We start from the raw sequence: 57671 nt of genomic DNA, 5'->3' as shown, positions 1-57671 counted from the left end.
CTTCAAATGCGTCGGCCACCTTGGCCATCTCGGCGGGGTCGTTCAGCACCGCGTCGGGCAGCTTGGCATGTCCGACGGCAAAGACGGACGCGTCGACCTGCGCAATGGTGAAGGTCAACGGCAACGTGTAGCCGGCCACGTTCACGTCGCGGGTGTCCGACTGCGGCCGGGCGGGGTAGGTGACCTTGACCGCCGAGTCGGCAGCCGGCATCTCGCGCCAGTCGTACTTGGGCGAGCAGGCCGTCAGCGCCACGAAAGACAAGGCCAGCGACAACGAGACGAGCAAGCGGGGCAGGATGCGCATGGTCGGCAGTTTTCCGTAAGTGAATGAGGGCCGGTGGTGGCTATAGGGTCGGGTGAGGGCGGAATGGTCGTACTTAGCCGAAAAACAGCGAAATAAGCCGACGATGGCTACAACCGGTTACATGACCCACGGCTGAAGGCGCGCCCAAGGTGGGCGACAATCCGCGTTTCGCAACCCCCGACACGGACACTTCAATTGTCGCTGATTTCCATGACCACCGCCTCGGACGGCACCCAGCTGGCCGGCCACCGATGGGCGATGCCCGACGGCGCCGAGCCGGAGGGCCGTCCGGCGTACCTGCTGCACGGCCTGGGCGAGCATGCCGGACGGTATGACGCGCTGGCCCAGTGGCTGGGCGAGCGCGGCTGGCAGCTGGCGGCGCACGACCATCGCGGGCACGGCAAATCGAGCGGCAAGCGCGGCGCGCTGCGGGATGTCGACGACCTGGTCCTCGACGCCGAGCATCGCCTGTCCGAATATGTCCAGGAAAGTGGCGTGCCGCCGCTTCTGATCGGCGTGAGCCTGGGCGGGCTGGTGGCTGCGCGCGTGGCGCTGCGCGGCAATGTCGAGCTGGCCGGGATGGTGCTGGTGTCGCCTGCGTTTGCGTTCAAGCCGACGGCGGTCCAGCGGCTGATGCTCGGCACCATCGGCAACCTGGCGCCCGACCTGCGGGTCGGCAATGGCATCGACGCCGCCAAGCTGTCGCACGAGCAGGCCGTGGTCGATGCGTATCGCAACGATCCGCTGGTGCATGACCGGGTCACGGGTCGGCTGGTCCGGTTCGTGATGACCGCTGGCGACGCCGCCATTACGCAGGCGTCCGCCCTGCCGTGCCGCACGCTGATGCTGGTGGCGGGCGAAGATTCGGTCGTCGACCCGGCCGGCAGCCGCCGGTTTGCCGACGCGGCCGCGCCAGGCAAGCTCGCATTGCGCTGGTATCACCAGGCGTTTCACGAGGTGTTGAACGAGTCGCCCGAGCTGGCCGCGCCCGTGTATGCCGACCTGGATGAGTGGCTGGCGACCCTGGATCCGCCGACCCCGGTTGAAGCCCTGGCCGGCATTGGGCTATCCTGACCCCTATGCACACGACGTTGCGCGCCTTGCTGGCGCGTCTCCTAGCTCTGATTCTTCCCGCACTGACGCGCCGCGCCGGCCTGCCCGTGCGCCGCGCCGCGCGCGGCTGTCTGCTCATTCCGGTCTTCGACCGGTAAGCCCGGCGATCTTCCTTTCCCCTCCTGCTCATTTCTTGACGGATCGCCGGGCACATCTCTGAGCCACCGCTATCCCTAGGAACCGGCATGTCGCCTACCGCTACTCAAGTGGCTGCGCCCACTTTCATTACTGTCACCGAGCTCGACTACGTCCGGCTCAATTCGTTGATCGCGTCGCTGGGCGACGCATCCCCCGCCATCGAACGCCTGGAAGAAGCACTGGACCAGGCCGACCAGGTCCCGTCGGACACCATTCCCGGTGACGTCATCACCATGCACACCCAGGTGCGCGTGCAGGACATGGATGGCGGCGACGTCCGCACCCTGACCCTGTGCTATCCGAAGGAAGCCGACCCGACCAAGGGCAATGTGTCGGTGCTGTCGCCGATCGGCGCAAGCCTGCTCGGCAGCCGCGCGCCGGGCCGGGTCAGCTGGCTGGCGCCCGATGGCGCCGAACATGCACTGGACGTGGTCGAGATCGTGTTCCAGCCCGAAGCGCACGGGGATTACACCGCGTGATGACGCCTGCTGCCCGCTGCGGCAGCGGCGCAACAGGTCCGACATTCTTCGGCGGCCCGCCTGGGGCTGCGTGCTAGAGTACGCGCCGAGTCGGTGCTTGGTTGCACCCAAGGTAAACGGGAAACAGGGAAGACCAGTCGCTGGCCTTAACCTGTGCTGCCCCCGCAACGGTAAGCATTCGTCCGTGACCGGTCACGCCGGTCCAGGACACACCGCACCAATCCCACTGTGATGGCCCCTACCGCACCCCGGTGGCGCAGGTCATGGGAAGGGGGTGTGGTCATGAATGCCAGCCCGGATACCGGCCGGCTCTGCGGTTCACCAGACCGTATCCTGGGGAGGCGCTGTCCCCTTGCCGCGCTTCCCTGATTGCATGACGTGCGGGGTCGCACGTCCATCCCAGGCAACAGGCTTTCATGTCCTCCTTTACCCTTCGGCACCTTAGCGGTGTCGCCGGCGCCGTGCTCGTTTCCGCACCGGCCCTGGCCCAAGTGTCCCCTTCCGCGCAAACCCGCGCCACCCAGCTCGATCCGATCACCGTGACGGCCGCCCGCGCGCCGCAGCCGCTGTCTGCGGCGCTGGGCGACGTCACCGTCATCGACGCCGACACCATTGCACGCGCCGGCCAGAGCAGCCTGGCCGACCTGCTGCAACGCGAGCACGGCATCGACGTCGCGACCAACGGTGGCCCACAGACCGTCACCAGCGTCTTCATCCGCGGCGCGAACAGCGCGCAGACCGTATTCCTGATCGACGGCGCGCGCGTCGGCTCGTCCACGGCAGGCGGCGCCGGCATCAATGCCATTCCGCTGTCGCAGATCGACCGCATCGAAATCCTGCGCGGCCCGGCCAGCAGCCTGTACGGCGCCGACGCGATCGGCGGCGTCATCAACATCATCACGCGCCGTGGCAGCCCGGGCACTGCACTGGCCCTGACCGGATCGGTCGGCTATGGCAGCTGGAACACGCAGAAGGCCGACATCGGCCTGAGCGGCAGCCAGGGCATGTGGAACTATGCCTTGTCGCTGGGCCATGCGCGCAGCGACGGCTACAGCGCGGCCAAGCCGGGCGAGCCGGGCGGCCTCTATAACTCCGATCGTGACGGCTACAAGCTGGACACGGCATCCGGCCGGCTGGGCATGATGTGGGCCGAGGGCCAGGAACTGCAAGCGTCCTTCTTCCAGTCGCGCCTGAACGGGCAATACGACGGCGGCGCGGGGTTCGACCAGCGCGCGATCCAGAAGATCGAATCGCTGGGCCTGGCCAGCAACAACCGCATCAACAGCCTGTGGACCAGCCGCCTGCGCGCCGTGAAAACGGTGGACGACAACGTGAGCCTGTCCGAGCCCTTCCCCGCTTTCGGCGTGACCGGACGTGCGCAGTTCCGCACGCGCCAGACGCAGTTTTCGTGGCAGAACGACCTGGCGATCGCGCCGGGGCAGGTGCTGTCCCTGGCGGCCGAACGGCGCGAAGAAGACGTCGACAGCGACACGCGTTTCAACGCCACGAGCCGCAACACCAATTCGGCACTGGCCATCTACCGCGCCGACCTGGGCCGCAATCATGTGCAGGCCAACCTGCGCTACGACCGCGTGTCGAGCTACGGCAATCGCACCACGGGCGGCCTGTCGTATGGCTTCGACCTGACGCCGGCCTGGCAGCTGACGGCCGCCGCGAACACCGGTTTTCGCCTGCCGACCTTCAACGACCTGTACTACCCCGGCTTCAGCAATCCCAACCTGCAGCCTGAAAAGTCGAAGAACTATGAAGCCGGCGTGCGCTATCGCCAGGGCGGCACCACCGGCAGCCTGATCGCGTATCACAACAAGGTCGACAACCTGATCCAGTACCAGGGCCGGACCACGGTCGTGAACAAGGACGCGACGCTGAAGGGCATCACGTTGACGGCCGCGCAGCAGTTCGGCGCGACGTCGGTCCGCGGCAGCGTCGACATCGTCGACCCGAAAGACAACAACACCGGCGAACAACTGACCCGCCGCGCGCGGCAGGTGTTGAAGCTGGCGGGCGATCATCAGCTGGGTGCCTGGCGCGTGGGCGCGGAATGGGTGCTGAGCGGCAAGCGCAGCGACACGTCGTACAACGCCAGCATCGGCCAGTTCGGTGCGAACGAAACGACCCGGCTTGGCGGCTACAGCCTGCTGAACCTGACCGCTTCGTATGACATCACGCGTCAGGCACAGGTGCAGGTCCGCTGGAACAACGTCATGGACAAGGACTACGAACTGGCGCGCGGCTATGCCACGCCAGGTTCGAACGTGTTCGTGAACCTGGTCTACCGGCCGTGACCCTGGGCTGAGCCATGTCGTTGCCCAGGACGTTGGTCGCGATGATGGTTGCAGCGTTGGGCGGCGAGATGGCCCACGCTGCGGACGCGTCTCGGCAGGCGGCGACATCGCCGGCTGCGCTTGCCATCATCGTGCGCGACGACACGGGCCGCGATGTGCGCCTGGCCGCTCCTGCCCGCCGCATCGTCACGCTGTCGCCGCACGCCACCGAATTGATGGTGGCCGCCGGTGCGGGCGACCGGCTGGTGGGCGTCGACCAGAACAGCGATTACCCGCCCGAAATGAAGCGGTTGGCCCAGGTGGGCAATCCGTTGAACCTGGACATCGAACGCGTGCTGGCGCTCAAGCCCGATCTGATCGTGGCCTGGGACTATGCCGCGTCGGGGTCGACTGCCGGCAAGCTGCCGATGGCCTTGCTCGACAGCCTGGGCATTGCCGTGTTCTACAGTCGGCCGGCAGTGCTGGCCGACATACCGATCACGCTGGACCGTTTTGGCCGCCTGGCCGGAACGGACGCGGTGGCGACACCGCGCGCCGCGCAACTGCGGCAGCAACTGCAGTCCCTGACGGCCACCTACGCCGGGCAAACACCCGTGCGCACCTTCTACCAGTTGAGCGGGCAACCGATTTACACGCTGAACAATCGCGGCATCATCGGCGATGCCTTGCGGCTGTGCGGCGCCGACAACGTGTTCGGTACGCTGCCCGCCGCCGCGCCCATGGTCAGCGTGGAAGGCGTGTTGCTCGCCAACCCGCAGGTGATCGTGGTGGGTGCCTCCAAGGGCGCGGGGGCTGCCGGCGCCGCAGGCGCTGATGGCAACGCGGCGCTGGCGCAATGGAAGGCCTTTGCGCCCGGGCTGACCGCCGCGGCGCGCGGGCATCTGTTCGTGGCCGACGCCGACCGCATGCATCGGCCGGGGCCACGCATGATCGAAGAGACGCGCACGCTGTGCGAGCATATCGATCAGGCGCGCAGCCCGAAATAGCTGCGGATCTGTTCCACCCGCGCCGTCATGGCGTGCGCATCCTTGACCGCTGACGCCTCATACCAATCCACGATGTCCTGTCGGTTCAGCCGCCGGTATTTGGCGATCTCGTGCTCCAGCATGCCAAAGGCGCGCGCGTAGTCCGGGCCGATGACATGGAATACCTTCATCCCGCCCAGGTCGAGCACGCCCTTGAATCCCCGCTGCGACAAGGCGCCGCAGATCGTCGCGCCGATCGGGTAGTAAGCGGAGATGGGCAGGCGTGTCAGCATGGGCAGAATGCCGCGGTGATACACCGACAACCACCCATCCACCGGGCCTTCGTACAGGCGCTCCGACGCATCGTAGACGCGGTACTGGGACAGCGGTGGACGCGCGCCGGTCGTGTACTCGTCCTGCCAGACATCGGCCACGACCTGCCGCACCTGTGGAAAGCGCTTGAACACATGCGCAGCCCGCTCGGCCAGTCCCCGGGAGATACACACGACGTCATCGTCGATCTGCGCGATCAGCGGGTAACGCGACGCGCGGAACAGATCGATATAGGCTGTCATGCCGATGTTGTGCGGCGTGCGGCCCACCACGGTCAGCGGCACGCCTTGCGCGATCGCCTCGGCAATGTCGGCATCCAGGCCGGCATCACTGACGTTGAGCCACAGCAGGATCTCGTAGGGCGCCGTGGTCTTGCTCACCAGTTCCTGCAACAGCAGGCGGGCATAGGTCGGCCGGTAGCAGGCCACGCAATAAGAGATCATGAGGCCCACAGCTCCGGATATTGCGCCAGGCGAAAGAGAAAGCTGGGCCGATCGACGTGCTTCCATCGCACCCCGCGCCGCATCAGCATGTCCACCAGGTGCCAGTCCCACGCCATCATGTCGAAGGGCAGGTCATTGTTCAGATGCACGTCGAACAGCTCGCGGCGGAACAAGGGCTGGCCCAGGTCGATGCGGCCCGGACGCGGCACCGGATGGTTCAAGACCAGGCGGCCGTCATAGCGGCATGAGCAATACACGAAGCCCAGGGCGGGATCGCGTTGCAACGCGTGGATCAGCGGATCGAAGTGATCGGGCGTGTAGCCGTTGTCGTCCGACAGGAAGGCCAGGTAGTCGCCGCGCGCGCGCTGCAGTCCGGCCGCGGCAGGGGCGATGCCCCAGTCGTTGTGCCGCTGCGCCAGGTTGTAGAAGCCCACGCGCGGATCGTTGATTTCGTCAACGATCTGGTGGATGGCGGCAACCACATGGGCGGGCGGATGATCGGCCACGATCAGGTGTTCGAAATCGTCAAAGTCCAGGTTCTGCACCGACGCGATGCAGCGGCGCAGGCAATCGACCCGGTCGTACACCGTCGTGACGATGGACAGCCGCGGCCGCCGCGCTCGTATCGGCAGCAGGGCCCGCGCGCTGCGGCGCACGGGCGAGGGATCGGTCCGCTTCAGCTGGATGCCGCGCAGATGGACGGCGCCACCCATCGCACCCAGAAAGGCATAGCCGCCATGCAGTGCGGTATCGCGCACGCGGTGGAGCAACAGGCCGTCGCGATACACCGTCAGCACGCCGTTCGCGGCGGTGAGCCGCCAGGCCACCCAGCCGTGCCCGGGCGGGCCGACCTGCGTGAAGACGTGATCGTGCCGCGCCAGGTAGGCGCGGCGGGCGCTGATCAGCAGGTGGTAGGAATCGGTGGATTGGTCGATGCGATGCTGCTGATGAACCTTGGCGAGCAGACAGGCGCCCGGTGTCAGCCGGGCTTCGAATGCCAGGTCGACATCGTCGAAACGCAGGCGGCTGACCAGCCCGCGCTCCAGGGCCGGCCCACGCTGCGGTCCGGGATCGATGACGAACACGCCGTCGCCAGTGGCCTGCACGACCGGGCCCGTGCCGTCCCAGTCGGCATCAACGGTCATCACGCCCCGCTGACGGATGGGCGGTGCGATGCGATCGGATGCGAAGCTGTGGGGTGCGGGGTTGTAGCGTGTGTCCGTGCGGAGCGCGAGGTCATGGGGCGCATCCATGCCGGCGTCTGGCCGTGATGGCGCATCCGGCGCGGCATGCGCGGCTGGCCAGCCGACGGCAATGGCGAGCGCCGTCGCCAATCTGTCCTGGTAACGCGACTGGCGGATGCGCGCGGCGCAGGCCTGTTGCACCCGCAAGCGTGCGGCATCGTCCGCGAGCAGACGACCGATCACGGCAATGGCCTGCGCTTCGCTGTCGAACGTCGGCAGTTCAGGCAGCAAGGCATGCAGCCCCGGCCGGGGCTCGCTCACCACCGCCGCGCCGCAGGCCAGCGCTTCGAAGATGCGGGGGTTGGCGGCCAAGCCGGGCAACGCGTCGCGGTTGTAGTGGTGCCTGTCACGGAATACGTTGATCACGATTCGCGTGTCGCGGTACAGGGCCGCCGCGTCGGCCGGCGACACGTTGGCCGCCAGGCAACGCGCAGCCACGCGGGGGTCGCGCCAAGGACCGCCCACTACATAGTCGAGCAGCCCATGGTCCGCCAGCGCGCCCAGCATGCGTTCGCGCGCCGGGTTGCCGCCGCCGATGAAGCCCACGCCGTACGACCGGGCGCGCACGCCGGCCCCGCCCTGCCCGGATCCCGGATGATGCAGCACCGGCGCGTACGCGACTTCCAGCCCATGCGCATTGCGATGCCGCGACACGGTGGCCGGATCGTTCACGAACACCACGTCGAAGTGGCCGGACCAGCGGGCGGTGTCATCCACTTCATACGGTTCGTCGACCAGCCACACGGCCGACCGCAGCCCGTCGAATCGTTTGCCCCACCGTTTGACGAAACGGCGGCCGTGCACGACGAAGAGCAGGTCGGGTTGGAAAGCGGCGATCTGCGTATCGAGATCCGGCGCGTCCCAGTCGGCATGCGCAGCGGGAATGCCGAGGCTATCGGCGGCTTCCCGCAGACCGGTGTCGAAGACCGTGCCGCAAGACAGGAAACGGTAATGCACGAAGAACACGCGCGGCGCGGCGCGGGATGGATCGGTATGCATCCATGTCATCAGGTCCGCCCTGGGCACCGACCGCAAGCGGCTGACCGGACTCAGGTTGACCAGTTCGACCCCGTCAGCCTGGCAGGCCGCAGCCAGCGCCCCGTATTCCGCATCGATGCGCGACAGCTGCCCGGCCTGCGCATGCGGACCGGTCTGCCCGAAAAAATGCCGGTCACCAAAGTCCACGCCCAACAGCCCGATGCGGCGCGCGCCCAGATGGCGCGCAAGCTGGATGGCGACATAGGGCGACGTGCTGGAATACGCCAGCGTGTCGTCGTCGGACCGCGCCGTGCCGCCGCGCCGCCCCAGCCGGAATGTCACGACGTTCGGATGGTCGAATTCGGCGGGGTCCAGTTGGGTCACCAAGGTTCCGGCGCGCGACGCCTCGATGTAGGCATACCGGTCGGGGTCGAATCGCCGCCGTTGATTGAGCACCACCAGGTAGTCGGGGGTGAACCAGCGGCCCACGTCATTCACGCCGATGGTGAGGATGCCTTCCCCGTTCGTCAGCCGCGTCAGCGACTCGCCACAGCCGCACACCAGGATCGTTGCACCCGCATGATGGTTGCGAAGATCCACGAAGCTGCGTGCCACTGCCTGCTGCGCCGTGTCCATGCCTCAGTTCCTGATGGCCACGAGGTTCGCGGCCTGGTCGAAGCGCGGCGCACCGAACAGCAGCGCCGCCGCCTCGGGCCCGGGCATCATCGCCAGGTTGCCGGTGGCCGTAGCGCGTTCGGCGATGAAGACACCGTAAGGTGGCGGCCGGTCGCCGGGCATTTCGGCCAGCAGCGTGGAGTGGTGAACCGCCAGCATGCGGCCGGCAATGAACAGGTTGGACGCTTCGGAAAACGTGTTGCCGCTGATCGTCGCGGTCGCGAACAGGCCGCTGGTGGTCTGCGTTTCCATCAGCTGCTTGCTCATGGCCTCGGCCACCGCAAGCAGGGCCAGGCGGTTGGCGGTCAGCTTCAGGTGGCCGGCGCCCACGACCAGTTTGGTATTGCGGCTGCCTTCGTGCAGGCGGCGCAGCAAGGTGGCAGACGGCACGCCGCCGGGGTCGCCATAGAAGCCCAGGATGCCCGACACGGTGTTGTCCGAGACATGACAATCACCTTGAATGTTTTCCAGCAAGGCGGCCACGCCGGGCATCGGGCAGTCGATCGTGCTGGCCGACAGGTGCAGCGTGCGGGCATCGCCCACATGCAGGCAGGGCGCGCCCCGCTCGGCCCGGCGCGACATCGTCAGTCCACGGATCTGCACGTCGCCCATCTTGTGCAGGGCAAGTCCGCGTTCGTCGTCAAACGTGATGTCCAGGTCGCGCAGTTCGAGTGCGGCAAAGCCGGCCAGGAGCATGCCCCCGCGCACGCGGATTTGCGCCGTCGGGCCGCAGCCATGCAGGCTGAGGCGGCTGCGCCCGCTGCCCGCGGCTTCCAGGCCCTCGATCACGTGTTCGCCGGGCAGGAAACACAGGCAGGCATTACCGGTGTCATCCAGCGCGCGGGCGATCACCTCGGCATCGAGCCGGTCGGCGTCACCGCCCTTGCCTATCGTCAGGCAGACACCGCGGCGCGTCACTTCGCGCGCCGGCACGTCCACGACGGCGGTCGCGCAAAAGGTGATGGACTGGCCGGGCCGCTCGAGCCCGTCGCCATCGAGCAGCGACACCCTCAACCGTTGGAACCGCGCCCTGCCGTCTCCCAGCCGCCAGCGGCAGCGGGCCTCGCCTTGCGTGTCGACCACGGTGTCATAAGACCGCATCAGGCCCAGCACCCCCAGCGCGGCCGCCCGCCCCACGCGTCCGTCGCCCGTCTCCACCTCGAAGCGCACCCGCGCGCCGGGTGCGGGCACGCCGCCCTGCACGACGCGTACCGTCAGCGGCTGCGGCAGCACGGCCGCGGGCGCAGCCTCCTGGCCGTCACCCGACCCGTACAGCAACTGCGTGCGCAACGTCAGCGGCGGGAAGATCTCGCGGCAGTCGGCCAGCACCCGCAGGGCGCCGTCGTGTTCGACCTCGACAATCCCCAGCCGGCACCAGGCATCACGGATGCTGTCGGGCGCACGCGCGACAGCATCTCCGGTGTCGGGGTCTCGTGGCCATTCGACGTCACCCGTGATCGTGCGCGCCGGGATCTGCCAGGCGTCGCCCGGCCGCCATTCGCCGGGGCCAAAGCGGATCTCGACCCCCTCTTCCAGTTCGATCCAGCGCCCGGGTTCGATCGGCAGCACATGCGCGGCCCCGGCCGGACGCTGTTCCCACCGGCGCAGCAGCGGGTGGGCGGACAGGTCCTGCCCCAGGCTGGCAGCCGGTATGCCCGCGAGGATCAATTCGTTTTCGTCGTCGCCATCGGCCAGGTACTCGAACATCTGTCCGGCGCGCAGCCACCGTTCGCTGGTGTCGTCGACCAGTTCGACCCGGTCGTGCGCGGACAGGTCCAGCCCTTCGTCACGGCCCCGGGCGGCGACCCGCACCGTGGTCTGCTGCAGGCTGGCGTCCACCGTGACCCCGACGACGGCGTAGGCGACCGACCCGTTTTCACGCGACCACTTGAAGGTCGGCGTGGCGCCGCCGGTATGGACTTCGACGCGATACAGCTGGTTTTCAAGCCGTTGATAGCCGGCCGTGGCCGCGATGTCGCACAGGTTGCGGTTGGACGGCTGCGGTGTCGCGCGCGCGGCCAATCGGCCGGGCGTGGGGTGCATCAGCGCTTCCCATTCCGGGCTGTAGCTGCCGCACGTCCATTCGGCGGGGCTGGCGTCACCCAGCGGCAGGGCGCGCACCTGCGCCATCAGCTGCGCACGGGTGGCCGTGTCCGGGCCGCCCAGCGCCACTTCGCGGATCCAGGGCGCCTGCAGGGCCGACACATGCCGTTCCCACACATGCAGCACCATCAGATGCGCGCCGGGCGGAAGTCGCGCGCCCGCCCCGCCATCGGCCTGGTTGCCATAGGTGACGCGCGTGTCCAGTTCGCACAGTGCGCCATCGACGTAGTAGCGGCCGGGCAGGATCGCCAGGTTGACGCCCGGCAACGCCAGCGCGGCCGAGTCGGGCGACCCGTTGCCGATGCGCCATGCCGCCCCGCTGTCGCCCACCACCCAGCCGCCGCCGAGCCCGCCGCCGTCGCCATCCTCAAGCAGGCTGATGCCGCGCAAGGACGGGCGCGCGGCGACGGAACCCGCGCCCGAGCCTGACCCGTCTCCCATCGCTGCGCCCAGGCTGCCTGCCGTTGCAGCCATCCCCGCGCCCGCCTCCAGGCTGTCGTCCATCCAATGGTTGCCACCATCAACTGTTTGCCAGAACGTGCCGTCGTCGCCGGCGGCCCAGCCGCGCTGCGTGTCGGCGAACGCGATGGCCCGAAGCGTGGCGGCCGACGGCGTGTCACATCGCGTCCAGGTGGCGCCGCCGTCCTGGCTGCGGACGATTGTGCCGTCGTAGCCGGCCGCCCAGATGCTGTCCGCACCCACGCGCGCCACGGTCAGCAGATGGGCGGTGGTGCCGCTGTCGATGGCATTCCAGGTCGTCCCGCCATCGGCGGTCGCAAGCACCGCGCCTTGCAGGCCAACAGCCATGCCGTTGACGGTATCAACGAAGTGCAGGGCCCGCAGGCGGGCCGCGCCGCTCTGTGCCAGTTGCCAGGACGCGCCACCGTTGTCGGTCGACAGCACGATGCCGCCGTCCCCCACGGCCCAGGCATGCCAGGCATCCACGGCGGTCACGCCTCGCAGGGATTGCAGGGTGCCGCTATCTTGCGCCTGCCAGCTCAGGCCGCCATCCAGCGACGCGCGGATGACGCCGCCGTCGCCCACCACCCACACGGTGCCGCCGGCGGTGGCCAGCGCGCGCAGGTGCGCCGCGGTGTTCAGATCGGCCACGTCCCAATTGGCGCCGCCGTTGGTGGTGCCAAGCAAGGCGCCGTCTTCGGCCGCGATCCATACGACGTTGTCGTTGAGCGCCAGCACGGCGAGCGCACGCGTATCGGCATGCAGACCGAAGCCCTCGGCATCGAACGGCGCGCCCGACGGACCGATCACGTCACGCGCAGTCAGCCGCGCGCGGTGCCGGGTCAGGTCGGCCTGCTCGTTCCAGTCCGCATCGGTCACGATGCGGCCCTGCTGCAATCGCACTGCGCTGTAATGGCGCGTTGGGTCGAACGTCGTGCGGGATAGGTCGCCTTTCATGGCATCGCCCCCGTGGGTTGATCAAGGCATGAACATCAGGTCACGAAAATGAGGCTGGCTTCCAGACCGAAGCGCAGGTATTCGTCGAGTGCGCCGCGCAGGTTCGCTTCCCGTTGCGGCTGATGCAGGAATTCAAACGCGCCCATCTCGGCGCCGCTTTCCGCGCCCGTGCGCAGTTGCACGGCGCAGCGGGTTTCAAGCTGCCCGAAGCCCGGATCGCCATACTCGCGCGATACGAAAAGCGGACGCAGGGACGCGCGGATCTCGGCGCGCAGCGCGGCCCCTCGCCCGGCTATTTCCAGGTCGGGCTGACAGCGATAGCGGCGCGGCACGGCCGATCCGGCGGGCACATAACTGAAGCGCACGCAACCCGTCTGCCGCCGCGCCGCCTGTACGCCTTCGGCAAAAATGCAGTCGGACGCGGACAGGGACTGCACGTTGACCGGGCCGAAGAAGGTGCTGCGCAACAGCGTCGCGGGGGTATCCAGCGCAACCAGGCAGGGCGCGCGCGGGCCGGCTTGCGCCCCCTTGCCGCCGCCGATCAGGCTATCGACCATCGACACGGTACGGATCGGGCCGGCGACGGCCACCGAGGCGCAGATCGACCGTTCGATCCGCAGGGCCATCTGCGCATTGCCCCCGGGCTGAACCGTAAGCGCGGACGGCGCGGCGACGCCATCGACGCCATCGACGCCGTCCACCACCGAACAATGCGACAGCACCAGCTGCCCGAGATGGCCTGCTGCAACGTCCAGCCGGCCTTCCAGCAGCAGGCCGTTGATGACACATGCACCGCCGTCGCTCGTCTCGGCAGGCGCGGTGCCATGAATCACCACATCGCCGATCAGGTGCGCCCGCACGCCGCTGGCATCGAACGTTGCGGACCGGCTGACCGCATCCCGCGGCCACCCGCCTGCCACGATCAGCAGGCGAGACCGTTCGCCAATGCGGATCTCGAGCGGCAGCGCTGGCGCGCCCTGCGCGTCCTGTTCGCTTGCGCTGTCCATGATCACGATGACGCCCGTGCGGCCGGCGGCCAAGGTATTCCACACGGCCACTGCTTCGCGCAAGGACGAAAACACGCGGCCCTGCTCGTCGTCGGCAAGCAAGTGCGATACGCCAACCTGCCACACCTCCGGCGCGTCGAACACCGCTTCCCCGACCGCGGCCGCGCTGCCCGCCAGGGCCACGCCAAGGGTGCGCAAGGCAGCGTTGCGGTCATACGGCCCGCCGCCCAAGTCGCCAGAAAATCCGTAGCTGTGCTGTGTCCAGACCGCGTCGACCGGCAGGCCGTCGGCAAACCGGATGCGTCCACGTTGCGGATCGATCGCCATCGCCAGGGCCGGCAACGGCTCGCCCGGACGGGGCTGCGGCAGGCGGCAGGCGAACATGGCGTCACGCGGCACTTCCAGTGTTGCAGCGCTGCCGGCCAGCCGCACGAACACCCGCAGCACCGGGTCGCCATCGGTCAGGAAACGGGGCGCAGGCATCTGCACGCCGCGCCGCGAGCGGTCGGCATCGGCATGCAGCGCGAGCGCGCGCAGCCGGCCGGGCACGTCCTCTTCCGCGCTCGCGTGCGTGATGGCCGTTTCGGTGCGCGGAAGGTTGAACAGCGGCGCATCGCACCCCACCGGATGCACGCGCCAGTCCCCTCCCGCATCGCGCCGTGCACTGACGGCATCGGCCGCGTCCTCACCCGGGTCACCGCCACCCATGCGGTAGCTGCGCAGCCGCCACAGATACAGCGCGACATGGGTGATGGCATGACGTCCGCCGCGCGCCGCGGACCGCATGTCGGCCGTGTGCGAAAACGGATCGAAGGCACCGCCCGCCCATTCCGCCGCGGCGGCGTCGCGCAGGCCGGCCGTTGCCCTGGGGACCACCCGAACGTGATTGACGTGCTGCGTGGTGGTGAGCCGCTGGAACGATTCGACGACATGCGCGGGCCAGCCCGTCACGTCGTTCGCCAGCTGTTCCAGCACCAGCGCCGTGCCCTTGCGGCGGCGATACGCGATGGTGTTGGCCACGTAGGCGCGTGTGCTGACGCCGGCCGACACGATGGACCGGATCGGCCGCACGCCCAGCAGGTCGCCGATGTAGGGCACGACCCATTCGTCGCAAGTCTCGATGAACCAGTTGTCGTACAGGCCGGCAATGTCGGACTCGACGCGTTCCAGTTCGGTCTCTATCACCCGCAGCAGGGTGCGCAGCGGCTCGCCCTGCTCGGCATCGCGTACACGGTGGACGGCGGGCAGCAGCGCGTACAGGCGCTCGGGCGTGAGCTGGCTCATGGCGTCATGTCCGTGAGGGAAAGCGCGGCGGGACTGATGGACAGCAGTTCAGCGGGAATGACGCGGCGGGTGCGTGCGTCCCAACGCGCACCGTAGGCGGGAAGCCCGGCGGGCACGGCAGACGCGGCAGCAGACGACGCGTCAGACAAGCCGTCCGGTGCGGCGTCGTCCAGCAAGGCCAGCGCCTCCAGGTCCACCGCCACCACGCCGGGCACCGACTGGATGCAGGCGATGACCTCGGCCGCGGTCACGGGCTGGCCGATCTCGCGGGCGGCGATCCCGAACGCGTCGAGCAGCGCCACGGTCACCTGACGCATCACGTCCGCCTTCACATATCGCGGGTCGGCAAGCACGCGCGCGTGGCACCGGAACAGCCGCAGCGCGCAGGCCCGCACGTCAAAGCGTTGTGACGGATCGCTGACACTGGCGATGGACGCCGCCAGGTTGGCGCGCACGGTGTCGCTGACGGCGCCTCCCGCCGTATCCGACGCGTTTGATGTGCCTGATGCGCCTGATGTGTCCGATGCGTCCGTCGCGCCCGTCACGCTCAGCGCGAGGCGCGGCTGGCCGTCCACCCACAGCATGTCGGCCCGCGCCTTGCCGATGCCCGGATAGACCCGGGCGTAGGCCGCGTAGTCGAGCGCCGACACCACCCGGTCAAACGCCTGCAGGCTGCGCGGCACATGCACACGCGCGTCGGCCAGGTGTTCGCGGTCGGCCGCGCCCGTGGCGGGCAAAGGATTGGTGACGCCGCGCAGGCCCAGCGGCATTGCGCGCGGCATCGTCAAGGTGTTGGCGGCCACGTTGCCATCGGGACCCATGCCGGTGCGATAGGTGGCGTCGATATTGACCATGCCCGTGGGCAGGCGCGCGCCCGAGACGCCATCGCCGAACAGCACTTCGGTGCGGCCCTCGTCGTCGATCCGGGTGGTGTACACCCGCTCGTGCGGGCCGACGCCATACAGCGACGGCACCGGGTCCCACCGCACGCCATTGACCCGTATCGTCAGCGTACTGATGACTCCGTCGGGCGTCGGCGCCGACACCCACGTGGTGGGCGGGCGCCGCAACATGAATCGTTGATGGCCAAGCGCCGCATTGCCGTTGCCGAGCACTTCGCGCACGCTTTCGCCGTGGGTGGCGAACACCGTGTTGGCGTTGATGCGCAGACTGTGGCGTTGATAGCTGAACCGCAGTCCGTCGCGCGACCGAACAATGCTGCGCCCGTCGGCATGGACGACGTCGGCCAGCACCGCCACCTCGGCCGCATCCACCCCGGCCAGGTCGGCCCGCAGGCCGGTCAACGCCAGCGGCTGACCCACAGCCAGGCCCAGCACCAGCGCGTCCAGCTCGATGCGGTTCGTGCCCGCCGCCACGGGCGCGTCGATCGGCAAGGCGACCAGATCGAGCTTGCGGCTGGCCACGTGCGCCGTGCTGCTGCGGAACGAAAAATCCGGCTTGGACAAGGCGCCGGGTGGCTGCGCGCCATCGGCCAAGGTGACTTCCATGGCACGGCCCGACATGCCGAAGTCGGCCCGCGAGACGGCACGCGCATCGGCGACCGCATACGATTCGGCCGGCAGATAGGGCGAATCGACCACCACCCAGCTGGCCGGCACGAGGTCGGGCACCGGCCGTTCCAGATAGACCCGCGCGCCCTGCGACCTGGCCTGCGAGGTCTGCCAGATGGTGCGATCCGCCGCAAGCGGCTGGCCATCGCTGCCGGTATCGCTGCGATCCCAGGGCAGCGGATAGGGGTCGGACCGCAGGCTGTCGGGCTTGGGCAGCATCCCCCACTTGGGCGCGTTGTTGCCGAAGAAGCCGACCTTGACGCCGAAACCAAACACCCCGGCAAAGGAGCCGGCGGAGGCGCCAGAAGCCGCCGTGCCCGCGGCGCCTGCACCCGATGCACCGACGCCACCTGCCCCGCCGCCCGCCCCACCGCCCGCGGCGATGCTGGCCGACGCACTCACGGTCTTCACCACCGCCGCGCGGTTCCACCCCTGCATGCCGATCAGCGTCTGCAATTCGTTTTCGCGCCAGGTGCGCGTGGTGAGCGCATTGGCCACGGTGGCGGTCGTCAGGGACAAGGTGCCCGTTCCCGGCAGGCGCGCGAACGCGACCCTCGATGGCGCCACCGTCACCACCTGCGCGTAAGGCACGCCGCGTGGCGCGGCAGCTTGCGGTGGCGGGGGGGGTGCGGCGGGCTCGGGCAAGGGTTCCAGCGCGACCTTCACGCGATGCAGGGCGGGTTCCGGGGTGACGGCCACCACCCGCATCACCAGCCGCGACAAGGCCGTGCCGCGGCGGGCAGCGAACAGCAGCAGGTCCCCGGCCGCCATGCCCGCGCCCGATCCGGCGCCCGCATCCGACAGGAACACCTGCCCGATCTCGATCGCATCCGACACCGCGTCGGCCGCAAGGCCAGTGTCCAGCCGGTACAGGTCTGCAGTGTTCAAGGCGGCATGAAGACCCGCGGTGGCACCACCCCCACCCCCGCCGCCGCCCCCCGTGCCGAAACTTCCCACCGGACCGACCAGCGCCAGCACCCGCCGCGTGGTCGCCGCGCCATTGGGGTCCGGCGCGCCCGCCACCTCGAGCACCGCGATGTCGGCCGGCCGCATCTGCCGCGGCCGCAACGCATTCCACTCCGCGCGGGCAACGATGGCGTCCCGCGTTTCAAATACCTGCGGCAGCTTGCCCTGCGGCGGAATGCTCTGCACCGGCAACCCGGCCGCCAGGGCGCAGACGCCGGGGGCGCCGGGGGCATCTTCGACCGTGAACGACAGATGCACGCTGGCCGCCACGCCGGGCCGCAGCGTGTAGCCAACGGCCCGCGCCAGTTCCAATACCGAACGGCGTTCAGTGGCCGTGGCCAGGAAGCCTTCGTTCGCGATGCGTTCCTGGTAGAAGGTGAGCACGTCGGCGACACACGCGGCCGCATCGAGCAAGGCCATGCTGGGGTCGTCTGGGCGCCGGGTCAGCAGCCGCGCCAGCCCGCCGCCCGCCAGCGGCAGGCTCTGCACCATGCGCGCGCGAAAGCCCGGCTGCGTGTCGACGCGATAGCGCAGCGCCGTCAGACCGGGCGCATTGGCGGGCCGCGCGGGCAGGGGCAGCCCTTCGCAGCAACCGCAGTCCGCGTCCGCGGCATCACCAAAGACATCACCGAAGACATCGCCCTGGTCATCGCTCATGACGTCCCCCCGGCTTCGACCTGGAATTGCATGCGGCCGTGTTCCGGCGCGTTGGGATCATTGTCGAGGCGGGCAATTTCCAGCCGCCCCAGCGCGATGCGGCCGCTGTCCAGTTCCCCCGCGGCCGGCCGGCCCAGGCGCTGGAAGCGCAGCGGCGCGACATAGGCCACCCCCGGCACCTGCATGGCCGCGGCAATCACGGTGCTCAGATACACCGGCTCGCCAAAGCTGTAGCGGTCCGCATGGAAGAACCCGCTGCGGCCATCACTCAGGCGATCCGCGCTGAAGACTTGCAGCAGACGCCGTTCAACGTCATCAACGAAGTAGCCCGGACGGGTGCACACATGCAGGGCCACATCCAGCGAGACATACCGCGGCGCATCGAACTCCAGGTCATGTCCGGCCAGCCGCCAGCTTTCCACGAAGGCGGCCAGGCGCGCTTCATAGGCGGGATCCAGCGTGCCGGCCGGACCCGGCGCAGTGCCCGCGCGCGGGTCCACGGTAATGAACATCGTGTACCAGCTGCCGGTCCACCGGCGCGTCGCCACGGCGCGCTGCACCCCGGGGGCCTCGGTGACACGGTCGGCGTAATCGCGCGCCGTCACGGCCCGCTGCTGCCGCCGGAAGGCCTGTGGGGCATACAGGATCGCTTCTTCCAGCGGCTGCGGATCCACCCCGCCCAGTGCCGGCAGCGGATTGCGCACGCCCAGTACATCGCCCGCCTGCGCAGCCACGTGCGCAAGCGACCCGGCGCCGATATTGCCGCGTGCGCCATTGCCCGTGCGCACACGCGCCAGCAAGCCTTCGCGGTCGGCCGGCGCGCTGCCGTTGACGTCGTCGCCAAACCGCAGCACGGCCGCGCCCGTGGTGTCGGTCTCGACCACGAACTCGCGCGCCATCGGGCCGCTGGCAAGCAGGTCCCGCTGCGGCGTCCACGACGATGCCGCGCCGCTCCGGCGCGCGCCCTCGGTACGCACGTCGAGGGCAGGCCGCGCATCGCCCGTGTCCCACACCATGGCCGACACGGCGCTGCCCATGGGATCGATCAGCACCGGCGGGCCCGCGCTGCCGTCGGCCCGCGCGGCGCGCACCCGGCTCTGCCGCGTCAAAGGCCGCACTTCGGTCTGCGGCAGCCGATACGGCGCCGACCGCTGGCCTCTGCGCAGCCGCGCCCCAGGAACCAGCCGATCGGCACGCGATGCGCTCAGCCCATGATCGGCCAGGCCCACATTGCCGCACGCTCCCGACATGTCGCGCACCAGCACCCCGTCGATCCGTCTGGACAGGCACAGCGCGAACGGCAAGGCATCGGTCTCGCCCCACCGCACCGTCACATACGCCTGGCCGGTGACCGGATCGCGGCGCACGGGACCGGGCTGGCGCGATCCCCCCACAAGCGTCGCGGCCGGATCGACATGCGTCAGCCGCACCACGCAGCGGCGATGTGGATCGGCGTCGGCCGGAGCGCCGGTGGTGTCGCCGGCCCGCGCTTCCAGCAGCAACAGATCGCCCGGCATCAGGCGCACGCGGGCGGCATCGTCGTCTCGCAGCGTGGCATCGATGGCGCCCGCGGGCAGGCAACATTCATCGTCGCTCCACGTGTGGAAGCGCAGGTCGTTGTGGGCCGGAAACAGGGTGACCGGTGTGACGAGTTCGAAGGGTTCGGCGCCCGCGGCCAGGGCGGTGCGAAGCGCGCCTTCAGTAGCAGCCGACCCGGCTGACGTGGCGCTTCCGGACCCTGTCCCCGCCCGCACGCCGATCGCCGGCGTCAGCCCCGGCACTGCCGTCAGCAGCAGCGTCCCGTCCAGCCCGGTCCCCGGATCGCAGCCCTGCAAGGTCAGCCCTTCCCCACCCGCACCGGCGTCGAACGCCACCCACACCCGTGCGTTGTTCCCATCGTGCAGTGTGTAGTCCAGCAGCCGTGCATGCCGGCGCACCGACACACGCTGCCGCGCGGTGCCCAGATAGGCTTCGGTGGCGACGGCGTCCTGGTAGTACGACAGCTCGTCTCCCCGATAGGCAAGCGCCTCGGCCAGCGTCACCCACAGGTCCGCCGGATTGCGCTCGGTCCAGTCCGGCATCAGCGTGGCCAGCCGGTCCAGCACCATCCGCCGCAGGCTGGGGTAATCTCGCGCCAGGTAATCGATGGGCGGCGGGGCCTCGATGACTTCCGCACAGGTTTGTTCGACCCGGCAATCGAAGTCGCTCGGGCAATCGACCTTGAAGCGGAACGTGATGCGGGCCAGCGCCGGGTCGATGCCATCGGGCGGCGCATCCGACCCCGGACCGGCCACCAGCCGCAACACGTATTCGGAAAAATCCCCTTCGGTCGCCAGGTCCACCGTCAGCACATGGCCCTGCAAGGCAATGCCCGTCACGGCCGGATCGCGCACCCGGCTGCCCCCGCGCACTTCCACCTGGATGCGTTTGAGCGGCGGTGTCGGCACCTGGTCCAGCGCGTGCACGAACACGACGCGCAGCTGCTTTTGCGACGGCGCGACTTCCAGGTAGTCGATGCCATTGATCCACCGCGGGGGCGTCTGCAGCGCGGCCGCGCGCACCGCGGCCACGCGCCCGGGCGACGCGCAGCGATAGGGCGCGGCCTGGGTCGACGTGCCCGCGCCGCGCGACACCACGGATCCGGCCGCGCTCATGCCGGCACCTCGCGCACGAAGCTGGCGGTGCGCGTCGATTGCGTGCGCAGCACCGTATATCGCACCGCCACCGTCAAGGTCGCGTCCACGCTGTGGGCCGTCACATCGTCCACCCGTATGCGCGTGCCCAAGGTCTGTTGCAGCGCGCCCTGCACCAGGGCCTGCAGGGTGGCGGCCAGCGCCTCGCTGTTCGGCGCGAACACCAGTTGCAGCAGCCCGCAGCCGAAGTCGGGCCGCATCACCCGTTCGCCCGGCACCGTGAACAGCACCTGTTCGATCAGCTCACGAATGTGCGCGTCATCGGACTCCGCCGCCGCCGTGCGGCCGGTGCCATCGACCCGATACGGAAAGGCGATGTCCATGGCGTCAGCTCCCGATCACCCGTGTCTGCATCGCCACCGGCAGCAGCGGCGTGCCGGTCGGCGCGCAGATGGCCTGGCTGTCGACAAGCACCACCGGCATCCCGCCGACCAGCACCCGCGTGGCCGCCGTCACCCACTGCGCGGTCACGCAGGGCCCGTTGCCCGCGGGCGGCACAAAGGCGCAGCCCGCCACCACATACGGCGCGGCCATCGTCACCACCGGCTGGCCCGACAGCATCACGCGCGGATTGGGCGCGGTGGGCTGCGCGGTCCCGCCATGCATGCACATGACGGTTGCGCCCAGATGAAGCAGAGGTCCTGGCATGGCGTTCCCCTACACGACGACCAGCGCGCCGGCGTTGACGGTCACGGTGGGACCGGTCATCACGATCGATGCGCCCTTGCCGTTCTGGATATAGATGCCCGTGTCGTTCACGATCAGCGTCGCGCCCGTCGTGCTCTTGAGCATGATGCCGCCCGTCGGTCCCGGCACGTCGCTGATCGTCAGCCCGTTCTGCAAGGCCGTCTGCATCGTGATGCTTTGCACCCCCGGCGGCGTGGCGTTGGCCAGCAGGGGCACTTCGACCGCGCTGCCCCAGAAGCAGCCGACCCAGATCGGATAGTCGGGGTCGCCCTGTTCGAATTCGACCCACACGCCCGACCCGATGATGGGCAGCGCGACAATGCCGTTCTGCAGTCCGGCCACCGGCACGCAGGGCATCGCCCACGTCACCGGCATCAACCCGCTCACGTCCGGCACCTGCACCTGCAGACGGTTCAGCCGCATCGGATCGATGTTGTTCAGCACCATCCCGCGATACTTCCCAAGGTACTTCTCGCTCATGTCGGCACCTGCGGCGTGATGGAAACGAGCCCGTTGCGGCTCAGGTCAAAGCTCTGCTTGAACTCGCCGCGCTTGAGCGTGCTGGTCACGCTCTTCACGAAATAGAGGCCGTCATAAGCCACCCCTACGCCGCGCACCCCGACCAGTCCCCGCGCCTTGAGCAGACGGCCGTAGCGCAGCACGTCCAGGCTGCCGTGACCGCTGACCGCATCCTGCGAGGTCTTGGCCTCGGCCAGTCCGCGCGACAGTGCTTGCATCGGCGACAGCTTGGCCGTGTCCTTCAACAGCTTCAGGTTCGCGATCGGCGCGGGCAAGGCGCCCAGCGGCGGCTGCAGCGGATTGAGGTTGGGCACCGGGATCGGAATGGGAAACCGCGTCAGTGCATTCTGGATGAACGCCACAGGCAGCACCCCCTTGGTCGGCTCGAACGTGAAGGTCAGCGACTCGACATTCGTGCGTGCATCCATGTCGACATTGAGCGCGGGCTGCGGAATGCCCAGCTTCATTTCCGGCCCGAAGTACGCGATGTTGGTGCCTGGCGCCGGCCCGGGTTCGATGTAGAACACGTAGCCGACCTCGTCCGCCAGTTGCCGGATATAGGCCAGGTCGGTGCCCTGCTGCGCGGGGATCTTGTCGATCGGAATCGGCACTTCCGGGAACAGCACCGGGATGGGCAAGGGGATGACACCGAACGCGGCGTATTTGGCGCACAGCAAGGCCACGCGCGCTTCGATCGGCATGGCCGGCAAGGGCAGCCCGCTGAAGTCCTGCATGTCCATGACCTTGCTGACGTCTTCGCCCGTGACCGTCAGGCTGCCCGCCGCCCCCTGCGTGCCGGGCTGCACTTCGACGTGCGTCATCACGCCGTCGAACAGCGCGTGCGGCGTGCCATCCAGTGTCACCACCATCAGGATCCGCAGCGGCGGCGTGCCCATCGACGTGTTGTTGCCGGCCGCCAGCACGAAGATCGCGTTGAGCGCCGACCGCGCCGTGATCTGGAAGGTCAGCTGGAAACCGCTGGCGCTGCCGGCCGATGTCTTGACCTCGACCTTGTCGAGCGCATCGAGCACCACACGCGGCACGGGCAGCGGAATGATCGGGCCCATCGACAGGCTCAGCTGGATGCCCTGGCTCAGCATGGCGGCCTCCGGTCATTCCCCATCGCTGACTCCGGCCACGCCTTCAGGCAGCGTGATGGCCACACCCGCACCGGGTTGTTCCAGGGCATCGGCAATCACGGCTTCGGGCAGCATCGCGCCATTGCCATCGGCGATCCGCCACCATTGCAAGGGATCGCCCAGGTGCTGCGCGGCGACGGTATCGAGCCTGTCGTCGGACGCGACCGCCACGGTCTTCAGCACGCTGAAGGCCGCTGACGGAGGCAGAAAACGCCGCCGCAGATAGACCACGGTCATGCCGTCGGGCGTGGTCATTTGCGCCGTGGGCACGCCGTAGTAGCGGCTGCCGGGCGCATGCGGCGCCGGCGTCAACGCGTTGGCCTGCAGGAATGCCTGAACCGGATCCATCACCCTGCCCCCCCGATGCCGCCTATCCCCATCGATGCAAAGGTGCCGGGCTGCGCCTTTGCCGCCAGGGCTTCCTTGCCCTGCAGGTAGGCCAGGAACAGGCCGCCGCCCTTCGATGAAAAGCCCAGGTCGTCCACCGACATCACCCGCATGCCCAGGCTGACGCGTGCGCGAATCGGATTGAGGGCGGGGTCGAATGCTTCTTCGGTGATCGAAAAATCGCTGAGCCGCACGGGCACGATGCGGTGCTTGCCCCACACGAACAGCGTCAGCGGCGCCAGCATGGGCGCGATCTCCAGCACGCCGGAATTGGCCGCGCGCTCGACCCCGCTCAGTTGCGACATGCCCGGCTGCACCAGCGATTCAAGCAGGGCCAACTGCGGCGCAATGCCATAGGCTGTCGCGTCGGGATGCTGCCCCGGTTGCTCCAGCTGATCGGTGGCGTCGATATCGGCGTCCAGCTTGATCGTCTCGACCGCCGGCCCCTTGAAGCGCAGCGGTTCGGTCCGCCCGCCGCCATCCGATCCGGCCGACTGTGTCTGCAGCGTGCGGGTCAGGGAATCGGCGTTGTACTGCAGCGAGATGACGCGCAGCAGGGCCGCCGTCTTGGGATCGACCAGCACCAGGCCGCCCTTGACCACCCGTGGCGAATTCGGAAAGCCGGTCATGACAGGCCCCCCGCCGGCCACAGCCCGACGCCCCGTTCGTGGCGGTACCGGCCGGCCATCAGGTCGCCCGCGGCTTCCGCGATCCAGTCGGCCAGGCCGGGGTACAAGGTGCGCCGCTCGGGCGCATCGTGCGCGTACAACAGCAGCTGTCCCACCGTGCCGCCCGGGGGCGGCGCCTGATCGATGCAGACCAGATCGCCCGTGCCGCACTCGCACAGCGGGATCCACGCGTAGTCCCACCAGACCGCGGCCACGGGGCCCTCGGCGCGCACCGGCACCACCGACAGCAAGGACCGCGCGACCTCGGACAGGCGCTGCACCTCGGCGCCAATCTCGGCCGCCGACAGCATGCGCCAGCAGGTCGGTTCCGTTGCACGCATGGGCAACGGATAGCGTCCGTCCGCCCCGCCGTCATGCCGCCGCAACAGCGTCTCGACCGACTCCGGCACCAGGCCACCCAGTTGCTGCACCAGCATCGACAGCCCTGCCACCGACACCGGCGGCCGGAACCCGGGATCAAGCGGCGGATCGGTCGCGTCGTACCACTGTTCGATGCGCTGCCACGCGTCGATAAGGCGGGCGGTGTCGTCGGGGCGGCGCGCGCCGCGAGGGGTCAGGTCGTCAAGGCGCATGATTGTTCTCGTAGTAGTTCAGCTGCTGGCCGGCGCGGATGGCGTCGATGCTCCAGCGTTCGCCATCGAATCCGCCAGCCATCACCACGGAATCGAAGCGGATGACCTGGTTTGCCAGCGCGGGATCGTAGGCGACCTGGATGGCCCGTTCCGCCGCAATGTTGGCCGACAGTTGTGGCCCCGACGACCCGTTGGCCGCGCGGTCCAGCAGCTCGAAGTTGTCGGGCTCGTTGTACAAAGCGCGCATCGATTGCGGCGTCACTTGCAGCTCGATGATGTGGTCGACTTCCATCGCCTTGGGCCCCGTGCGGGACCAGTTCGGCACGCGGATGCGGCGCTCCCCTTCCTCGCCCACGAACCCCATGCGGTGGCCGCGGTCGTAGACCCCTGAAGGTATTCCATGGGAGCCCCCCAGCCGCAGCGCCATATGCCACGCTTCGAGCTGACCGGGATTGCCGCGTTGATAATTGGGATCGGACTGCAGCACGCCAAGATTGCCGCGGTACCGCGCAAGATGCGGGGCCTTCTGCTGCGGCAGGCGCAGCACGAAGGGCGGACGCCGCCGGGGTTGAGGTTGCGGTTGGGGTTGCGGTTGCGTCGTTGGCGGAGCCGAAGGCTGGGCGCCGGCTCCGGGTGCCAGCGGCACGGGAACGGGCTGCCGGTTCGCCGCAGGTGCCGGCGGCTCGACCGCGGGGGCAGGTTTCACCGGGGCCGGGCGCGGCTTGGGCACGGGAAGGTGACGCAGATTGGTCAGCGGTGCGGGTTCCGCGGGCGCAGGCTGCACCAGTCTCGGTCCAGGACGTGCCGGCATCACGTCGGCATTCGGGCGAAACTGAACTGCCGTCGCCGCGCGGCCCGCCGTCGGCCCCGACATCCCCGAGGAAGCGGATGGCGCGCGCGGCGCCGCTGGCGAGGCAGCAGGCGCTTCAAACGGCAGCAGCTTGCCCATCGGCGTATCCAGCACCACTCCGCCCTTGGGCGCGGTCGCCAGCAGCCGCTCGGCATCGGTCAAGGCCTTGGCTGCCGGCGGCAGGCCCTTGGGCGTGGGCAGCTTGCCGCCGATCAGCAGCGACGCAAGAAAAACCAGCAGGTCGACCGTGACCGCGCCCATGCGCTTGCCGAACTGTTCGGCTGCCTGCTCGATCTGCGCGTCGGCGGTGGCAGCCTCGGAAGCCGTCATGACATCGCTCCAGGCTTCAGCCAGATTCATGATGGTCGACACCGTAAAGACGCCTGTCGACAGCACTGCAATAGTTGTTGCCGCCGCGGCCAGCTTGGTAAACACGGGTTCCGGAAACAGCCACAAGGCAAGGTAGACCCCCACTGCGGCCACCAGACTGCCAATGAACATTTTGTCGGTCAGCAACGCCAGCAACTGATCGCCCGCACCCGCCGGCATGTACTTGACCGACCGCCGGATCGCATCGGACAGCCGCGCGGCCGCGGCCCGTTCACGCGCAGTGTCGGCGTCGCCACGCGGGCACTTGGGTGCCTTCATGGCGATGCGGTCCTCGGCACTCAAGTCCACGTCCGGACCGGTGTAGGCCGACTCCTTGCGGCACGACTTGTTGTACTCCGCCATCTGTGCCGGCGTCTCGACCCCCGACCGATCCCCATTGAATCCGCCCACGATGTACACGCACAGTTTGTGCTGGTACAGCGGCGAACAGTCATCGGCATCTTTCTGCGTCAGCTCACCGGGCGTCACGATGGGAGCGGGCTGCGCGGGCTGGGTCGGCGATGCGGCCTGCGGTCCTGCAGCCTGCGCCGCCGGCCGGTTGCACACATCGGCCACACGTTCACCTGTGGCGGCGGCCGGGCCCCGTTCCAGCAGGTAGTCCGCTTCAGTCATCTGCCCGATGTTCGAGCACAATCCCGGCCAGGTCCGCGCGGCTTCGTGTAGCTTGGCGCGATGCGCACGCGACAGGTTCTTCAACACCTGCCGGATCACCGTTTCCGGCTCGCCATTCAGGTGCTCGGCCGCCGTGGCCCAGTCAGGCTCAGGCTTGCGGTTCATGGCGGCCACATAGGTCTTCATGCTGAACAGCGTGCGCATCACCGCCCTGCGCCCCGACCACGGCGACTGCTGCACCACGTGCGCAAGTTCATGCGCCAGCACATGCCGGCTCGCCGCGCCATGCAGGTCGGACGCAGACGGCCCGAGCACAATGTCGGCGCCATGGGCAAACGCGTGCGCACCGGCCGTCCGCGCAAGCGCCTGAGCGTCGGCCCCGCGATGCAGCCGTGCGTGCGACAACTCGGGCCGAAGCGTCGGTGAAAATTTCTGCAGCACACCGTGCGGCACCGGTTCATGCGGCGTGGCCACCCCGGCCGCCACGGTGGCTTGCATGAGGGGATTGGTGTCGGTGGCGACGTGCCGCGCCGCGCCGCGGGACAGGGCCGGTGCGGCGACCGGTCCCGCGCGGACATGCGCGTCAGCAAACCGATCGGCTTCCTGTTCGAGAGATGCCACGCTGCTCGCGCGTGATGCATGCAGCGGCATCGACGCAAACGACCGGCGCGCGGGCGGGCTGCAGTGTGTGCAGGCGTGGGTCGCCGCCGTGGTCGACATCGTCGCCAACCTGTCGCCCGCAGCGTGCGCATTCCCGCCGTCGCGTGTCGATGCCGAGGGCGGGCGGGTCCGGTGCGATGCCGCCGCCGTGTCGCGCCGTTGCGCCTTGCCTGCCTTCGCCGCGCAGGCACTGCATGGACTGGCCGCGTTTCTGGATGTCGTTGTCGATGACAACGACACGGCCGACGTCCGTGCCGGCGCGCTCACATGCCCAGCCGATGCGCCGCTCATGGCAGCCACCCCCGCACAATGCCCTGCGCCACGCTGCTGCCCAAGGCCGCGGGGGAATGGCCGGCGGTCACCTGGATCGGGGCGCGCGCATCTCGAGTGCCCCCCTCTGCGGCACGCGACCCCGACACACCCGCCTGCAAGGCAGCGACCACCGCCGCTGCCGAAGGCAGGGCATCGACGCGTTCCCTCAAGGCGCTCGCCAACGTTTCCTGCAAGGCCCGCGCGATCGCCTCGCCTTCTGACGGGTCGATGCCCTGCAGCCTGAGCCGGTCGATCCGCAGCACGATGCGTGTCATACCCACCCCCGCGTTTCCGTGTCCGACACGGGGCGGTCAAACCGTGTGCCGTCCGTGCGCACGGCGTTCAGCACATGCGCCATCGTGACCGCGCCGCCGTCCGCCGCAGCCAGGAATGCGGCGCCCAGGGCCATGTTCTGGATCTGCCCGCCCGATGCCTGCAGCCGCGCCAGCTTGTCGAACGCCAGATGATCGGTCGGCGTGGCCGCGGGAAACGCGCGCCGCCAGATGGCTTCGCGCTCGGCGGTTTCGGGAAACGGAAACTGCACCACGAACCGCAGCCGCCGCAGGAACGCGCTGTCCAGCGCCGCCTTGTGGTTGGTCGTCAGGATCGCCAGGCCGCGATAGCTTTCCATCCGCTGCAGCAGGTAGCTCACCTCGACATTGGCGTAGCGGTCATGGCTGTCGCGTACTTCACTGCGTTTGCCGAAGAGCGCATCGGCTTCGTCGAACAGCAGCACCGCCCCGCTTTCTTCGGCCGCGTCGAACACCCGGCGCAGGTTCTTTTCGGTTTCGCCGATGTACTTGCTGACCACGCCCGACACGTCCACGCGAAACAGGTCCAAGGACAGTTCCGTCGCCAGCACTTCGGCCGCAAAGGTCTTGCCCGTCCCGCTGTCGCCCGCGAACAGCACCGTGATGCCCAGCCCCCGCCCGCCGCGATCGGCAAAGCCCCACGTCTCGAGCACCTGCCGCCGATGCCGCACGTGCGTCACGATCTGCGCCAGCGTGGCCTTTTGCGCCGCGGGCAACACCAGGTCATCCCACGTCGCCCGCGCCACGATGCGATGCGCCAACTCACCCAAGGGCGCCGACGCCCGTTCGCGGCATGCCCGCCACAACGCGCCGTTGGCAGGCAAGGCCGCCGCCGCCGCGCTCGCGATGCCGCGCGCGCTGAGCCGGAACTGCGCGGCCACGGCCTCGATCTCTGCCTCGCGGTCTGCTGCTGCCTGCCCCAGCGCGGCCGTCCACAACGCGCGCTGCCCGGCGGCGGATGGCCGGTCCACGGCGTGGAAGCGCGTGTCCCTGCGCAGCGCAATCGGCGTGCGCGCGCCCATGAAGATCAGCCCGTCCACCCTGTCGGCAAATGCCCTGGCGCGCGCCACCACCGACGCGTCCGGCAGCGCCGCAGACCCGCCCGCACCCTGCCCTGCTACGGCCGCCGCAGCATCGTCGTCGCAGGCAATGAACAAGGCGCCCGCGCCCAGCGCCGCTTCCCGTTCCCACAGCACGGCCACGTCCGCCAATTCGGCAAGACTGCCCGGCAGACCTTGCGCGTCCAGCGCATGCACACGCAAGCCCAGCACCTGGGCGCAACGTGCCGCGACGTCTTCCCGGCCAGAGGCGTCATCGCCGTGTAGAAACAGCAAAGGCGGTGGCCTGGATGGGTCTTTGGTCGCCGCGGCATCCTCGCCCACGTCCGTTCGAGCATCTTCGCCGGCATGCCACGCCAGATCCTCCGTTCCGTCGTGCGATGCCATCAACTGCTCCGCGATCGCCTGCGCCAGCGCGGCGTGCGGCTCGGCCAGCAAAACGGGGGGCGGCAACGCGCGCAGCAGCGGCAGCAGCCGCGCATCCATCAGGTTCATGCCGGCCAGGTAGTGCAGCACGCGTTCATCCAGCCGCAGCCGCGCGTTCACCAAAGCGCTGTCGGGCTCGACCTCGATCAGCCGCCACCGGCGCAGCGGCTGCGTGCGCGCCAGCGCGCTCCAGTGCGGATCGGGCAGCAGATTCAGCGCCAGGCCGAACGTGGCCCACGGATGCTGCGGCTGCCCGACGGCATGGCCGCACAGATCCGCCAGTTCGGCATCCATCTCGGCGCCGGCCACCAGCAGCACCAGCGACCGCTCGAACGCACTCAACGCAAACGCATCGGCCAGGGTGTCGATCGGCGCGCGAGCCGGCATGGCGGCACGCGCGGCATCGAGCGCGGACGGGTTTCCGTCCCATCCCGACGCCGCGCCTCCCGGCATCAGCCGCGCCTTCAACACGCCAAACTCCGCCCCCAGCAGAGCCTGGTTGGCGGCTGTCCACGCGTTGATGCGGTCGGGGGCGTTCATGTGATCTCTACCCGTTGATCCAGAAACGTGGGCGTGGCCGGCGGGTCCGCCGACAGGTCCACGATCGGGCTGTCGATGCCGTCGATCCGCAACCGCGCCAGATGATTGCCAATCGGTGCATCGGGAATGACGAAGCTCAGCGTCCGGGCCGGCAACGATCGTTCACGCGGCAGGTATTGCGCACTCCCCAGCACCAGCACCGCCTGCTGGCCCGCCCGCAAGGCCGGTACGAAATCGATGTCGAACGATGCGCTGCCGGCCGCGTCACGCGTCACCGTCAGCGGCAGGTTGGTGATCTGCGGCGCAAGCACCAACGACACGTCATTGGTGGATCGCGCCCGCGGTTCGGTGGCCGGCGTGGGAGGCGGCGGCGTGGGCGGCGCGGCCGGCGTGATCCGCGCGCGCACCCGGTACATGCCCACGGGCAAGGTGTCGGCCAGTGCCGCGTCGAGCTCAAAGCGCACGCGCGTTGCCCGGTCATCCGCCAGGGCAGCCCCCGCCGCCATCGCCATTACCACCTGATCGATCTGATAGCGGTCGTGACTCAGCACCACATCGCGCGCGGTACCGTCCAGTCGTTGGCCTTGAAGTTCGACCACGTCGCCGATGCGTGCCACGGGTTGCCGCAGCGGCGGCACCGCCAGGGTCAGCATCGGCACGGACGCGGCCAGTGTCGGCTCGACCACCACGCCGCGATCCCGGCCCGTGACGGGGTCGACCGTTCCGCGGCTCAGCACCGGCAAGGGCGACCGGGTCGGCTCATTGGCTTCGATCAGCACCACCGACGCCACATAGCCCGCCGTCGGCCGGAAGTGGCTCTGGATGGCGGACCACAACTTGGACGAGTCTTCACCCGTCAGATATTCCGGCACGACCTTGATCAGTTCCACCTGATCCGCCAGCCCCGATGCCGCCAGGGCACGCAACGCCGGCGTTGCCGCGCCACCGCCCGCGGGCACCAATGCCGCGCGGATGCGTTCACGCGTCAGCACCGGCGTTTCGTGCAAGACCTGCATGGCGACGCCCAGCAGCATTTCCGCATGCAGATCGCCCCCGCTATACGCCGACACCAGGTAGTGCAGATCGAGCGCCAGGGGCGCATTCGACAGCCGCATCTTGCCCGACACATCGCGCGACGGCAGCCCTTCGTTGCGCCAGCCCATGTTGGGCGTGACCGAGTACAGGAACAGATTGAGCTGCGAGGTTTCGGACGCGCTGCCCGGCACCACGCGGTCGGGCGCCAGCACGCTGACGGCCGCCGCACTGCCCAGCACGCCGCTCAGGTTCGCGCGGATCAGCCCATCGTTGAGCAGGTCGCGCAGCACGGCCGTGACGGCTGCAATGGCCAGTGCGGAGCTCATGCGCCGCTCCGTTGACGGCGTGACAGATAGGTGTCGAGCGACATGGCCGTGGCCGCTGCCGCAGGCGTCTGCACCGGCTTGGCGGCAGGCCCACGCACGGCCATGACATCGATGCGGCCGATATGGATGGTGATCTCGGTGTCCGCCCCGCGCGCGGAGGACGTGGCGAGTGATGTTGCAAGTGAGGTGGCAAGTGACGTTGCAAGTGAGGAGGAAAGCGCGGCTGACTGCGCCGCCTGTGCCCCGGCCATGTCGGCGGCCAGGTCTTGCGCGATGGCGCGCACCATGGCCGGCACGCGCGAATCCTTCAGTATGCCGACAGTGGATGTCGACAACGATCCGCTCGATGCCATCAGGCGCGATGGAAAGGCGGCGTCATGATCGTTGGCAAGCGTTGCATTGAACGCATGGATGGCCTGGAAGACGTCCGACGCGGCGCGGCGGCTGGCACCGGACAATGTGCCGTCTACGCCATCAAAATCCTCGGCGCCGCCTGCCCTATTGATCCCGCCCCGCGCTGCGTTCATGACCCCGGACAGCGTGCGTGACGCCCCCGATCCATCGGCGCCCGCATTGCCCATGACGTGGCCTGACGACGATGACGCGTCACCGAACGATTCGGCACCGTACAGGGAACCCGCCTGCCGGCCCAGCAGGCGCGCAGGGACCGCGCTGCCCGTGCGTGCCGACGCGCGCCATGCATCGCCGTCAACACCGTTACCGGGGCCGACGCCCGCACCGCGTCCGCGGCCAGCCGAATCACCGCCCCATGCGTCACCGCCCCGTGCGTCACCACCCCACGCATCACCGCTCCATGCATCCCTGCCCTGGACATCCCGCACTTGGACATCCCACCCTGGGACATCCCGCCCTTGAACACCACTGCCGCGCGCATCAAGACCCCCCGCGCCAGCGCCCGCTGCATCCAATGCCCGAGCTTCAAACGCCCGAGCCTCAGATCCGCGCGCGCCATCCCCCTGCAACGGTCCCTGCCCACCCCCTGCAAACGCACCACCCAACCCCGACCCCACGCGCGGCCGTCCACCCCCCCGCCCGTAAGCGCCGCCATCCGCCGCCCCCACCGTCCCGCCCAGCCGCGCATCCGCCCGGGCCGTCACCGCCGTGCCCGCCGCGCGCGCGGCCAGCCGATGCAGGACCCCGCTCATGGCGACACCATCGCCATATAGGCCGCCCGCCGTGCCGGGCCCAGGCTCAGGATCTCGTTCTCGGTCCACCCATACGCCACCGCCAGCACATGCACCATGCGCAGCAGCATCCTGCCCTGCGCTTCAATCTCGTCCCACAACACAATGCTGGCGTCCAGCGTGGCCAGCACCGGCTTGCCGCATTCGGTGCAGGTCACCTGCAAGCCCAGGTCGGCGCTGGGGTCCAGCGCGTCGAACACCGCTTCGATCTCGGCCAGGTCGGCATCCAGCAAGGACGCCGGCGCCGATGCGGTCATGCACCGCTGCAACAGCCGCCGCGCGCCCTCTTGCGCATCCGCCACATCGGCCACTGCCGCCAGATCGCGCAAGGTTGGCGGCCGCAGCCCACGCGTCCGTTCGCCGTCCGGCGCCCCGTCCGCCCTTAGATCTGCAGCCGGATCATCCGCTGGCCCGCCCCTTGATCCCTCGCCCGCAGTCGCCCCTTCCATTGGCAGCCCGCCCGCAGTCACCCCGTCCGGCAACACGTCCGACGTCATGACCGACACCGCCAGCCGCGCCCCGCAGAACGGGCAATCCACATGGCTGTCGATCCGCGCGCCAAACGTCGCCTCGCGCAGCCGCAATACGCTGCGGGTCACCTCCCCCAGCGGCAGGTCGACAATCGCCTCGGCCGGCAGATCGCTGCGCGCCCGCGCGCACAGCAGCGCACTGCGGTCGAGCGGATGCCGCTGGGCGCCCTCGTCCCACAAGGAAAGCACGTCAAAAGGCGTCAGCGCGCGCATGGCTCAAGCCGTCAGACGGCGGGCTCGGTATAGGTGGGCTCGGACGGTTCCACCACGTCGTAGTCGCGTTCCCACCCTTCGTTTTCCAGCTTGATGTGCTGGATCGCGATGGCGTTCGCGTTGGCGTCCAGATCGGGCAGCGCCTGGTATTCGGACACCCAGCAGCGATACACCTTGTAGGCCAGCACGACCTGTCCGGCCTCGTTGTAGACCTCGATGATCAGGTCCTTGCGGAAGTCCTTGAGTGACACTTCCGCACCGAGGCCCGACCCATAGTTCCAGACCTTGTTGGCCCACTTTTCGAACTCGGTGTCGTGCGTCACGCCGCGTTCCAGGGTGATCGCGTCGTACTTGGTGCGGCCCGGCGACTTGCGGGTGGTCGACGGATCGCCGCCTTCGCGGTGTTCGACCGGTTCTGTACTACGTTTGAGCGCGCCCACCTTGGTCACGCCGGCCACATAGCGGCCATCCCACTTCACGCGGAATTTGAAGTTTTTGTACGGGTCGAAACGTTGTGCGTTGACGCTGAACTGGGCCATGGCGACCACCTCTCGGTTGGGTCCGAAGCAAACATCGTGAAGCCGGAAAATACGGTGACCGGATCGCGTCAGGTCGCAATCTGCCCGGCCATCTGCTGGATCTGGATGACCACGAATTCGGCCGGCTTGAGGGGCGCAAAACCCACCGACACATTCAGGATGCCAAGATCGATATCGTGCTGCGTCGTGGTCTGCGCGTCGCACCGCACGAAGTAGGCATCGCGCGGCGACGCTCCCTGAAAGGCCCCCTGTCGGAACAAGCCCTGCATGAAGGCGCCCACATTCAGGCGGACCTGCGCCCACAGCGGTTCGTCGTTCGGTTCGAACACCACCCACTGCGTGCCGCGATACAGGCTTTCTTCAATGAACAGCGCGAGCCGCCTGACCGGCAGGTATTTGTATTCGTCGGCGCTTTCATCGGCGCCGCGCAGGGTGCGCGCGCCCCACACGATCCGGCCGTTCACGCTGAACGTTCGCAGGCAGTTGATGCCCAGCGGATTGAGCTGCCCGTTCTCCAGATCGTTCATGTTGATCTGCAGGCCCTGCACGCCGTTCAGCGACGCATCGAGCCCGGCAGGCGCCTTCCACACGCCGCGCGACGCATCGGTCCGCGCGATCACGCCCGCGATGATGCCCGAGGGCACGAAGGTGTCGAGGCGGCCCTCGCGCAGCGGGTCGGCTTCGCGCACGCAGGGGAAGTACAGCGCCGCATTGCGCGCCGACGGTCCTGACAGGTTCAGCGCATTGCGGCCCTGCATGGCGTTGCGGATGGATTCTTCGACCGGCGTGGCCCACGCCGGGTCCGGATCGACGATCAGCACGGCGCGGCGTTCCACGCAGTAATCCAGCGCCGCGCTGTACACCGCGGCCGATGGCATCACATAGGTTGACGGAACGACCGACGTGTCGCGGGCCAGCGGGGGAATGCAGAGCAGGTTGAACAGGTCGGCATGATCCAGCGCATACAGGCCGGTCTTGGGATCACGTTCGCCCAGCACCTGGGCATCGGTCAGCGCGCCGCCATCGTCGCCCGATCCCGCGTCCGCATCCACCCATTTGGGCTTGCGCAGGGGTCCGGTCCCGATGACGAATTCGGGTGGCCGATCGGGCGGCAGGTCGCCCTTGACGCGCACGTAGACCGACTCACGCTCCAGCACCTGCGGCAGATAGCGTGGGTCCCCCGGAATGAGCGAGACGGACCCGAAGCGCTCCAGCGCGAATTCGTCCCGGCCGGGCCGGCGCCGGTAGCGCACGACCAGATTGAAAGACTTTGACGGGGTCGGCGGGGTGGTGACCGGCATGGCCAGGTCGGTGTCGTGGTCCACCGTGGCGCTCAACCGGTTGCCCCAGGCGCCCGGACTGGACGCCTCCAACCTCAGGCCGACCGGCGGCGTGGCGTCATTGCCAAGCAGGATCGTGGCTGCCCGGGCCGTCTTGGACGCGACGCGCACGACCAGCGCCAGGGAGCCGCCATTGGCATAGAAGTCGCGCACGGCGTAGGCCATCGGGCACGCCAGATCGAGACCGCCGAACTTGCGTTCGAAATCCGCGAAGCCGGTCAGCATCTGCGGATCGTCGACCGGACCGGCGGCGGCACGGCCGACAAAGGCAGTGACCGACGTCGCCACGCCGGTAATGGTGCGGACACCGCTGGGGACTTCCTGGATGTAGACACCGGGATAGGACAAGGCCGCTGGCATGGAATGCTCCCTGAAAGGCCAAACCGGCCTATAGTCTCCCTCAGCTTTTCGCCGACGGGCACTCCCATTTGGGGGGGAAATGGACGGCGACCTGGGGGTGACCATGACGCGCATCGACACGGTTCATCGGGCGATCCGGCACATTTACGAAGCCGCGCTTGCGCCTGGCCAGTGGTCGGGCGCCGTCACCGCCGTGGCGCAGGCGATCGGCGGACACAAGGCCATCCTGAGCGCCCAGGGCAGCGGCGGGCCGGGCATGGCGGTGATGTCGGGCGGCGATGTGCCGCCGCCGTGGATCCGGCGCGAAGTCGAACACGGGCTCATCCGCTGGACCCACGCCAGCCCGGTCGGCAAGCCGCTGCGCCAGCATGCGCTGATGGCCGACGCGGCGTTTCGCAGGTCTGCGCTCTACACCGACATCATCCGGCCGGCCGGCGGCTTTTATGGCATTGCCGCGCCGCTGCTGCGACTGCCCGATCACCAGGTCTACTTTGCAGCCGGCCGGGAATTGGGCGCCGTGGATTTCAGTCCGAATGATGTGAACGCCGCGCGTCGCATCGTGCCGCATCTGGCGGCAGCCGTGCAGGTGCAGAGCCGGCTCGACCTGGCCGACCGCCGCGCCCGCGACGCCTACGAGGTCATCGCCCGGCTGGATTTCGGCGTGATCCTGCTGGATGCGCGCATGCGGCCGATTTTCGCGAACCCGCGCGCCGAACTGCTGGCGCGGGATGGCGACGGGCTGATCCTGACGCGGCACCACGTGTCGGCCATGTCCGCCAGCGACGCGCGGGCGCTGCAGGACGCCATCGCCGCCGCGGTCGGCGTCAATGGGCGGCGCAACCGAGCCGACGGGGCTGACAGCGTGGCGGCCATACCCCTGGCGCCGATGCGCCGCGCCGTGGCCCGCCGGCCGCCGCTGGCGCCGCTGGTGGTGCGCATCCTGCCGGTGGACGCGGCCGACGTGCCCGACGGGATCAGCACGGCCACCCGCGTGATCCTGTTCCTGATGGAACCCGATCGCCCGCCCGGCATCGACCCGGTGCTGCTGGCCACGACCTTCCGGTTCACGCGGCGCGAGGCGGCGTTGGCGATCCTGCTGGCGCGCGGCATGGACCTGGCCGAGGCGGCTGTGGAGCTGGGCATTGCAAAGGGAACGGCGCGAAGCTACCTGAAGCAGGTACTGGCCAAGACATATACGCACCGGCAGGCGGAAATGGTGTCGGTGGTGTTGCGGGTGGGGATGGAGGTGTCGCGGTGAGGCGTATGACGGCGGTACGTACGACGGGGATACGTATGACGCTAAGACCAGTGCCTTGCTGCACACTGCGGCTGGCTGCGGACCCCGCCGGTATCTGGATGAATACCTGGCGAAAATCCGAGAAATTGGTGCGCCCGGCTGGGATCGAACCAGCAACCCCTGCCTTCGGAGAGCAGTACTCTATCCATTGAGCTACGGGCGCTAAGTCGACTATTGTAGCCTGCATTCGCGCGTTCGTCCTGCGCCCGGCCATCGGCCGTGATTTTCTTGTCGCATACCAATCGAGCACCCCATGGGCCCATCCCGCTATAATCAGGCGGTTGTGTGCAAAAAATGAATCGGCCGCCATGCCCGCGCTCTTGTTGGAGACCCCAGAGCAGCATGCCCTCGGCGCCGGAATAAAAGCAGTCAAGACCGTATCATTCCCCCGTAACCGTCCCGCGCCGGCGCTCCCCTGTCTCGGCCGGTGGACCTGCAGGATTTCGCAATGAGCAACGCGCATCACGACCACACGCAAGATCACCAATCCCCGATCCGGACGCCTCGCCAGCTGATCACGGTCATCGTGATCTCTCTGCTTGCCCCGATTCTGATCATCATCCTGCTGGTCCACTTCGTCGTGAACGGCACGCGGACCAACGCCGGCGCCGATGCACAGACACCGGCCGCGATCGACGCGCGCATCGCGCCGGTGGCGGGATTCGAGATCCGTGACGCGAACGCGCCGCGTGTGTTCCAGACGGGCGAAGCGGTCTACAAGGCCGTGTGCGCAACCTGTCATGCCGCTGGCGTGGCCGGCGCACCCAAGTTTGGCGACAACGGTTCCTGGGCCAAATACATCCAGACCGGCCTTGAAGAAATGGTGAAGGTCGCCATCGCCGGCAAGGGCGCCATGCCGGCCAAGGGCGGTAACCCCGACCTGGACGACTTTGAAGTGGCGCGCGCCGTGGCCTACATGGCCAACGCCAGCGGCGCCAGCTTCAAGGAACCCGAAGCTCCCGCCCCGGCAGCGCCTGCCGCAACCGCGGACGCTTCGGCGGCTGCGCCTGCTGCTGTTGCTGCGGCCCCCGCCGCCGCGGTGCCTGCTCCGGCTGCGGCAGCCCCTGCAGCGCCAGCCGCCGCACCGACGTCGCCCGCCGCTGCCGCCGCCCCGGCTGCAGCAGCCCCCACCGCCGCCGCGTCCACCGGCGACGGCAAGAAGCTGTACGACAGCACCTGTTTCGCCTGTCACGGTGCCGGCATTGCAGGCGCCCCCAAGTTCGGCGACAAGGCCGCCTGGGCCAAGTACATCGCCACCGGCATGGATACGATGGTTGCCACCGCGATCGCCGGCAAGGGCGCCATGCCTCCCAAGGGCGGCGCCGCCAACGCGACCGAAGCCGACATCCGCGCCACCGTCCAGTACATGGTCGACGCCGCCAAGTAAGCAGCACCGCGGCGCAGCCACACGCAGCGGCGCGCCGGTCTTTGGTGCGCTGGCAGGCAATAAAACCCCCGACGGGCTTTCGCCCCCGGGGGGTTTTTTTGTTTCTGGCGCCGCCTGGCCGCGGCCTACGGCACCACCTGGATCACCACCTTGCCTTTCGCCCGCCCGCTTTCGACATACGCCAGGGCATCCGCCACCGCGTCCAGCGCGAACACCCGGTCGATCACCGGCCTGATCGTCCCGGACTCGATCAGGGAAGCGATGGTGCTCAGTTGCTCGCCACTGGCGTGCATGAACACGAATGCGTAGCGCACCCCGCGCCGGCGGGCCTGCTTCCGGATGCCCCGGCTCAACAGGCGCATCACCCATTGCAAAGGCCACGCCAGCCGGCGCGCCGCCGCAAATTCCTGGGTCGGCGGGCCAGAGATGGAGATCAGCTGTTCGCCCGGCTTTACCACCCGCAGCGACTGTTCCAGCTCCTTGCTGCCCAGGCTGTGCAGGACGACGTCATAGTCGCGTAGCTCCTTCGCCACGTCCTGCCGGGTGTAGTCGATGACGACATCCGCGCCTAATGCTTTGACCCACTCGATATTGCGCGTGCTGGTCGTTGTCGCCACGAAGGCGCCCAGGGCCTTGGCCAACTGGATGGCGATACTGCCCACGCCGCCGGATCCCGCCTGGATGAACACCTTCTGCCCCGGTTGTACCTTCGCCGTCTCGACCAGCACCTGCCACGCGGTCAGGGCAACCAGGGGAATGGAGGCGGCTTCTTCCATGCTCAGGTTGGCAGGCTTGCTTCCCACCGACCCTTCCTTGACGGCAATGAACTCGGCAAAGGTTCCGATCCGGAAGTCGTCTGCCCGGGCGAACACGGCATCGCCCGGCTTGAATGCACTGACGCGCGGACCGACCTGGACGACCATGCCGGCCACGTCGTGGCCCAGCACCAGCGGCATGCGATAGGGTAGGATGAGCTTGAAGTCGCCGTTCCGGATCTTGGTGTCCAGCAGGTTGATGCTGGCGGCATGAACCCGGATCAGGACATCGTCATCCTGCAGGGCGGGCGCCGGGACGTCGGTCAGGCGGCCAACCTGGGTCTTGCCGTAACGATCGATGGTGAAGGCTTTCATGCACGTCTTTGCTGAGGTGGGCGATCCCGCTGTAGAGCGGCTGCCCGCAATGATGATGACCAACATCAAAACTGTCAACAGCTTTGATGATGATAAACATCAATACCAGCGTGTCACGTCCCGCCCGCGTCCCCTGCCGTCAATCCGGCCACATCCTCGGGGCCCCAGCCCAGCACTTCCTGCAGCACCTCGTCCGTGTGCTGCCCGAGCACCGGCGGGGCGGCGCGGTACTGCACCGGGGTATCCGAAAATCGCAGCGGGCTGGCCACGCTCGGCGCCGTGCCGGCCGCGGCGTGCGGCAGGTCCAGGCGCAGGCCGCGCGCCTGCACGTGCGGGTCGGCAAACACCTGTTCGATCGTATTGATGGGGCCGCAAGGCACGCCCACGGCTTCAAGCCGTTCCAGCCAGTAATCGCGCGGCCTGGCCGCCATGATCTCGGCCAGCTGCGGGACCAGCACGTCGCGGTTGATGGTGCGCGACTGGTTGGTCTGGAAGCGCGGGTCGGACGACAGATGCATCGCGTCCATCGCCACGCAATACGCGCGGAACTGGGTATCGTTGCCAACCGCAACGATCAGGTGGCCATCCGATGCCGCGAACACCTGGTAAGGCACGATGTTCTGGTGGGCATTGCCAGAGCGCCCGGGCGCCTTGCCCGTCGTCAGGAAGTTCATGTTCTGGTTGGCCAGCATGGCGACCACGCTGTCCAGCAGCGCAATATCCAGCCGCTGGCCCAGGCCGCTCTGGTGCCGTTCCTGCAGCGCCGCCAGGATGCCGACGCTGGCATACATGCCCGTGACGATATCGACCACGGCCACGCCCGCCTTTTGCGGCCCGGCGCCGGGCATGCCGTCGCGCTCGCCTGTGATGCTCATCAAGCCGCCCAGGCCCTGGATCATGAAGTCGTAGCCCGGCCGGCTGGCATAAGGCCCGCTCTGGCCAAAGCCGGTGATCGAGCAGTAGATCAAGCGCGGGTTGATCGCCTTCAGGCTCTCATAATCCAGGCCATATTTGGCCAGGCCGCCCACCTTGAAGTTTTCCACCAGCACGTCGCTGACCGCAGCCAGTTCGCGCAGCACCCGCGCGCCTTCCGGCGTCGCCAGGTCCACCGCCACCGACCGCTTGTTCCGGTTCGCGCACAGGTAGTAGGCGGCATCGCGCGTGTCGTTGCCTTCCGCATCCTGCAGGTACGGCGGCCCCCAGGAACGGGTGTCGTCCCCGCTGCCGGGCTTTTCGATCTTGATGACATCAGCGCCCAGATCGGCCAGGTTCTGGGTACACCAGGGACCGGCCAGGACCCGCGTCAGGTCAAGAACGCGGATGCCCGCCAGGGGAAGGGAACGTTGTGTCATGCGATGCCCGATTGCGCCATTAACGGGCGTAACGATATCAGAGCACCGCGCGCCGCGCCGAGGTCCGGAAAGTAATGGAGTAACGCAACGATAAGGTGGGCGACACGCTGTGCTGCCAGTCCCACCGCGCCGGACCTTGCATCAGATAGATGGATCGGGGGGCCAGCACCTGCTTGAGGACGGCGGTCCGGGACCGCGAGCGTGGCAATGCGGGGGATGGCACCCGCGCTTCGCGCCGATAGGGCCGGAAGCGCATCGTCGCGTCAGACGCCAGGGACACGCCCACCACATCTTCAAAATCCGGCACGTCGCGGTGCCATCCCAGTGGCGTCCCCACGGAATATTCGGCCACCAGGATCTGGGTAAACGCCTCAGTCGGCAGGCCCGCCCACGCGGCGATTCGTTCCCGCAGCGGCTGCAGCCATGGCGGCGCCGCATCGGCCGCGAGCAGAGCATTCCGATCAAAATCGAAGCGGCCGCCGTAGCTGACGATCCGCCGCTGCGCGACGTACTGCTTGTAGCGCATGGCCTCGAACGGCAGACCCGAGATATGGGCCAGCAGTCCGGCTTCTTCGTCAGGGCTCAGAAAGCCGGCTTCGTAGCGAAAGCCCGGCGGCGCCGCCGGGGGCGATGGGGCCCAGTCGGCCGCCTCGTCCTCGAACAGCAATCCCTGGGCTGCAGGCGACGTCGGCATGACCGTCCCACCGCCCTTGCGGCACTCAGTCGTCGCCGTCGTTGTCGCCCGCGCCCGGCACGCCAGTGCCCTCCGCGTCGGTACGGATGGACGTGTGATCGCGGTGGTCACGGACCTTGCCAAGGGCGCTGTCCAGCGCGCGGCGGGCCTTGTTTTCGGCGCCACTCAGGGCCTGCTCCAGCGTCGGGGCGTTGTGGCTGACAGCCACGGCCTTTTGCCCGATCACGTGGGCTTCGATCATGCAGCGCTTGTCGTCCGCGCCGCCTTTCTGGCTATTTTCGTCCGACAGGTGCACTTCGACGCGGCGCACATCGTCAGTAAAGCGGCCCAGATTCCGGCGGATCTCACTGTCGGCCCATTGTTCGAGCTTGACCCGGTTTTCCATGCCATTGCCAGTATTGATATGAATTTCCATGAGGCTCTCGTGCTTGGTTTCGGGAGAAAAACCCCGCAAGCGACGTGCCCGACGGCAACTCAGCAGTAAGGCCCCGACCTGCCTGACGATGCGGCCTTTTGCCCCGCGTCAGCCCTACCCCCACCGCATGTAAGAACTGCATGGCCGCAGGCGCCAGGTCGTCATCCGTTCAGCGCGCCAGGGTCAATTGCCGCACGCGTTCCAGCAGGCTGTCCACCGTGAAGGGCTTGGTCAGCACCTGCATGCCGGGCTCCAGCACCCCGTCGCCGATCAGCGCGTTTTCGGCGTAGCCCGTGATGAACAGCACCTTCAGGTCCGGCCGCTGGGCGCGCGCGGCATCGGCCAGTTGCCGGCCGTTCATGCCGCCGGGCAGCCCCACGTCGGTCACCATCAGGTCCAGCGCCACGTCGCTCTGCAACACCGTCATGGCCGACGGGCCGTCTTCGGCTTCGACAGGCGCCATGCCGGCGTCCTTCAACACCTCGGTCACCAGCATGCGCACGGTGATCTCATCATCAACCACCAGCACCCGCGCGCGTCGCACCGGGGCGGCCGCGGCAGCCTGCGCCGCGGCATCGTCGTCTTCGCTTGCGGCCCCGTCGAAACGCGGCAGGAACAGGCTCATGGTCGTGCCTTCCCCAAACGTCGACTCGATGCGCAGTACCCCGCCCGACTGGCGCGCAAAGCCGTACACCATCGACAAGCCCAGTCCCGTGCCCTGCCCCAGCGGCTTGGTCGTAAAGAAGGGTTCGACCGCGCGCGCCACGGTGTCAGGGGTCATGCCGATCCCGTCGTCGCTTACGCTCAACGCGACGTAATCCCCGGCCACGAGTCCCAGTTCCGACGCCATGCCCGGCAGGATCGACCGGTTCGCGGTGGCGATCGTCAGGCGGCCGCCGTGCGGCATGGCGTCGCGCGCGTTGATCGACAGATTCAGCAAGGCGTTGTCCAGCTGCACGGCGTCCACCATCGTGGACCACAGCCCGGGCGCCAGCAGCACGTCGACCGGAATGGCTGGCCCCACCGTGCGGCGCAGCAGTTCCACCATGTCGCGCACCAGGCGGTTCACGTCGGTCGGTTGCGGATCGAGCGTCTGCCGGCGCGCAAAGGCCAGCATGCGATGCGTCACGGCAGCGGCACGCTGCGCCGCCCCCTGCGCGGTGTCGATATACCGTTCGGTACTGGCGCGGTCCAGCGTGCCCATCTGCAACCGCCGGCGCATCAATTCCAGCGACCCGCTGATCCCGGTCAGCAGGTTGTTGAAGTCATGCGCCAGCCCGCCCGTCAGCTGGCCGACGGCTTCCATTTTCTGCGACTGCCGCAGCGCTTCCTGCGCCCGCAGCAATTCGGACGTGCGCTCTTCCACCCGCTGTTCCAGCGTCACGTTCATGAGCCGCAGCGCTTCTTCGGCACGGACGTTTTCGGTGACTTCATACCCGCCCGTGAAGATGCCGATCACGTCGCCCGCGTCATCGCGCACGGGGTGATACAGGAAGTCCAGGTAGCGGGGCTGCGCTTCGCCCGACATGTGGATGGGATAGCCGTGCATGACGATAGGCTCGCCCGTGGTGTAGACGGTGTGCAGCAGTTCGTAGAAGCCCTGGCCTTCCAATTCCGGGAACACGTCGCGAATGGCCTGTCCGACGAAGGGGCGCGGACCGAACAGCTTCTGGTAGGAATCGTTGACATAGTCAAACACATGTTCGGGTCCGAACAGCAGCCCCGCAAAGCCCGGCATCTGCTGCAGCGTCAGCCGCTGGCGCTCGCGTTCGCGGTCCGCTTCGGCACGCGCCAGGACGGCACTGGTTGCATCCACGACCGTGCACATCATGCCGAGAATATTTGCGTGTTCATCACGTAATGGCATGTACGTAAAGGTCCACCAGGTAGCCTTACGCACGCCGTTACGAAACATCGACAACGGCATTTCCTCGACCCGTACACCCTCGCCGGCCAAGGCGCGGTCGACGATCCATTCGATATCGGCCCAAATATCGGACCAAATTTCCTGGAAAGGTTGTCCCATTGCCCGGTCGACGCGATCAAGCAGCATCGGCGCATACGCATCATTGAAGAAGAAGCGCAGTTCGGGCCCCCAGGCCACAAACATCGCCTGGGGCGAATCCATCCAGGTCGCCAGCGTGCTCTTGATGACCGTGGGCCAGGTGTCGACCGGCCCCAAGGGCGTCGCCGACCAGTCGATGCGGGTGAACCTGGCGCACCTGGCGTCGCCATTGTTCAGGAACGCAGACAGGCCTTGGTCAACCATGGTGGGGATCTCGTAAAGACGGGTTGGCGACATGCCAGCGCAAATGACGGCGGCACGGCCGGGCGTCGGCTACTTTACCGCTTTCAGGTCGGGTTCGGACCTCGTCCCCCATCCGGGGGTTGGGATGACGCCGCGCCGATGCCATACTGGACGCTCGACATTTCAGCAAGGAACGCCATGAGCACGTCCTGCACGCACACGTCCAGCATCGCCCACGTCGCGCCCAGCGCGCTGGGCTGCGAAGAATGTCTCAAGTCGGGCAGCATGTGGGTGCATCTGCGCCTGTGCCGCACCTGCGGCCATGTCGGCTGCTGCGACGATTCGCCCAACCGCCATGCCCGTGCGCACTTTCACGCGACGCAGCACCCGATCATCGAAGGCTACGATCCCCCCGAAGGCTGGGGCTGGTGCTTCGTGGACAAGGTCGAAGTCGACCTGCCCGACCAGACGCCGCACAACGGGCCGATTCCCCGCTACGTGTAGCGGCGCGGCGGCGGTGGCAGCCCGGTCGGGAAGCCGCCGGGAAACCGCGGCAGCGGCATGCGGCAGCGACGCCCCAGCAGCGACGCCCGGGCAGCGATACCCGGGCAGCGACGCCCCGCAGCGACCCCCCGCAACGACGCCCCGCAGCGACGTGCATCTGCCGCGAGCCGCCTTAGCCTCCCTTGTTCAGCAGCGCCTTCAGCATCCCCAGCCGGTCCTTCGCGCTCATGGCCGGCGTGGTATCGACGATCTTTTCGCCGCCCAGCCCCATCTCTTCAATGAAGCGTGACGGCTCGCGGGCGACGTCTTCGCGGCCGCGTTTGCGCTTCTTGCACCAGGTCACGTGCAGGCTGCGCTGCGCGCGGGTGATGCCCACGTACATCAGCCGCCGCTCTTCCTGCACACGCGCGACCAGCGATTCAGCGGCCTTGGCCGGATCGCCTTCTTCATCGTCCTTGCCCAGGTGGGGCAGCAGGCCTTCTTCCACACCCACCAGGTACACGTGCGGATATTCCAGGCCCTTGGACGCATGCAGCGTGGACAGCCGCACCACGTCCGGGTCTTCTTCGTCGTTCTTTTCGAGCATGGTGATCAGCGCAATGTGCTGCACCAGTTCGACCAGCGTCATGTTGTCTTCTTCGGCCTTGCGCCGCAGCCAGCCGGTCAGATCCAGCACCGTCTGCCAACGGGCCTGCGCGCCGCGTTCATCAAAGGTGTCGTACAGATAACGTTCGTAGTTGATCGCGCGCAGCAGGTCGTCCAGGATTTCGCCCGCCGGTTCGGCCGACGTGATGGCCTCGCCACTGGCGCCCCGCCCTGCTCGCCATTGCATCCGGTGGATGAATTCGCCGAACTCGCGCAGCTGCGCCAGTTGCCGCGCCGCCAGCCGCTGTTCCAGACCCGTCTCGAAGATCGCCGCGAAGAGCGGAATCTCGCGCTCGCCGGCATAGTTGCCCAGCACTTCCAGGGTCGCCTGGCCCACGCCGCGTTTGGGCGTGGTGATCGCGCGGATCATGGCGGGATCATCCTCGTCATTCGCGATCAGCCGCAGGTAGGCCAGCACGTCCCGCACTTCGGCCTTGTCGAAAAAGCTCTGCCCGCCCGACACCATGTACGGAATCTTCAGGTTGCGCAGCGCCTGCTCCATCGCCCGCGCCTGGTGATTGCTGCGATACAGGATCGCAAAGTCCTTCCACTGCGCTTTCTTTTCGAAGCGCGCGGCCGAGATGCGCACGGCCACCGATTCGGCTTCGGCTTCTTCGCCATCCATCGGAACGACCACAATGGGATCGCCCGCCCCCAGGTCGGACCACAACTTCTTGTCGAACAGCTTGGGGTTCTTTTCGATCACCCGGTTGGCCGCGGCCAGGATGCGCTGCACCGACCGGTAGTTCTGTTCAAGCTTGATGACCTTGAGGTTAGGATAGTCGGTGGTGAGCTTGGCCAGGTTTTCGATAGTCGCGCCGCGCCACGCGTAGATGGCCTGGTCGTCGTCGCCCACGGCAGTGAACATGGCGCGCGGGCCCGTGATCAATTGCACCAGCCGGTACTGGCAGGCATTGGTGTCCTGGTATTCGTCGACCAGCATGTAGCGCAGGCGCGACTGCCAGCGTTCGCGCGCTTCGTCATCGCGTTCCAGCAGCTGCGCGGGCAGGCGGATCAGGTCATCGAAGTCCACCGACTGGTAGGCCCGCAGCGTGGCGTTGTAGCTGCGGTAGGCGCGCGCGGCCTCCCGTTCGCCCTCGGTGGAGGCGATGCGTTCGGCTTCGTCCGGCTCGACCAAGGCGTTTTTCCACAACGAGATCGTGTTCTGCACGGCGCGCAGGCGGCCCTTGTCGGTGGTCGCGATCAGGTCCTGCACGATGCCCAGCGCGTCGTCGGACGCCAGGATCGAAAACGCCGGTTTCAGTCCGACCTTCTTGGCTTCTTCACGCAGCAGCCGCACCCCTAGCGAGTGGAAGGTGCTGATCGTCAGGCCCTTCAATTGATTGGGCGCCGCCACGGATTTGACCCGCTCGGCCATTTCCTTCGCGGCCTTGTTGGTGAAGGTCAGCGCGGCCACGTTGCGCGCGTTGTAGCCACAGTCGCGCAGCAGGTAGCCGATCTTTTGCGTGATCACGCGCGTCTTGCCGCTGCCCGCGCCGGCCAGCACCAGGCACGGACCATCCAGATGCCGCACGGCTTCGCGCTGGGCATCGTTCATGCCCCCGGCCACGGGCGGCAGCACGAACGGCTCGGCAGGCGCGCCCTTCGCGTCGAGCTGCGACTGGGCGCGGTCCAGCTTGCGGACCGTCGAAGACACGGGAGGAACGTCAGGAGTCGATGAAGCAGTCATGCGGGCACACCAGAGGGGAAGCTTGCGGTCGCCCCCGTCGCGCAGGGCGGGGACCATCACGTTGCGGTGATCAGATTTCCAGCGGGTCGACTTCCAGGTGCCACCGCACCCGGGCCGCCGATGCCAGGGCCGGCAGGCGGGCGCCCCACTCGTGCAGGAAGTGCTGCAGCGCCGGGCGGTGATCGCTCTCGACCAGCAACTGCGCCCGCTCGACATTGGCCACCCGCACCACGCGCAGGGGCACTGGATCATAAAGCGTAATCCGGGCCAGGGCCGCGCGGGTCGCTTCGTCGGCGCCTTCCAGCATGCCATCTTCGGATTCGGCGCGGGCCTGCGCCAGAAAGCCGACGGCCTGCGCCAGCTCGGGCGCCTCGGCCGTCAGCAAGGCCTGGAACGCGAACGGCGGCAGTCCGGCCGCCTTGCGCTCGTCCAATGCGTAGCGCGCAAAGCCGTCGTAGTCGTGTTTGACCAGCGACTGGTACAGCGGCTGTTCCGGATACCCGGTCTGCACGAATACTTCGCTGGCGACCCCGCTGCGCCCCGCGCGTCCGGCTACCTGCATCAGCTGCGAAAACAGCCGCTCCGGGGCCCGGAAATCGTGCGAGAACAACATCGCATCCGAATTGAGCACGCCGACAAACCCCAGGTTCTGGAAATCGTGCCCCTTGGCCACCATCTGCGTGCCGACCAGGATATCGATCTCGCCGGCATGCATCTGCGAAAACAGCGCATGCGCACTGCCCTTGCGCCGCGTGCTGTCGGCATCGATCCGGGCGATTCGCGCGGTGGGGAACAGTTCGGCCAGGTGTTCTTCCAGCCGCTGCGTGCCCCGGCCCATGGGCTGCAGGTCCTGATTGCCGCAATCCGGGCAGGCCGGCGGCACGCGTTCCTGCCAGCCGCAATGGTGACAGCGCAATTCGTGCCGCGCGTGGCCGCCCCGCTGCGGCGCCGATCGATGCAGCACCATGTAGGCGGAACACCGCTTGCACCCGCTCACCCAGCCACAGGCGTCGCAATGCAACACCGGCGCGTAGCCTCGGCGGTTCAGGAAGATCAGGGATTGCTCGCCCCGCGCCAGGCGTTCGCTCACGGCCGTCAGCACCTGCGGCGACAGCCCTTCTTTCAGCTTGATCTGCCGCGTGTCGATCAGGCGGATCTTGGGCGGCGCGGCGGCCTGCGCGCGGTCGGGCAAGGACAGCTTCAGATAGCGGCCGCTTTCGGCGTGCTGCCAGGTTTCCAGCGACGGCGTGGCCGACCCCAGCACCACCGGGATGCCCAGGTCACGCGCCCGCCAGATCGCCAGGTCCCGCGCCGAATACCGCAGTCCTTCCTGCTGCTTGTAGGACGGATCGTGTTCTTCGTCGACCACGATCAGCCCCAGGTTCGGGATCGGCGTGAACAGCGCCAGCCGCGTTCCGACCAGTACCCGCGCCTGCCCGCGCACGATCCGCAACCAGGCCGACAGCCGCTCGCCATCGGCCAGGCCGCTGTGCAGCACGGCCACGCCGTCCTTGCCCGCGGTGGCCTCCAGCCGGCGGCGCAGCACGCCTTCCAGCTGCGGAGTCAGGTTGATTTCGGGCACCAGCAGCAGCACCTGCCGGCCGGCGGCCAGGACCCGCTCGGCCGCGTGCAGGTAGACCTCGGTCTTGCCGCTGCCCGTCACGCCATGCAACAGGACGGGCTTGAAGCCTTCCAGGGTCGCCAGCGCGTCCACGGCTTCCTGCTGCGCCCTGCCCAGAATCGGGCGGGTGATGGCGATGGGGCTGCCGGTGGGATCGATGGGGTCAGTTGGGTTGGCACGGTCGACGGGCGCATCGGGGTCGGCGGGTTTGGCACGGTCGGCGGGCGCATCCGGGCCGGCGGGTTCGGCACTGTCCGCGGGCGCATCCGGGCCGGCGGGTTCGGCACCGTCGGCGGGCGCATCAAGGCCGGCCGGGGAGTCGACTGAAGGCCCGGTCACACCGTCCGCCCCGATGTCCACAGGTGCGTCCACAACGTTATCCACAGGTACCCAAGCCGGAACCGCGGCGGCTTCGGTAGCATCTGATTCTGCGTCTTTACCTTCCAGCTGGCCCGCTTTGATCGCTGCTTTCGATGCTTTTTCTGCAGACCTTAACGCCTTTTGGGCCGCCTTGGTCGCTTTTTCCGCAGCCTTTGCGGCCTTCTCGGCCGCCCGCGCTTCCTTCGCAGCCGCCTTGGCCACCGCCGCGTCGGCGCGGCCGGCCCGCTCGTCCAGGCGGGCGATCGGCCCGTCCCCTGACCGCAGGCCGTCGTACGACGACGGCTTGCGCAGCGGCCCGGGCAACGCCGGCAACATCACTTCGCCCAGCGGCCGCTGGTAATACTCGGCCGCAAAGCGCGACAGCCGCAGCCAGTCTTCCGGCAAGGGCGTCAGATCATCCAGCACACGGATCACGTCGCGCAGTTTCGATTCGTCCAGCGCGGGCGCGGCAGGCAGGTCCACCACCACGCCGATCAGATCCCGCCGGCCAAAGGGCACCACCACCCGCTGGCCGACCCTGACCGGCCGATCGACCCGGTAGTCGAACAGCCCCGGCACCGGCACGTCGAGCGCCACCCGCACCCATCCGGGTGGAGATTGAGCCTCGGGCTCAGCAGAAATCGATAACGCACTGGTTTGGGTCATTGCGAGTCGGCATGGAGCAATCGACGGGCAGTCACTCATGCATCAGGAGGATGGAAAATAAAGGCCGTAGGGGGTTCAGACTTGGCAGAGCCCCCAACACCGCATCACACTTAAAGTAAAACCTCGGAGTGGCCCCTAAACCACTGCGTGAGCGGCAGATTTTGTTGTCCCCAAAATGCCTGTGGACAACTTTGGGGACAACACTGGCGCAAGTCGCGGGCTACGGTCCGGAAGGCTTAGCACATCATTCACCCTGCTTGAGAAAATTTTTTAATTTCCCTTTCAGATCAACGACTTAACCATAAAAATAAAGGCCCGCCAGCGAATATGTAAGCGCGTATGAAGGACGTGAACAATGTGAATAAGTCACCGCCCCCATATCCCGGCGGCCATATCACGAGGCAACCAGAACTGCAAATCGGTGCCATCCCCCAAGGTGTAGGCCTCCTTGGGACAGCCCGCCACGACGGATCAGCCGCGAAGCCCCCGGCTGTGCTGGTGAACCGCGTCCACCAGCGTCACCACCGCTTCGGGCGGCGTGAACTGCGAGATCCCGTGACCCAGGTTGAACACGTGTCCCGGATGGTTGCCAAAGCTGTCCAGCGTACGGACGACTTCGGACCGGATACGGTCTTCCCCGCCGAACAGCGTCATGGGATCCAGGTTGCCCTGCAAGGCCACCCGATCGCCGACCCGCTCGCGGGCCTTGCCCAGGTTGACCGTCCAGTCCAGCCCGATCGCATCACAGCCCAGGTCGGCAATGTCGTCGATCCACAGACCGCCGCCCTTGGTGAACACCACCGACGGCACCGACCGGCCATCGTTTTCGCGGATCAGCTTTGCCAGCGCCTTGCGGGTGTACGCCAGCGAAAATTCCTGGAACAACCCGTCGGCCAGCACGCCGCCCCAGCTGTCAAAGATCATGACGACCTGGGCGCCCGCCTGGATCTGGGCATTCAGGTACACCGCCACCGCCTCGGCATTGATCTCCAGGATCCGATGCATGAGGTCGGGGCGCTGGTACATCATGGTCTTGACGGTACGGTAGTCGCTGGACCCCGCACCTTCCACCATGTAGCAGGCCAGCGTCCACGGACTGCCCGAAAAGCCGATCAGGGGCACCTTGCCCGCCAGTTCGCGGCGGATCTGAGTGACCGCGTCAAAGACATAACGCAGTTCGTTCATGTCGGGCGCGGTCAGCGCCGCCACGTCGGCTTCGGTGCGCAGCGGACGCGCGAATCGCGGGCCTTCGCCGGTTTCGAAGCTCAGGCCCAGTCCCATGGCGTCGGGAATGGTCAGGATGTCGGAAAACAGAATCGCCGCGTCCAGCGGGAAACGCGCCAGCGGCTGCAGCGTGACTTCGGTGGCGTAGTCGGGATTCTTGGCCAGGCCCAGGAACGAGCCGGCCCGCGCGCGCGTGGCGTTGTATTCGGGCAGGTAGCGGCCGGCCTGGCGCATGAGCCAGACGGGCGTGTACTCGGTCGGTTGGCGCGCGAGGGCCCGCAGGAAAACATCGTTCTGGAGTGTAGGGGCGGACACGGGGGAGCCCTCGGCTTGGGGAAAGACGGGGATTTTACCCTTCCGCAGGCGCTCGCCCGCATCAAGGGAGGACAAAGCCGTCATACCGTTACGTCTTGCCCTCAGGCGAACTTCATCATCAGCAGGCCGCCAACCAGCAGGGCAATGCCCGCCCAGCCGGCCAGCTGGATCCGCTGCCCGAACATCCACCACCCTACCAGCGCGGTCGCCAGGATGCCGAGGCCGCCCCAGGTGGCGTAGGCCAGGGTGAGCGAGATGCCTTCCAGCGACAGATACAGGCAGCTGAACGCCGCCAGCACCAGCCCGATGGACAGCACGCCATAGGCGCGCCGTTTGAAGCCTTCGGACAGCTTCAGGAAAATGTTGGCCGTGACTTCAAACACCACGGCGCACAGCAGCATGGCGCCGTGGAACCAGGTGTAGGTCTCAAGCATGGCTGGGGCTCCAGCCCGGCAGCGCGATGGCCGCGGCCCCTTTGGCCGTGTCGTCGGCCTGCGCAGCGGCACGATCCCCGGCAATGCCGCGCTTGAGCAGCACGATGCCGCCCAGCACCGCGGCAATACCCACCGCTTTGCCGGGGCTCAGGCTTTCGTTGAACAGCAGCAGGCTGATGAGCGCGATCGACACGATGCCGACGCCTTCCCAGATGGCATACGCCACCCCCATGGGAACGCGTTCAACGGCAAGCGACAGCGCGTAATAGGACAGGGCCAGCAATACGAACATGCCGAGCAGGCCGCCGGGGTGGCCACTGGTGCTGCCCCATTTCATGAGGCTGGTGCCGGTGACTTCCGCCGCGATGGCGATGAAAAGAAAAAACCAATGACGCATGACGAACTCTCTTTCTAATTATGGGCAGTGCGGCCCGACCCGCAGGTCGGGCGAAGGAACTGCAGCCGCGCCAGAGGCGATGCCTGACAGGCGCGACGTGGACGCCGGCACGTTGTGCACGTGCGGGCGGTAACGCCGGACGGTGTGTCCGGCCTTTGCGGTTTTGTCGGATTGTTACCCGTTCAGCAACAATATTCCGGCCATGGCGGCGTACGGCAAGAGTACGATCGCCGCCGCGCAGACACACTGGCGCAGGGTCGGTTTGAAGGCGGCAACGGAGGTGGATGCAGCGTGCATCACTGGGCTGTTGGCGGTGGTCATGAGGAGTCTCCCGAGAGCACGACAGGCGCGACAAGGCGGCGCACAGGCATGCGGGACGTGGTTCTTCGAACAGGTGTCGTCGTACGGAACCAGGGCGTGCGACATCGAAGCGGGCCCGCCTGCAAGCAGACGGCTACCCTCCGATGCAAGGCACTAACGCTCGGGGGACGGCAGCAATGACGGCAGTGGATGCAGGGCCAGGCGGATACGGATAGGACGGCCATTGCGGGCGTCGGCACCAGCCAACCCGACGACGGATGTCGTCAGTGAAGATCCGGCAAAAGCCGGCACTGTCTTGGCAGGGCGCCTTGCGCTCGCGCCGCAACTCAGCGGGCTGAACATGGGGTCGCTCCTTAATTGAGGACGCAGTAATCGATGCAAGAAGTATACGTAGCCATTGCTTGCATGCGGCGACGGCATTGTTTGTTAAATTTGAACAATGGATAAACTGACTCCGATCCGTGCGTTTCTTGCGGTCGCCGACGCCGGCAGCTTTACCGGCGCCGCCCGCAAGATGGGCGTCTCGCGCTCGGCCGTCACCGGCCACGTGCAGGAACTTGAACAGCATCTGGGCGTGCGTCTGCTGAACCGGACCACACGCCGGGTTTCGCTCACCCGCGAGGGCGAACGGTATGCCGAACGCGCCGGCCTGCTGCTGCAAGGGCTTGCCACGCTGGACGCCGAAATCCAGACCCGCAGCGGCCGCACCGAAGGCCACCTGCATGTCGAAATGTCGGAATCCGTCGCCAACGCCCGCGTGCTGCCGCGCCTGCCTGAATTCGTGCGCGCCTACCCCGACGTGTCGCTGCGCATCTCGCTCAATGAAGGCGCCGTGGACCCCAGTGTGTCGGGCGCCGACATCGGGCTGCGGGTGGGCCTGCTGCGGGATTCGCCCCTGCGCTTCAAGCTGCTGGGCCGGGGCAACTACATCATGGCCGCCAGCCCGTCCTACCTGGCGATGGTTGACGCGCCGCGTCATCCGAACGAGCTGCGCCGCCACCGGCTGATCGACTTCTGGGACGCCGAATCAGGCCGGCCCTTTGACTGGCAACTGGTCAAAGGCAAGCAGACCGTGACGTTCGCGGCCAAGGGCGACCTGACCGTCGACAATGCCCGCGCGGGCCTGACCTGCGCGCTGGCCGGCCTGGGCGTGTACGAAGACCTGGACTTTCTGCTGGCCCAGCCGCTGGCCGAAAAGCGCCTGGTGCAAGTGCTGCCCGACTGGCGCCGCCCCGGCCCGCCGATTGCCGCACTGTTTACCGCGCAGCGGCCCACGCCCCCGCATGTCAAAGCCTTCGTCGACTTTCTGGCATCGGTGTTCGGTTCGTCGCGCAGCTAGCCTATCGGAACAGGTCCGCGCCGATCTCGTGCTTGCGCATCAGTTCCCAGAAGGCCCGCCGGTTCTTGTTGGCCGCCTTGGCCGCCTGCGAGATATTGCCCTGATGCAGCAACAGCAACTCGTTGATATATTGCCGCTCGAATTCGGTGACGATGCGTGCCTTGGCCGCGCGGAACGGTTCGCCAGCCGCGGGGGACAGCAGCGTCTGGACCATCTGATCTATCCTGTCGGCCGATAACCTTGCCCGGTCATAGGCCGAATCGTTCAGCACCGACACGGCCGGGCCCAAGAGACCTGAAGCCCCTGACGCACCCAAGGGACCCGAGGGACCCTGTGCCACGCGCTGCGCCAGGCGGATCTTGAGTTCTTCGGTGCATACCGGGTGCCGAAGGAAATCGACCATCCCCAGCGCGAGCAGGTCCTGCAGGCCAGCGGCTTTCAGGTCCCGCGAAATGCCGATCAAAGGCGTGTCGATCACTTCGCGCGCATTGGCCAGCGCCAGCCGGGTCCATGCCAGCGTGTCGAGTGCGATCGGCAGCAGGCACACGTCGTACCGTTTGAGTTGCAGGGCCGCCTTGCGCAACACGTCAGCCGACCATCCGGCATCCCGGGCGCGACCCGATGGCCATGCCGTGCCATCGAGCCCGAGCGGATGCAGCTTGAGCCGCCCGTTGGGCAGGGCGTCGGGGGCCAGCAACGGGTCCACCCAGTGTTTGTGCGCCGGCACCATCAGCACTGCGCAATCGATCGATGCTCTCATCGCGTTCTCCTGCCTGTCCAAAACCCCAGACTAGGCACGAACGAAACCCCTCTCAATCAGAGATGAGCACAAAGGGGCCGGCACGTAAGCGGCATTGGGATCGGACCCTTGCCGACGCGGCCTCTGGCGCGAAACGGCGCGATCTGTACTGGCGTTGCCGTGACTGTAGGGCCCGAACGGACATAACGCCAGCCATGGCGATGCAGACCATCGCACGCCACCCCTCGCGCGGCAAGCCCGGCCGGCGGGCGGCCTGCACGATCCGTACAGAGCGTGCAAAGGGCAGCGGCGAGGCCACCCGCTTTGCCGCGGTGAACAGCGCGGTCATCCAGCATCGCGCCCGCAGATTTCCTCTTCATTACGGATGGATGTTTTTGTCCATGGTGGCAAGCCCCTGGACGCCGCCATCCGCCAGCAGAATCTCCACAATATCCCCCATGACCGCCGCCCTGCGCCTTGCCGCCCGACTCCTGACCGACCTGCACGCACGCCAGGCCGAACCTGGCCTGCCCTTGCGCGCCCAGCAACTGGCCGACCAATGGGGCGTCTCGCGTTCGCCCGTCAACGCGGCGCTGGCAGTGCTGCACGCGCGGGGCCTGATCCTGCACGCGCCCGGCAAGGGCTATACGGCGGGACCGCTGTTCTCGCAAGACGCCGCACGGGCGTGGCGTTCCGGCTTCGAGGGTGGCTGTGACGGGGACGGTGACGCGGACGGTAACGGTGACAATGACGCTGCCCCCGACCGGCCCAGCCGACACGCCGCCGACCACGACCGTCCCGGCGGACGACTTGCCGGCATCGCATCCGCCCCCGACGCTCACCTTTGCGCCCTGCTCGATCGGCTGGACCCCTCGGGCGCCAGCACGCCGCCGTCCTTGACCGATCTGTGCCACGCGATCGCCGACGACCGGCGGGCCGGCCTGTTGCCCGACACCGTCAGCGAAGCCCAGCTCCAGTCCCGCTATCAGCTGACCCGTGGCGGCCTGGCCATCCTGCTCGGCCAGCTGGCGCACGACGGCTGGGTCGATCGCCACGCCGGGCAAGGCTGGACCTTTTCACCGCTGCTGACCTCGCCAGACGCGCTGCTGCAGGCCAGCCGCAGCCGGATGGTGCTCGAGATCGCGGCGTTGAAGGAACCCGGCTATGGCCTGGCACCCGACGCACTGGCCCGATGCCGCGAGGCAGAACGGCGCATCGAGGGGACGTCGGCCGCCGACCTGCACGCCCGTGGCGTCCGTTTCCATCAGACCCTTGCCGCCGGGTCCCACAACCGCTTCCTGATCGATGCCTTGAACCGCATCCATCGTTTGCGCACCGCCCTGCCCCACGCCGCCATCCAGGACCCGGCACGCGTCCGTGAACAGGCCGCCGACCACCTGGCCATCGTCGACGCCCTTGCCCGCGGCCGGACCCGGCATGCCGTCACCCTTCTGCGGCGCCATCTGCGCACCGCGCACGACGATCTCGAACAGGCCCTGGCGCTGAACCGCCTCCGGCACCAACATGACGCGGTCGGACAGCAATGAGGCCCACGCCGCCTTCATCGCGCGCAACGCCGTCTTCGACCACGCCAGTCATCTCCCCTGTCGGCCAGTCATATCCTCTGCCCGCCAGCCATGCCCCCTGTCGACCAGCCATGTCCCCCGCCCGCCAGCCATGCCCCCTGCCCGCCAGACATCTCCCGTCCTGCCATCCACACGCCGCTGGACAGCCACCATGCTGCGGCGCAAAACTGTTGACAGGGTTCCGGGCTCTCGGCAGACTACGATCGATTATTCGGCATAAAGTCGATTTTCCGACGCGTGCCGTCGTTGCTGTCGTCCCGCCAACGTACCAAACGACCCACGCTCTGCGGCGCGGGTCGTATACGAAATACCGTCTGTGGCGGGCATCTGGGAGAGTGGGTGTGGGGGTGAGTGCTAGCGTCTGCCGGCTGTGTCACGTCGTCTCGAAACCGCCGGTGTCAGCGAGTCCTGCATGGGCATCGTGATCTTTGATGGGCTTGCCTACGGCATGCTGCTGTTCCTGATCGGCGTAGGGCTGTCGATCACCCTGGGGCTGATGAATTTCGTCAACCTGGCCCACGGCGCGTTCGCCATGGTCGGCGGCTATGCCGCCAGCCTGGCCATGACGCACTGGCAGGTCCCCTTCCTGGCCAGCCTAGCCCTCGCCTTTGTCGCCGCCGCCCTGGCCGGCGCAATCCTCGAATGGGTGTTCTTCCGCCGGCTGTACCGGGCGCACCCGCTGGATCATGTACTGCTGTCCATCGGCATCGTCTTTGTCGCGGTGGCCGGCGCGACCTACCTGTTCGGCCCGGGCATGCAACCCTTTCGTCCGCCGGTGTGGATGCAGGGCCAAGTGACGCTGCTGGGGCTGGAAGTGGGCGCCTATCGCCTGTTTTTGATCGGCGTCGGCATCGCCATCCTGTTGCTGTTGATGCTGCTGCTGGAAAAGACCCGCTACGGCGCCATGGTCCGCGCCGCCGTCGACAATCAGCGCGTGGCCAAGGCGCTGGGCGTGCGGGTCGAACGACTGTTCTTCCTGACCTTTGCCTTCGGTTGCGGGCTGGCCGGACTGGGCGGCGCGCTGGGGCTGGGCATCCTGGGGCTGGAGCCGACCTTCGCGCTCAAGTACATGGTCTATTTCCTGATCGTGGTCTGTGTCGGCGGGGCGGGCACCCTGCTGGGCCCCTTTGTGGCGGCCGTGCTGGTGGGCATCGTCGATGTGGCCGGCAAGTACTACTACCCCGAAGCCGGCGCCTTCCTGATCTATGTCGTGATGGTGCTGGTGCTGCTGGTCCGCCCGCGCGGCCTGATTCCCAAACGAGGCCAGGCATGATCGCCCTTACCCGCCGCACCGTCACCGGCCTGGAAATCGTCTTCTGGCTTGCCCTGGCCGCCAGTTATGTCCTGTTTCCCGGCAAGCTCGTCCTGATTACACAGATCCTGATCGCCGGCCTGTTCGCGGTCGGGCTGGACATCGCACTCGGGTATGCCGGCATCCTGACCGTCGGACACGCAGCTTTCTTCGGCATCGGGGCCTATGGCGCCGGCCTGCTCGCCAGACATGGCTGGGGCGAACCGTTCTCGGGTCTGCTGCTGGCCGCCGTCGTCTGCCTGGCCATCGGCTATCTGCTCAGCTACCTGATCGTGCGCGGCGCCGACCTGACCCGGCTCATGATCACCATTGGCGTGTGCGTGCTGTTCGGTGAACTGGCCAATCGGCTCAGCGACATCACAGGCGGCGCGGATGGCCTACAAGGCATCGAGATGTGGCCCGTGTTCGGCCAGTTCCGCTTCGACATGGCTGGCAAGACCGGCTTTGTCTATGCCTTCTGCATCGTGCTGCTGGTCTTCCTGGGCGTGCGCCTGATGCTGCGGTCGCCGTTCGGCATGGTGCTTCGAGGCATCCACGACAACCGCCGCCGCATGCTCGCCATCGGTTCACCGGTCGATGCCCGGCTGCGCCTGGCCTATGCGTTTTCGGCTGCCATCGCA

45 protein-coding genes, 1 tRNA gene and 1 riboswitch (2 of these 47 running past the window's edge) are annotated in these 57671 nt (G+C 67.9%); of the genes, 11 read left to right on the top strand and 35 right to left on the bottom strand.

Going from position 1 to position 57671, the window contains the following annotated elements; genetic code table 11:
• Nucleotides 1–304: the 5' portion of a hypothetical protein gene (locus HD883_RS19425; protein ID WP_179582419.1), read on the bottom strand. The gene continues 260 nt to the left of window position 1, outside the view; 304 of the gene's 564 nt are visible here — the first part of the coding sequence; the start codon lies at nucleotides 302–304; the stop codon falls past the left edge of the window.
• A gap of 210 nt (nucleotides 305–514) precedes the next feature.
• Here HD883_RS19425 and HD883_RS19420 point away from each other — a divergent pair, with 210 nt between their 5' ends.
• The 4 genes from HD883_RS19420 (at nucleotide 515) to HD883_RS19405 (ending at nucleotide 5326) form a co-directional block, all read left to right on the top strand.
• A complete protein-coding gene (locus tag HD883_RS19420; RefSeq protein ID WP_179582422.1) occupies nucleotides 515–1378 on the top strand; it encodes an alpha/beta hydrolase in 864 nt (287 codons plus the stop codon).
• Nucleotides 1379–1602: 224 nt separating this feature from the next.
• The gene (gene rnk, locus HD883_RS19415) at nucleotides 1603–2034 is read left to right on the top strand and encodes a nucleoside diphosphate kinase regulator (protein WP_179582424.1); all 432 of its coding nucleotides are present in this window, start codon (nucleotides 1603–1605) and stop codon (nucleotides 2032–2034) included.
• Nucleotides 2035–2108: 74 nt separating this feature from the next.
• Nucleotides 2109–2358, top strand: a riboswitch (cobalamin riboswitch).
• A gap of 92 nt (nucleotides 2359–2450) precedes the next feature.
• Nucleotides 2451–4340, top strand: coding sequence for a TonB-dependent receptor domain-containing protein (locus HD883_RS19410; RefSeq protein ID WP_179582426.1), 1890 nt, complete (start codon nucleotides 2451–2453; stop codon nucleotides 4338–4340).
• Between the two features lie 14 nt (nucleotides 4341–4354).
• Nucleotides 4355–5326 (top strand): cobalamin-binding protein, encoded by a 972-nt coding sequence (locus tag HD883_RS19405; protein WP_179582428.1) that lies wholly within the window; start codon nucleotides 4355–4357, stop codon nucleotides 5324–5326.
• Here the strand turns inward: HD883_RS19405 and HD883_RS19400 are convergent.
• From HD883_RS19400 to HD883_RS19300, 21 genes are all read right to left on the bottom strand, one after another.
• The gene (locus HD883_RS19400) at nucleotides 5305–6081 is read right to left on the bottom strand and encodes a glycosyltransferase family 2 protein (RefSeq protein WP_179582430.1); all 777 of its coding nucleotides are present in this window, start codon (nucleotides 6079–6081) and stop codon (nucleotides 5305–5307) included. The two genes, HD883_RS19405 and HD883_RS19400, sit on opposite strands and share 22 nt — an antisense overlap.
• A complete protein-coding gene (locus HD883_RS19395) occupies nucleotides 6078–8939 on the bottom strand; it encodes a glycosyltransferase family protein (protein ID WP_179582432.1) in 2862 nt (953 codons plus the stop codon). Before HD883_RS19395 ends, HD883_RS19400 begins: the two co-directional genes overlap by 4 nt.
• A gap of 3 nt (nucleotides 8940–8942) precedes the next feature.
• A complete protein-coding gene (locus tag HD883_RS19390; RefSeq protein WP_179582434.1) occupies nucleotides 8943–12497 on the bottom strand; it encodes a DUF6519 domain-containing protein in 3555 nt (1184 codons plus the stop codon).
• Between the two features lie 35 nt (nucleotides 12498–12532).
• Nucleotides 12533–14788, bottom strand: coding sequence for a hypothetical protein (locus HD883_RS19385; RefSeq protein WP_179582436.1), 2256 nt, complete (start codon nucleotides 14786–14788; stop codon nucleotides 12533–12535).
• Entirely contained in the window at nucleotides 14785–17982 is a 3198-nt protein-coding gene (locus HD883_RS19380) for a hypothetical protein (RefSeq protein WP_179582438.1), read from the bottom strand. Before HD883_RS19380 ends, HD883_RS19385 begins: the two co-directional genes overlap by 4 nt.
• The gene (locus HD883_RS19375) at nucleotides 17979–20636 is read right to left on the bottom strand and encodes a putative baseplate assembly protein (RefSeq protein ID WP_179582440.1); all 2658 of its coding nucleotides are present in this window, start codon (nucleotides 20634–20636) and stop codon (nucleotides 17979–17981) included. Before HD883_RS19375 ends, HD883_RS19380 begins: the two co-directional genes overlap by 4 nt.
• Nucleotides 20633–20998, bottom strand: coding sequence for a GPW/gp25 family protein (locus HD883_RS19370; protein WP_179582442.1), 366 nt, complete (start codon nucleotides 20996–20998; stop codon nucleotides 20633–20635). The genes HD883_RS19375 and HD883_RS19370 overlap by 4 nt, the downstream gene beginning before the upstream one ends.
• A gap of 4 nt (nucleotides 20999–21002) precedes the next feature.
• On the bottom strand, nucleotides 21003–21323 hold the full coding sequence (locus tag HD883_RS19365; protein ID WP_179582444.1) for a hypothetical protein: 321 nt from the start codon (nucleotides 21321–21323) through the stop codon (nucleotides 21003–21005).
• 9 nt (nucleotides 21324–21332) lie between these two features.
• Nucleotides 21333–21842, bottom strand: a complete 510-nt coding sequence (locus tag HD883_RS19360; RefSeq protein WP_179582446.1) for a phage baseplate assembly protein V — start codon at nucleotides 21840–21842, stop codon at nucleotides 21333–21335.
• Nucleotides 21839–22981, bottom strand: coding sequence for a hypothetical protein (locus HD883_RS19355; protein WP_179582448.1), 1143 nt, complete (start codon nucleotides 22979–22981; stop codon nucleotides 21839–21841). The genes HD883_RS19360 and HD883_RS19355 overlap by 4 nt, the downstream gene beginning before the upstream one ends.
• 12 nt (nucleotides 22982–22993) lie before the next feature.
• Nucleotides 22994–23368: a LysM domain-containing protein gene (locus HD883_RS19350; protein ID WP_218863082.1), complete on the bottom strand. Its 375-nt coding sequence runs from the start codon at nucleotides 23366–23368 to the stop codon at nucleotides 22994–22996.
• Nucleotides 23368–24036: a hypothetical protein gene (locus HD883_RS19345; RefSeq protein WP_179582452.1), complete on the bottom strand. Its 669-nt coding sequence runs from the start codon at nucleotides 24034–24036 to the stop codon at nucleotides 23368–23370. The genes HD883_RS19350 and HD883_RS19345 overlap by 1 nt, the downstream gene beginning before the upstream one ends.
• Nucleotides 24033–24668: an SMI1/KNR4 family protein gene (locus HD883_RS19340; protein ID WP_179582454.1), complete on the bottom strand. Its 636-nt coding sequence runs from the start codon at nucleotides 24666–24668 to the stop codon at nucleotides 24033–24035. Before HD883_RS19340 ends, HD883_RS19345 begins: the two co-directional genes overlap by 4 nt.
• On the bottom strand, nucleotides 24658–27141 hold the full coding sequence (locus HD883_RS19335) for an eCIS core domain-containing protein (RefSeq protein WP_179582456.1): 2484 nt from the start codon (nucleotides 27139–27141) through the stop codon (nucleotides 24658–24660). Before HD883_RS19335 ends, HD883_RS19340 begins: the two co-directional genes overlap by 11 nt.
• Nucleotides 27142–27467: 326 nt before the next feature.
• The gene (locus HD883_RS19330; protein WP_179582458.1) at nucleotides 27468–27767 is read right to left on the bottom strand and encodes a hypothetical protein; all 300 of its coding nucleotides are present in this window, start codon (nucleotides 27765–27767) and stop codon (nucleotides 27468–27470) included.
• The gene (locus HD883_RS19325) at nucleotides 27764–29827 is read right to left on the bottom strand and encodes an ATP-binding protein (RefSeq protein WP_179582460.1); all 2064 of its coding nucleotides are present in this window, start codon (nucleotides 29825–29827) and stop codon (nucleotides 27764–27766) included. The genes HD883_RS19330 and HD883_RS19325 overlap by 4 nt, the downstream gene beginning before the upstream one ends.
• Nucleotides 29824–31188: a DUF4255 domain-containing protein gene (locus HD883_RS19320; RefSeq protein ID WP_179582462.1), complete on the bottom strand. Its 1365-nt coding sequence runs from the start codon at nucleotides 31186–31188 to the stop codon at nucleotides 29824–29826. The genes HD883_RS19325 and HD883_RS19320 overlap by 4 nt, the downstream gene beginning before the upstream one ends.
• A complete protein-coding gene (locus tag HD883_RS19315; protein ID WP_179582464.1) occupies nucleotides 31185–32354 on the bottom strand; it encodes a hypothetical protein in 1170 nt (389 codons plus the stop codon). The genes HD883_RS19320 and HD883_RS19315 overlap by 4 nt, the downstream gene beginning before the upstream one ends.
• Nucleotides 32351–33136 (bottom strand): hypothetical protein, encoded by a 786-nt coding sequence (locus HD883_RS19310; RefSeq protein WP_179582466.1) that lies wholly within the window; start codon nucleotides 33134–33136, stop codon nucleotides 32351–32353. The genes HD883_RS19315 and HD883_RS19310 overlap by 4 nt, the downstream gene beginning before the upstream one ends.
• Before the next feature lie 11 nt (nucleotides 33137–33147).
• Nucleotides 33148–33675 (bottom strand): phage tail protein, encoded by a 528-nt coding sequence (locus tag HD883_RS19305; protein WP_179582468.1) that lies wholly within the window; start codon nucleotides 33673–33675, stop codon nucleotides 33148–33150.
• Nucleotides 33676–33743: 68 nt separating this feature from the next.
• A complete protein-coding gene (locus tag HD883_RS19300; RefSeq protein WP_179582470.1) occupies nucleotides 33744–35375 on the bottom strand; it encodes a phage tail sheath family protein in 1632 nt (543 codons plus the stop codon).
• Between the two features lie 79 nt (nucleotides 35376–35454).
• Between HD883_RS19300 and HD883_RS19295 the strand changes: the two genes are divergently transcribed.
• Entirely contained in the window at nucleotides 35455–36633 is a 1179-nt protein-coding gene (locus tag HD883_RS19295; RefSeq protein ID WP_257022316.1) for a helix-turn-helix transcriptional regulator, read from the top strand.
• Between the two features lie 126 nt (nucleotides 36634–36759).
• Here HD883_RS19295 and HD883_RS19290 read toward each other — a convergent pair.
• A tRNA-Arg gene (locus HD883_RS19290) sits at nucleotides 36760–36835 on the bottom strand.
• A gap of 285 nt (nucleotides 36836–37120) precedes the next feature.
• On the opposite strand from HD883_RS19290, the gene HD883_RS19285 reads away from it, so the two are divergent.
• Nucleotides 37121–38059 (top strand): c-type cytochrome, encoded by a 939-nt coding sequence (locus HD883_RS19285; RefSeq protein ID WP_179582472.1) that lies wholly within the window; start codon nucleotides 37121–37123, stop codon nucleotides 38057–38059.
• 125 nt (nucleotides 38060–38184) lie between these two features.
• Here the strand turns inward: HD883_RS19285 and HD883_RS19280 are convergent, their stop codons facing one another.
• The 5 genes from HD883_RS19280 to HD883_RS19260 all read right to left on the bottom strand — a co-directional run bounded on the left by HD883_RS19280 (nucleotide 38185) and on the right by HD883_RS19260 (nucleotide 43919).
• On the bottom strand, nucleotides 38185–39189 hold the full coding sequence (locus HD883_RS19280; protein WP_179582474.1) for an NADP-dependent oxidoreductase: 1005 nt from the start codon (nucleotides 39187–39189) through the stop codon (nucleotides 38185–38187).
• 113 nt (nucleotides 39190–39302) lie between these two features.
• Nucleotides 39303–40541 carry a CaiB/BaiF CoA transferase family protein gene (locus HD883_RS19275; RefSeq protein WP_179582476.1) on the bottom strand — a complete coding sequence of 413 codons (1239 nt, stop codon included), beginning with the start codon at nucleotides 40539–40541 and terminating at the stop codon, nucleotides 39303–39305.
• Between the two features lie 37 nt (nucleotides 40542–40578).
• Nucleotides 40579–41235, bottom strand: a complete 657-nt coding sequence (locus HD883_RS19270; protein ID WP_179582478.1) for an alpha-ketoglutarate-dependent dioxygenase AlkB — start codon at nucleotides 41233–41235, stop codon at nucleotides 40579–40581.
• Between the two features lie 25 nt (nucleotides 41236–41260).
• A complete protein-coding gene (locus HD883_RS19265) occupies nucleotides 41261–41650 on the bottom strand; it encodes an HPF/RaiA family ribosome-associated protein (RefSeq protein ID WP_179582480.1) in 390 nt (129 codons plus the stop codon).
• Nucleotides 41651–41819: 169 nt separating this feature from the next.
• On the bottom strand, nucleotides 41820–43919 hold the full coding sequence (locus tag HD883_RS19260) for a PAS domain-containing protein (protein WP_257022313.1): 2100 nt from the start codon (nucleotides 43917–43919) through the stop codon (nucleotides 41820–41822).
• 177 nt (nucleotides 43920–44096) lie between these two features.
• Here HD883_RS19260 and HD883_RS19255 point away from each other — a divergent pair, with 177 nt between their 5' ends.
• Nucleotides 44097–44402 (top strand): UBP-type zinc finger domain-containing protein, encoded by a 306-nt coding sequence (locus HD883_RS19255; protein ID WP_179582482.1) that lies wholly within the window; start codon nucleotides 44097–44099, stop codon nucleotides 44400–44402.
• A 172-nt stretch (nucleotides 44403–44574) separates the two neighbouring features.
• On the opposite strand, the gene HD883_RS19250 is transcribed toward HD883_RS19255, so the two are convergent.
• The 6 genes from HD883_RS19250 to HD883_RS19220 all read right to left on the bottom strand — a co-directional run bounded on the left by HD883_RS19250 (nucleotide 44575) and on the right by HD883_RS19220 (nucleotide 52075).
• Entirely contained in the window at nucleotides 44575–46605 is a 2031-nt protein-coding gene (locus HD883_RS19250; RefSeq protein WP_179588449.1) for a UvrD-helicase domain-containing protein, read from the bottom strand.
• A gap of 202 nt (nucleotides 46606–46807) precedes the next feature.
• Complete coding sequence (locus tag HD883_RS19245; protein WP_257022312.1) at nucleotides 46808–49384, bottom strand: primosomal protein N'; 2577 nt, start codon at nucleotides 49382–49384, stop codon at nucleotides 46808–46810.
• A 471-nt stretch (nucleotides 49385–49855) separates the two neighbouring features.
• Nucleotides 49856–50923 carry a uroporphyrinogen decarboxylase gene (gene hemE / locus HD883_RS19235; protein ID WP_179582484.1) on the bottom strand — a complete coding sequence of 356 codons (1068 nt, stop codon included), beginning with the start codon at nucleotides 50921–50923 and terminating at the stop codon, nucleotides 49856–49858.
• A gap of 101 nt (nucleotides 50924–51024) precedes the next feature.
• Complete coding sequence (gene mdtI / locus HD883_RS19230) at nucleotides 51025–51357, bottom strand: multidrug/spermidine efflux SMR transporter subunit MdtI (RefSeq protein WP_179582486.1); 333 nt, start codon at nucleotides 51355–51357, stop codon at nucleotides 51025–51027.
• On the bottom strand, nucleotides 51350–51754 hold the full coding sequence (locus HD883_RS19225; RefSeq protein WP_179582488.1) for an SMR family transporter: 405 nt from the start codon (nucleotides 51752–51754) through the stop codon (nucleotides 51350–51352). The genes mdtI and HD883_RS19225 overlap by 8 nt, the downstream gene beginning before the upstream one ends.
• 174 nt (nucleotides 51755–51928) lie before the next feature.
• Nucleotides 51929–52075 carry a hypothetical protein gene (locus tag HD883_RS19220; protein ID WP_179582490.1) on the bottom strand — a complete coding sequence of 49 codons (147 nt, stop codon included), beginning with the start codon at nucleotides 52073–52075 and terminating at the stop codon, nucleotides 51929–51931.
• A 439-nt stretch (nucleotides 52076–52514) separates the two neighbouring features.
• Here HD883_RS19220 and HD883_RS19215 point away from each other — a divergent pair, with 439 nt between their 5' ends.
• Complete coding sequence (locus HD883_RS19215; RefSeq protein ID WP_179582492.1) at nucleotides 52515–53414, top strand: LysR family transcriptional regulator; 900 nt, start codon at nucleotides 52515–52517, stop codon at nucleotides 53412–53414.
• Between the two features lies 1 nt (nucleotide 53415).
• Here the strand turns inward: HD883_RS19215 and HD883_RS19210 are convergent, their stop codons facing one another.
• Nucleotides 53416–54174 (bottom strand): hypothetical protein, encoded by a 759-nt coding sequence (locus tag HD883_RS19210; RefSeq protein ID WP_179582494.1) that lies wholly within the window; start codon nucleotides 54172–54174, stop codon nucleotides 53416–53418.
• Between the two features lie 194 nt (nucleotides 54175–54368).
• Here HD883_RS19210 and HD883_RS19205 point away from each other — a divergent pair, with 194 nt between their 5' ends.
• The 3 genes from HD883_RS19205 to HD883_RS19195 form a co-directional block, all read left to right on the top strand.
• The gene (locus HD883_RS19205; RefSeq protein WP_179582496.1) at nucleotides 54369–55700 is read left to right on the top strand and encodes a GntR family transcriptional regulator; all 1332 of its coding nucleotides are present in this window, start codon (nucleotides 54369–54371) and stop codon (nucleotides 55698–55700) included.
• Nucleotides 55701–56151: 451 nt separating this feature from the next.
• The gene (locus HD883_RS19200) at nucleotides 56152–57012 is read left to right on the top strand and encodes a branched-chain amino acid ABC transporter permease (protein WP_179582498.1); all 861 of its coding nucleotides are present in this window, start codon (nucleotides 56152–56154) and stop codon (nucleotides 57010–57012) included.
• Nucleotides 57009–57671, top strand: the 5' portion of a protein-coding gene (locus HD883_RS19195; RefSeq protein WP_179582503.1) for a branched-chain amino acid ABC transporter permease. 294 nt of this gene lie beyond the right edge of the window; the window shows 663 of its 957 coding nt (coding positions 1–663); it begins with the start codon at nucleotides 57009–57011; its stop codon lies off the right edge, out of view. Before HD883_RS19200 ends, HD883_RS19195 begins: the two co-directional genes overlap by 4 nt.

The organism is Pigmentiphaga litoralis (assembly GCF_013408655.1).
GTDB classification, from domain to species: Bacteria; Pseudomonadota; Gammaproteobacteria; order Burkholderiales; family Burkholderiaceae_B; genus Pigmentiphaga; species Pigmentiphaga litoralis_A.
The sequence above is the reverse complement of the archived record's forward strand: the minus strand, read 5'-3'. Positions and strand labels throughout refer to the sequence as shown.

Excerpts from the sequence above, each read along its gene's own strand:
- HD883_RS19420 (WP_179582422.1), top strand. The coding sequence starts at position 515 with ATGACCACCGCCTCGGACGGCACCCAGCTGGCCGGCCACCGATGGGCG.
- rnk (WP_179582424.1), top strand. The coding sequence starts at position 1,603 with ATGTCGCCTACCGCTACTCAAGTGGCTGCGCCCACTTTCATTACTGTC.
- HD883_RS19410 (WP_179582426.1), top strand. The coding sequence starts at position 2,451 with ATGTCCTCCTTTACCCTTCGGCACCTTAGCGGTGTCGCCGGCGCCGTG.
- HD883_RS19405 (WP_179582428.1), top strand. The coding sequence starts at position 4,355 with ATGTCGTTGCCCAGGACGTTGGTCGCGATGATGGTTGCAGCGTTGGGC.
- HD883_RS19400 (WP_179582430.1), bottom strand. The coding sequence starts at position 6,081 with ATGATCTCTTATTGCGTGGCCTGCTACCGGCCGACCTATGCCCGCCTG.
- HD883_RS19395 (WP_179582432.1), bottom strand. The coding sequence starts at position 8,939 with ATGGACACGGCGCAGCAGGCAGTGGCACGCAGCTTCGTGGATCTTCGC.
- HD883_RS19390 (WP_179582434.1), bottom strand. The coding sequence starts at position 12,497 with ATGAAAGGCGACCTATCCCGCACGACGTTCGACCCAACGCGCCATTAC.
- HD883_RS19385 (WP_179582436.1), bottom strand. The coding sequence starts at position 14,788 with ATGAGCCAGCTCACGCCCGAGCGCCTGTACGCGCTGCTGCCCGCCGTC.
- HD883_RS19380 (WP_179582438.1), bottom strand. The coding sequence starts at position 17,982 with ATGAGCGATGACCAGGGCGATGTCTTCGGTGATGTCTTTGGTGATGCC.
- HD883_RS19375 (WP_179582440.1), bottom strand. The coding sequence starts at position 20,636 with ATGAGCGCGGCCGGATCCGTGGTGTCGCGCGGCGCGGGCACGTCGACC.
- HD883_RS19370 (WP_179582442.1), bottom strand. The coding sequence starts at position 20,998 with ATGGACATCGCCTTTCCGTATCGGGTCGATGGCACCGGCCGCACGGCG.
- HD883_RS19365 (WP_179582444.1), bottom strand. The coding sequence starts at position 21,323 with ATGCCAGGACCTCTGCTTCATCTGGGCGCAACCGTCATGTGCATGCAT.
- HD883_RS19360 (WP_179582446.1), bottom strand. The coding sequence starts at position 21,842 with ATGAGCGAGAAGTACCTTGGGAAGTATCGCGGGATGGTGCTGAACAAC.
- HD883_RS19355 (WP_179582448.1), bottom strand. The coding sequence starts at position 22,981 with ATGCTGAGCCAGGGCATCCAGCTGAGCCTGTCGATGGGCCCGATCATT.
- HD883_RS19350 (WP_218863082.1), bottom strand. The coding sequence starts at position 23,368 with ATGGATCCGGTTCAGGCATTCCTGCAGGCCAACGCGTTGACGCCGGCG.
- HD883_RS19345 (WP_179582452.1), bottom strand. The coding sequence starts at position 24,036 with ATGACCGGCTTTCCGAATTCGCCACGGGTGGTCAAGGGCGGCCTGGTG.
- HD883_RS19340 (WP_179582454.1), bottom strand. The coding sequence starts at position 24,668 with ATGCGCCTTGACGACCTGACCCCTCGCGGCGCGCGCCGCCCCGACGAC.
- HD883_RS19330 (WP_179582458.1), bottom strand. The coding sequence starts at position 27,767 with ATGACACGCATCGTGCTGCGGATCGACCGGCTCAGGCTGCAGGGCATC.
- HD883_RS19325 (WP_179582460.1), bottom strand. The coding sequence starts at position 29,827 with ATGAACGCCCCCGACCGCATCAACGCGTGGACAGCCGCCAACCAGGCT.
- HD883_RS19320 (WP_179582462.1), bottom strand. The coding sequence starts at position 31,188 with ATGAGCTCCGCACTGGCCATTGCAGCCGTCACGGCCGTGCTGCGCGAC.
- HD883_RS19315 (WP_179582464.1), bottom strand. The coding sequence starts at position 32,354 with ATGAGCGGGGTCCTGCATCGGCTGGCCGCGCGCGCGGCGGGCACGGCG.
- HD883_RS19310 (WP_179582466.1), bottom strand. The coding sequence starts at position 33,136 with ATGCGCGCGCTGACGCCTTTTGACGTGCTTTCCTTGTGGGACGAGGGC.
- HD883_RS19305 (WP_179582468.1), bottom strand. The coding sequence starts at position 33,675 with ATGGCCCAGTTCAGCGTCAACGCACAACGTTTCGACCCGTACAAAAAC.
- HD883_RS19300 (WP_179582470.1), bottom strand. The coding sequence starts at position 35,375 with ATGCCAGCGGCCTTGTCCTATCCCGGTGTCTACATCCAGGAAGTCCCC.
- HD883_RS19295 (WP_257022316.1), top strand. The coding sequence starts at position 35,455 with ATGGACGGCGACCTGGGGGTGACCATGACGCGCATCGACACGGTTCAT.
- HD883_RS19285 (WP_179582472.1), top strand. The coding sequence starts at position 37,121 with ATGAGCAACGCGCATCACGACCACACGCAAGATCACCAATCCCCGATC.
- HD883_RS19280 (WP_179582474.1), bottom strand. The coding sequence starts at position 39,189 with ATGAAAGCCTTCACCATCGATCGTTACGGCAAGACCCAGGTTGGCCGC.
- HD883_RS19275 (WP_179582476.1), bottom strand. The coding sequence starts at position 40,541 with ATGACACAACGTTCCCTTCCCCTGGCGGGCATCCGCGTTCTTGACCTG.
- HD883_RS19270 (WP_179582478.1), bottom strand. The coding sequence starts at position 41,235 with ATGCCGACGTCGCCTGCAGCCCAGGGATTGCTGTTCGAGGACGAGGCG.
- HD883_RS19265 (WP_179582480.1), bottom strand. The coding sequence starts at position 41,650 with ATGGAAATTCATATCAATACTGGCAATGGCATGGAAAACCGGGTCAAG.
- HD883_RS19260 (WP_257022313.1), bottom strand. The coding sequence starts at position 43,919 with ATGGTTGACCAAGGCCTGTCTGCGTTCCTGAACAATGGCGACGCCAGG.
- HD883_RS19255 (WP_179582482.1), top strand. The coding sequence starts at position 44,097 with ATGAGCACGTCCTGCACGCACACGTCCAGCATCGCCCACGTCGCGCCC.
- HD883_RS19250 (WP_179588449.1), bottom strand. The coding sequence starts at position 46,605 with ATGAACGATGCCCAGCGCGAAGCCGTGCGGCATCTGGATGGTCCGTGC.
- HD883_RS19245 (WP_257022312.1), bottom strand. The coding sequence starts at position 49,384 with ATGACCCAAACCAGTGCGTTATCGATTTCTGCTGAGCCCGAGGCTCAA.
- mdtI (WP_179582486.1), bottom strand. The coding sequence starts at position 51,357 with ATGCTTGAGACCTACACCTGGTTCCACGGCGCCATGCTGCTGTGCGCC.
- HD883_RS19225 (WP_179582488.1), bottom strand. The coding sequence starts at position 51,754 with ATGCGTCATTGGTTTTTTCTTTTCATCGCCATCGCGGCGGAAGTCACC.
- HD883_RS19220 (WP_179582490.1), bottom strand. The coding sequence starts at position 52,075 with ATGACCACCGCCAACAGCCCAGTGATGCACGCTGCATCCACCTCCGTT.
- HD883_RS19215 (WP_179582492.1), top strand. The coding sequence starts at position 52,515 with ATGGATAAACTGACTCCGATCCGTGCGTTTCTTGCGGTCGCCGACGCC.
- HD883_RS19210 (WP_179582494.1), bottom strand. The coding sequence starts at position 54,174 with ATGAGAGCATCGATCGATTGCGCAGTGCTGATGGTGCCGGCGCACAAA.
- HD883_RS19205 (WP_179582496.1), top strand. The coding sequence starts at position 54,369 with ATGGCGATGCAGACCATCGCACGCCACCCCTCGCGCGGCAAGCCCGGC.
- HD883_RS19200 (WP_179582498.1), top strand. The coding sequence starts at position 56,152 with ATGGGCATCGTGATCTTTGATGGGCTTGCCTACGGCATGCTGCTGTTC.